This window comes from Sphingomonas rubra (assembly GCF_900115745.1).
GTDB lineage: Bacteria > Pseudomonadota > Alphaproteobacteria > Sphingomonadales > Sphingomonadaceae > Sphingomonas > Sphingomonas rubra.
On record NZ_FOXP01000010.1, the window covers coordinates 1 to 55,117 of the forward strand.

At 70.0% G+C, this 55,117-nt stretch carries 59 protein-coding genes (1 of these 59 cut by a window edge); 31 read left to right on the plus strand and 28 right to left on the minus strand.

What is annotated here, in order from left to right; all coding sequences use genetic code 11:
* Positions 1-773 precede the first annotated feature (773 nt).
* Positions 774-1,025 (plus strand): hypothetical protein, encoded by a 252-nt coding sequence (locus BM145_RS16095; protein WP_177200204.1) that lies wholly within the window; start codon positions 774-776, stop codon positions 1,023-1,025.
* 82 nt (positions 1,026-1,107) lie between these two features.
* On the opposite strand, the gene BM145_RS12425 is transcribed toward BM145_RS16095, so the two are convergent.
* From BM145_RS12425 to BM145_RS12445, 5 genes are all read right to left on the minus strand, one after another.
* Entirely contained in the window at positions 1,108-1,455 is a 348-nt protein-coding gene (locus tag BM145_RS12425; RefSeq protein ID WP_093333983.1) for a tetratricopeptide repeat protein, read from the minus strand.
* A gap of 163 nt (positions 1,456-1,618) precedes the next feature.
* Entirely contained in the window at positions 1,619-2,044 is a 426-nt protein-coding gene (locus BM145_RS12430; protein WP_093333984.1) for an ExbD/TolR family protein, read from the minus strand.
* A gap of 40 nt (positions 2,045-2,084) precedes the next feature.
* The gene (locus BM145_RS12435; RefSeq protein WP_093333985.1) at positions 2,085-2,552 is read right to left on the minus strand and encodes an ExbD/TolR family protein; all 468 of its coding nucleotides are present in this window, start codon (positions 2,550-2,552) and stop codon (positions 2,085-2,087) included.
* Between the two features lie 108 nt (positions 2,553-2,660).
* A complete protein-coding gene (locus BM145_RS12440) occupies positions 2,661-3,470 on the minus strand; it encodes a MotA/TolQ/ExbB proton channel family protein (protein WP_093333986.1) in 810 nt (269 codons plus the stop codon).
* 70 nt (positions 3,471-3,540) lie between these two features.
* Positions 3,541-4,218, minus strand: a complete 678-nt coding sequence (locus BM145_RS12445; protein WP_093333987.1) for an energy transducer TonB — start codon at positions 4,216-4,218, stop codon at positions 3,541-3,543.
* 212 nt (positions 4,219-4,430) lie between these two features.
* Between BM145_RS12445 and BM145_RS12450 the strand changes: the two genes are divergently transcribed.
* On the plus strand, positions 4,431-5,294 hold the full coding sequence (locus BM145_RS12450) for a hypothetical protein (RefSeq protein WP_245739326.1): 864 nt from the start codon (positions 4,431-4,433) through the stop codon (positions 5,292-5,294).
* On the opposite strand, the gene BM145_RS12455 is transcribed toward BM145_RS12450, so the two are convergent.
* Positions 5,269-5,640, minus strand: a complete 372-nt coding sequence (locus tag BM145_RS12455; protein ID WP_093333989.1) for a dihydroneopterin aldolase — start codon at positions 5,638-5,640, stop codon at positions 5,269-5,271. The genes BM145_RS12450 and BM145_RS12455 overlap by 26 nt on opposite strands.
* 110 nt (positions 5,641-5,750) lie before the next feature.
* On the opposite strand from BM145_RS12455, the gene BM145_RS12460 reads away from it, so the two are divergent.
* Genes BM145_RS12460 through BM145_RS12475 form a run of 4 tightly spaced genes read left to right on the plus strand, consistent with a single transcriptional unit; the run spans position 5,751 to position 8,637 of the window.
* Positions 5,751-6,263, plus strand: coding sequence for a GNAT family N-acetyltransferase (locus BM145_RS12460; protein ID WP_093333990.1), 513 nt, complete (start codon positions 5,751-5,753; stop codon positions 6,261-6,263).
* 33 nt (positions 6,264-6,296) lie between these two features.
* Positions 6,297-6,869 carry a DUF1285 domain-containing protein gene (locus tag BM145_RS12465; protein WP_093334131.1) on the plus strand — a complete coding sequence of 191 codons (573 nt, stop codon included), beginning with the start codon at positions 6,297-6,299 and terminating at the stop codon, positions 6,867-6,869.
* Positions 6,866-7,456, plus strand: coding sequence for a CoA pyrophosphatase (locus BM145_RS12470; RefSeq protein WP_093333991.1), 591 nt, complete (start codon positions 6,866-6,868; stop codon positions 7,454-7,456). Before BM145_RS12465 ends, BM145_RS12470 begins: the two co-directional genes overlap by 4 nt.
* Entirely contained in the window at positions 7,447-8,637 is a 1,191-nt protein-coding gene (locus BM145_RS12475; RefSeq protein ID WP_093333992.1) for a CCA tRNA nucleotidyltransferase, read from the plus strand. The genes BM145_RS12470 and BM145_RS12475 overlap by 10 nt, the downstream gene beginning before the upstream one ends.
* Here BM145_RS12475 and BM145_RS12480 read toward each other — a convergent pair.
* Positions 8,610-10,280 (minus strand): putative bifunctional diguanylate cyclase/phosphodiesterase, encoded by a 1,671-nt coding sequence (locus BM145_RS12480; protein WP_093333993.1) that lies wholly within the window; start codon positions 10,278-10,280, stop codon positions 8,610-8,612. The two genes, BM145_RS12475 and BM145_RS12480, sit on opposite strands and share 28 nt — an antisense overlap.
* 54 nt (positions 10,281-10,334) lie before the next feature.
* Positions 10,335-12,575 (minus strand): DNA topoisomerase IV subunit A, encoded by a 2,241-nt coding sequence (gene parC / locus BM145_RS12485; protein WP_093333994.1) that lies wholly within the window; start codon positions 12,573-12,575, stop codon positions 10,335-10,337.
* Between the two features lie 208 nt (positions 12,576-12,783).
* Between parC and BM145_RS12490 the strand changes: the two genes are divergently transcribed.
* From BM145_RS12490 to purQ, 7 genes are all read left to right on the plus strand, one after another.
* The gene (locus BM145_RS12490) at positions 12,784-13,689 is read left to right on the plus strand and encodes an alpha/beta hydrolase (RefSeq protein WP_342741814.1); all 906 of its coding nucleotides are present in this window, start codon (positions 12,784-12,786) and stop codon (positions 13,687-13,689) included.
* Complete coding sequence (gene kynU / locus BM145_RS12495) at positions 13,686-14,900, plus strand: kynureninase (protein ID WP_093333995.1); 1,215 nt, start codon at positions 13,686-13,688, stop codon at positions 14,898-14,900. The genes BM145_RS12490 and kynU overlap by 4 nt, the downstream gene beginning before the upstream one ends.
* 56 nt (positions 14,901-14,956) lie before the next feature.
* Complete coding sequence (locus BM145_RS12500) at positions 14,957-15,247, plus strand: type II toxin-antitoxin system Phd/YefM family antitoxin (RefSeq protein WP_093333996.1); 291 nt, start codon at positions 14,957-14,959, stop codon at positions 15,245-15,247.
* On the plus strand, positions 15,244-15,588 hold the full coding sequence (locus tag BM145_RS12505) for a type II toxin-antitoxin system RelE/ParE family toxin (protein WP_093333997.1): 345 nt from the start codon (positions 15,244-15,246) through the stop codon (positions 15,586-15,588). Before BM145_RS12500 ends, BM145_RS12505 begins: the two co-directional genes overlap by 4 nt.
* Before the next feature lie 103 nt (positions 15,589-15,691).
* Positions 15,692-16,471, plus strand: coding sequence for a phosphoribosylaminoimidazolesuccinocarboxamide synthase (gene purC / locus BM145_RS12510; protein WP_093333998.1), 780 nt, complete (start codon positions 15,692-15,694; stop codon positions 16,469-16,471).
* A gap of 13 nt (positions 16,472-16,484) precedes the next feature.
* Entirely contained in the window at positions 16,485-16,715 is a 231-nt protein-coding gene (gene purS / locus BM145_RS12515) for a phosphoribosylformylglycinamidine synthase subunit PurS (protein WP_093333999.1), read from the plus strand.
* The gene (purQ, locus tag BM145_RS12520; protein WP_093334000.1) at positions 16,712-17,380 is read left to right on the plus strand and encodes a phosphoribosylformylglycinamidine synthase subunit PurQ; all 669 of its coding nucleotides are present in this window, start codon (positions 16,712-16,714) and stop codon (positions 17,378-17,380) included. Before purS ends, purQ begins: the two co-directional genes overlap by 4 nt.
* 40 nt (positions 17,381-17,420) lie before the next feature.
* Here purQ and BM145_RS12525 read toward each other — a convergent pair whose 3' ends face one another.
* The 7 genes from BM145_RS12525 to hflK form a co-directional block, all read right to left on the minus strand.
* Positions 17,421-18,134 (minus strand): ribonuclease T2 family protein, encoded by a 714-nt coding sequence (locus BM145_RS12525; RefSeq protein ID WP_093334001.1) that lies wholly within the window; start codon positions 18,132-18,134, stop codon positions 17,421-17,423.
* Positions 18,131-18,532, minus strand: a complete 402-nt coding sequence (locus tag BM145_RS12530; RefSeq protein WP_093334002.1) for a hypothetical protein — start codon at positions 18,530-18,532, stop codon at positions 18,131-18,133. Before BM145_RS12530 ends, BM145_RS12525 begins: the two co-directional genes overlap by 4 nt.
* An 87-nt stretch (positions 18,533-18,619) precedes the next feature.
* Complete coding sequence (locus BM145_RS12535) at positions 18,620-19,831, minus strand: M20 metallopeptidase family protein (RefSeq protein WP_093334003.1); 1,212 nt, start codon at positions 19,829-19,831, stop codon at positions 18,620-18,622.
* A 105-nt stretch (positions 19,832-19,936) separates the two neighbouring features.
* Entirely contained in the window at positions 19,937-21,577 is a 1,641-nt protein-coding gene (locus tag BM145_RS12540; protein WP_093334004.1) for a helicase HerA-like domain-containing protein, read from the minus strand.
* 83 nt (positions 21,578-21,660) lie between these two features.
* Complete coding sequence (locus BM145_RS12545) at positions 21,661-23,187, minus strand: Do family serine endopeptidase (protein WP_093334005.1); 1,527 nt, start codon at positions 23,185-23,187, stop codon at positions 21,661-21,663.
* Between the two features lie 109 nt (positions 23,188-23,296).
* A complete protein-coding gene (hflC, locus tag BM145_RS12550; RefSeq protein WP_093334006.1) occupies positions 23,297-24,157 on the minus strand; it encodes a protease modulator HflC in 861 nt (286 codons plus the stop codon).
* Entirely contained in the window at positions 24,154-25,299 is a 1,146-nt protein-coding gene (gene hflK, locus BM145_RS12555; protein WP_093334007.1) for a protease modulator HflK, read from the minus strand. The genes hflC and hflK overlap by 4 nt, the downstream gene beginning before the upstream one ends.
* Before the next feature lie 72 nt (positions 25,300-25,371).
* Here hflK and BM145_RS12560 point away from each other — a divergent pair, with 72 nt between their 5' ends.
* The 4 genes from BM145_RS12560 to BM145_RS12575 all read left to right on the plus strand — a co-directional run bounded on the left by BM145_RS12560 (position 25,372) and on the right by BM145_RS12575 (position 27,734).
* A complete protein-coding gene (locus BM145_RS12560; protein WP_093334008.1) occupies positions 25,372-26,301 on the plus strand; it encodes an Mrp/NBP35 family ATP-binding protein in 930 nt (309 codons plus the stop codon).
* A gap of 139 nt (positions 26,302-26,440) precedes the next feature.
* A complete protein-coding gene (locus BM145_RS12565; RefSeq protein ID WP_093334009.1) occupies positions 26,441-26,869 on the plus strand; it encodes a CoA-binding protein in 429 nt (142 codons plus the stop codon).
* Between the two features lie 65 nt (positions 26,870-26,934).
* Entirely contained in the window at positions 26,935-27,273 is a 339-nt protein-coding gene (locus BM145_RS12570) for a hypothetical protein (RefSeq protein ID WP_093334010.1), read from the plus strand.
* Positions 27,270-27,734, plus strand: a complete 465-nt coding sequence (locus tag BM145_RS12575) for a hypothetical protein (RefSeq protein ID WP_143090187.1) — start codon at positions 27,270-27,272, stop codon at positions 27,732-27,734. The genes BM145_RS12570 and BM145_RS12575 overlap by 4 nt, the downstream gene beginning before the upstream one ends.
* A 27-nt stretch (positions 27,735-27,761) precedes the next feature.
* Here BM145_RS12575 and BM145_RS12580 read toward each other — a convergent pair whose 3' ends face one another.
* Positions 27,762-29,066 (minus strand): homoserine dehydrogenase, encoded by a 1,305-nt coding sequence (locus BM145_RS12580; protein WP_093334012.1) that lies wholly within the window; start codon positions 29,064-29,066, stop codon positions 27,762-27,764.
* A 180-nt stretch (positions 29,067-29,246) separates the two neighbouring features.
* Between BM145_RS12580 and BM145_RS12585 the strand changes: the two genes are divergently transcribed.
* A complete protein-coding gene (locus BM145_RS12585) occupies positions 29,247-31,208 on the plus strand; it encodes an OPT family oligopeptide transporter (RefSeq protein ID WP_093334133.1) in 1,962 nt (653 codons plus the stop codon).
* Between the two features lie 188 nt (positions 31,209-31,396).
* On the opposite strand, the gene BM145_RS12590 is transcribed toward BM145_RS12585, so the two are convergent.
* From BM145_RS12590 to queF, 3 genes are all read right to left on the minus strand, one after another.
* A complete protein-coding gene (locus tag BM145_RS12590) occupies positions 31,397-32,677 on the minus strand; it encodes a glycoside hydrolase family 130 protein (protein WP_093334013.1) in 1,281 nt (426 codons plus the stop codon).
* 50 nt (positions 32,678-32,727) lie between these two features.
* Complete coding sequence (locus BM145_RS12595; RefSeq protein ID WP_425441097.1) at positions 32,728-35,001, minus strand: glycosyltransferase family 4 protein; 2,274 nt, start codon at positions 34,999-35,001, stop codon at positions 32,728-32,730.
* Between the two features lie 135 nt (positions 35,002-35,136).
* Complete coding sequence (gene queF, locus BM145_RS12600) at positions 35,137-35,583, minus strand: preQ(1) synthase (protein WP_093334014.1); 447 nt, start codon at positions 35,581-35,583, stop codon at positions 35,137-35,139.
* A 29-nt stretch (positions 35,584-35,612) separates the two neighbouring features.
* Between queF and BM145_RS12605 the strand changes: the two genes are divergently transcribed.
* The 5 genes from BM145_RS12605 to BM145_RS12625 all read left to right on the plus strand — a co-directional run bounded on the left by BM145_RS12605 (position 35,613) and on the right by BM145_RS12625 (position 41,962).
* A complete protein-coding gene (locus BM145_RS12605) occupies positions 35,613-37,181 on the plus strand; it encodes a cryptochrome/photolyase family protein (RefSeq protein WP_093334015.1) in 1,569 nt (522 codons plus the stop codon).
* Between the two features lie 294 nt (positions 37,182-37,475).
* Entirely contained in the window at positions 37,476-38,321 is an 846-nt protein-coding gene (locus tag BM145_RS12610) for a sulfurtransferase (protein WP_093334016.1), read from the plus strand.
* Positions 38,318-39,514: a cystathionine beta-lyase gene (metC, locus tag BM145_RS12615; protein WP_093334017.1), complete on the plus strand. Its 1,197-nt coding sequence runs from the start codon at positions 38,318-38,320 to the stop codon at positions 39,512-39,514. The genes BM145_RS12610 and metC overlap by 4 nt, the downstream gene beginning before the upstream one ends.
* Positions 39,511-40,788, plus strand: a complete 1,278-nt coding sequence (locus BM145_RS12620) for a mechanosensitive ion channel family protein (protein WP_093334018.1) — start codon at positions 39,511-39,513, stop codon at positions 40,786-40,788. The genes metC and BM145_RS12620 overlap by 4 nt, the downstream gene beginning before the upstream one ends.
* Positions 40,789-41,110: 322 nt before the next feature.
* On the plus strand, positions 41,111-41,962 hold the full coding sequence (locus tag BM145_RS12625; protein WP_093334019.1) for a TorF family putative porin: 852 nt from the start codon (positions 41,111-41,113) through the stop codon (positions 41,960-41,962).
* A 291-nt stretch (positions 41,963-42,253) separates the two neighbouring features.
* Here the strand turns inward: BM145_RS12625 and BM145_RS12630 are convergent, their stop codons facing one another.
* From BM145_RS12630 to fumC, 8 genes are all read right to left on the minus strand, one after another.
* Positions 42,254-42,670, minus strand: a complete 417-nt coding sequence (locus BM145_RS12630; RefSeq protein ID WP_093334020.1) for a DUF3035 domain-containing protein — start codon at positions 42,668-42,670, stop codon at positions 42,254-42,256.
* Positions 42,663-43,184, minus strand: coding sequence for a signal peptidase II (gene lspA, locus BM145_RS12635; protein ID WP_093334021.1), 522 nt, complete (start codon positions 43,182-43,184; stop codon positions 42,663-42,665). Before lspA ends, BM145_RS12630 begins: the two co-directional genes overlap by 8 nt.
* Positions 43,181-46,027 (minus strand): isoleucine--tRNA ligase, encoded by a 2,847-nt coding sequence (gene ileS / locus BM145_RS12640; RefSeq protein WP_093334022.1) that lies wholly within the window; start codon positions 46,025-46,027, stop codon positions 43,181-43,183. Before ileS ends, lspA begins: the two co-directional genes overlap by 4 nt.
* Positions 46,028-46,267: 240 nt before the next feature.
* Positions 46,268-47,200: a bifunctional riboflavin kinase/FAD synthetase gene (locus BM145_RS12645; RefSeq protein ID WP_093334023.1), complete on the minus strand. Its 933-nt coding sequence runs from the start codon at positions 47,198-47,200 to the stop codon at positions 46,268-46,270.
* Position 47,201: 1 nt separating this feature from the next.
* Complete coding sequence (gmk, locus tag BM145_RS12650) at positions 47,202-47,852, minus strand: guanylate kinase (protein ID WP_093334024.1); 651 nt, start codon at positions 47,850-47,852, stop codon at positions 47,202-47,204.
* A 106-nt stretch (positions 47,853-47,958) separates the two neighbouring features.
* Positions 47,959-48,165 (minus strand): hypothetical protein, encoded by a 207-nt coding sequence (locus BM145_RS12655; protein WP_093334025.1) that lies wholly within the window; start codon positions 48,163-48,165, stop codon positions 47,959-47,961.
* Entirely contained in the window at positions 48,162-48,374 is a 213-nt protein-coding gene (locus BM145_RS12660) for a hypothetical protein (protein WP_093334135.1), read from the minus strand. Before BM145_RS12660 ends, BM145_RS12655 begins: the two co-directional genes overlap by 4 nt.
* A 141-nt stretch (positions 48,375-48,515) precedes the next feature.
* Positions 48,516-49,901 carry a class II fumarate hydratase gene (gene fumC, locus BM145_RS12665; RefSeq protein ID WP_093334026.1) on the minus strand — a complete coding sequence of 462 codons (1,386 nt, stop codon included), beginning with the start codon at positions 49,899-49,901 and terminating at the stop codon, positions 48,516-48,518.
* A gap of 129 nt (positions 49,902-50,030) precedes the next feature.
* Here fumC and BM145_RS12670 point away from each other — a divergent pair, with 129 nt between their 5' ends.
* On the plus strand, positions 50,031-50,330 hold the full coding sequence (locus BM145_RS12670) for a GIY-YIG nuclease family protein (RefSeq protein ID WP_093334136.1): 300 nt from the start codon (positions 50,031-50,033) through the stop codon (positions 50,328-50,330).
* 312 nt (positions 50,331-50,642) lie between these two features.
* On the opposite strand, the gene BM145_RS12675 is transcribed toward BM145_RS12670, so the two are convergent.
* Positions 50,643-51,128: an SspB family protein gene (locus BM145_RS12675; protein ID WP_093334027.1), complete on the minus strand. Its 486-nt coding sequence runs from the start codon at positions 51,126-51,128 to the stop codon at positions 50,643-50,645.
* 74 nt (positions 51,129-51,202) lie between these two features.
* On the opposite strand from BM145_RS12675, the gene hisB reads away from it, so the two are divergent.
* From hisB to BM145_RS12710, 7 genes are all read left to right on the plus strand, one after another.
* Complete coding sequence (hisB, locus tag BM145_RS12680; protein ID WP_093334028.1) at positions 51,203-51,790, plus strand: imidazoleglycerol-phosphate dehydratase HisB; 588 nt, start codon at positions 51,203-51,205, stop codon at positions 51,788-51,790.
* Positions 51,791-51,815: 25 nt separating this feature from the next.
* On the plus strand, positions 51,816-52,418 hold the full coding sequence (gene hisH, locus BM145_RS12685; protein WP_093334029.1) for an imidazole glycerol phosphate synthase subunit HisH: 603 nt from the start codon (positions 51,816-51,818) through the stop codon (positions 52,416-52,418).
* Positions 52,415-53,197 carry a 1-(5-phosphoribosyl)-5-[(5-phosphoribosylamino)methylideneamino]imidazole-4-carboxamide isomerase gene (gene hisA, locus BM145_RS12690; RefSeq protein WP_093334030.1) on the plus strand — a complete coding sequence of 261 codons (783 nt, stop codon included), beginning with the start codon at positions 52,415-52,417 and terminating at the stop codon, positions 53,195-53,197. Before hisH ends, hisA begins: the two co-directional genes overlap by 4 nt.
* A 103-nt stretch (positions 53,198-53,300) precedes the next feature.
* Complete coding sequence (hisF, locus tag BM145_RS12695; RefSeq protein WP_093334031.1) at positions 53,301-54,062, plus strand: imidazole glycerol phosphate synthase subunit HisF; 762 nt, start codon at positions 53,301-53,303, stop codon at positions 54,060-54,062.
* A 50-nt stretch (positions 54,063-54,112) separates the two neighbouring features.
* Positions 54,113-54,427, plus strand: a complete 315-nt coding sequence (locus tag BM145_RS12700) for a phosphoribosyl-ATP diphosphatase (protein ID WP_093334032.1) — start codon at positions 54,113-54,115, stop codon at positions 54,425-54,427.
* Between the two features lie 14 nt (positions 54,428-54,441).
* Positions 54,442-54,819: a histidine triad nucleotide-binding protein gene (locus BM145_RS12705; protein WP_093334033.1), complete on the plus strand. Its 378-nt coding sequence runs from the start codon at positions 54,442-54,444 to the stop codon at positions 54,817-54,819.
* A gap of 89 nt (positions 54,820-54,908) precedes the next feature.
* Positions 54,909-55,117, plus strand: the 5' portion of a protein-coding gene (locus BM145_RS12710) for an amino acid permease (protein WP_093334034.1). The gene runs 1,360 nt beyond the window's last position; 209 of the gene's 1,569 nt are visible here — the first part of the coding sequence; its start codon is at positions 54,909-54,911; its stop codon lies beyond the right edge, outside the window.

The following is a 55,117-nucleotide window of genomic DNA, read 5'->3' on the forward strand; positions in this document are numbered from 1 at the left end:
GATGTCGAATTTCCGTCGGATAGGCGCGTGCGCCCGAAACCAAGTAACCATTAATCAACTCCTCGCAGATGACGACGCCTCGGGACTTCGGATCGCACTCGATTGCCCAATATTGGTTCTTTCTCCCTAAAACCGAGTCAACGATGCTCCCAATATGGGTGGAAATCGTTTGCGGGCCGTGGCACAGGGGAGCCGTCGAGGATTCGTGGTCTCTCTCAGAGATTTAGGGTCAGAGATGCGCTACGACGCAGCCGTGATCGCCTCGGTTCTCGGCCGGATTCTTGCTCAGTGGATTAGAGATCGGTCCGGCGATCTGCGGAAGTCTGAATAAGGTCTTCACTTCAGTCGACCTCGGCGTCTCGCGCCGTTACTGCCTGTCGAGCAAGCCCTGCCGCGCTCCACCCCGGCAACAGGCGAGTCGATTGAAGATGTACGATACTGACAGGAACCGGCGGTGCAGAACGGTGACTTTCATGTCGCTCAGCTGACTGGGCTGCCCACCCTGCCTTTCGGCCATCCGCCTAAAACTACTTAATCGACACGAGACGATGTAGTGGACTTCAAGGGATCAAGCTTACTGCACGGGTCGGAGGAGCTTGAGCAACGATCAGGCCGCACCTGTACAAAAATCAGCCTGTTGCGTGGCGAGTGGGCGACGGGCGGGTGAGCTCGGATATGCTGCACGTCTGAAGGTGGGCTGCCGCTGGTGTGACTACCCGGCCGAGTGCGGCCCACCGGCGACGGTGTACAACCGGTTCAACGGACAGTCGCCCTTGAGCTTCTGGCTGAAGCTGCTCAACGTGTTGGTAGAGGCTGGCGCGGTGACGCGGAGCACGGCGATCAACCGCACCCACGTAAAAGCGAAATGTGCGACATTCGGCACAAAACGATGCGCTCACACGACCCGATCGACAGTTCGCGCATGGATAATCACGCTGCGCGCACTCACGCATGTCATCGCCCATCGCTATGCGCTGATGAGTGGCCAGTCCGAGATGGAAAGGCTGAGCGCTGAGTACGAGTGAGTAGCAGGCGTACACCGCGCTCCCTTGTCTTAAAAGGATGACGGCAAGGCATCGGCGGATGGACGTCGATGCCTCACGGAACTCAGCGGTTCGCCAGCGTCGTCGGCGCGAAGCGGCGGAGGGCCGCGTCGGCGATCGCGTGCGACGAGCGCGTGGAGCCGTTCGGCAGGTCCATCGCTACCGCTGGCTGCGCGAGCACATCACGATAGAGCGAGGCCGCCGCACCGGTACGGCCGGTCTGCTGGTACACGGCAGCGAGGTTGAGCATCAGTTCGGGCCGCTGGGGAAAGATGCGCCGTTCGGTGGTCAACATCCGCTCGGCCTGTGACAAGTCGCCCGCCACGATCGCCGCGTAACCGGTACGCTCACCCGCCTGTGCCGATCCGGCTACGGCCGTGGCCGCCAATGCCACGAGGATCAATCCACGCATCGTCATCTCTCCTGCTGTCTGGGCCCATTCCCGACATTTCACTTTTATGACGGTAGAGTGTCACTTATGCGACAACGGTGCAAGAGGCTGGTTGGCACGCGCACGAAAAAGGGCGGCCCCGATCGGGACCGCCCTCGCCGCCTCTTCACGAGGGATCGTGCGATTAGAAGTCGTTGCGATACTGCTCGTTGCCGATGAAGCCGAGCTTGGTCACACCCGAGCGCTTGATGATCGCCAGGATGCTGTCGACCTTCTCGTAACGCGCGTCCGGCGCGGGCTGGAAGTGCAATTCCGGCTCCGGATTGAGTGCTGCCGAGGCGTCCAGATACTGGCGCAGCGTCACCTCATCGACGGGCGAGCCGTTCCACGCGACCAGGCCGGCCGCGTCAATGGTGATCTTGTTCTTCTGCGAGTCGACCGGATTGGGGTTGTTCTGCGAGTTCTGGGGCAGATCGACCTTCACCGCGTGCGTCTGAACCGGCAGCGTGATGATGAACATGATGAGGAGCACGAGCATGACGTCGATCAGCGGCGTCGTGTTCATCTCCATCATGGGCTCGCCCTCGGCGCCGCCTGTACTCATTGCCATTGCATGCTACTCCTTGGGCATCGTGTCAGAGGCCGGGCCATCAACCGCCGGCGGGCGCCGGCTCGGAAATGAAGCCGACCCGGGCGAAGCCGGCCTGCTGCATCGTGAAGATGGTGCCGCCGATGCAGCGGTAAGGCGTGTTGACGTCGCCCCGGATATGAGCCTCGGGCAGCGTCAGACCGGCGGCGTTCACACCACCCTGACGATCGATCTCCGCCTTGAGCTTGTCGACTGCGAGCTGGAGCAACTCCTGGCTACGAACGCGCGACTGGTTCCAGTACACCGCACATCCCCCCCCGTCGCTCGTCACGGACAGGTTGACGTTCTCCGCCTTCATCTCGGTCGGATCGAAGCGGACGTCCGGCAGCTTCAGCGGAACGGTTTGAAGCGCGACGGGGATCGCGATCAGGAAGATGATGAGGAGCACCAGCATGACGTCCACGAGGGGCGTCGTGTTGATGTCCGACAGGGGCGCGTCATCGCCTCCTCCACCAGTACTCATCGCCATATCGTGGCAATCCTATCCTTTGTCTGGGTCGCCAACCCGTCCATGCGCCCTGGCTTTAGGGTCGCTGGCGATGTCAGGGAGCGGCGGAGAGCCGCTCCCTGACGAGCATTACACGCGGGTCTGGCCGGCGGGCGTCTGGCCGGTGTTGGCCGTGGTCGCCGCCGGACGGGCAGCCGCCGGAGCCGGCTTGGCGGCGGCCGTCGCCGACGGACGCACCGCGCCGTTCGAGGCAAGGAAGCCGAGCACGTCGGTCGAGAAGGCCGACAGGTCCTTGGCAATCGCCTTATTGCGGCTCTGCAGCCAGTTGTAGGCGAGCACCGCCGGCACGGCGACGACCAGGCCGAGCGCGGTCATGATGAGCGCCTCACCGACCGGACCGGCGACCGCGTTGATCGACGCATCGCCCGACGAGCCGATCTTGATGAGCGCGCGGTAGATGCCGATGACGGTGCCGAACAGGCCGATGAACGGCGCGGTCGAGCCGACGGTCGCGAGGAAGGCGAGGCCGCCCGCCAGCTTCGAGTTGATCGCCGCTTCCGACCGGGCCAGCGAGCCGTGCAGCCAGTCGTGCGCCTCGACCGGATCGGTCAGGCGGCTGTGCTGGTCCTGCGCCGACAGGCCGTCGTCGACGAGCTGCTTGTAGGCCGAATTCTTGTCGAGCTTGGCCGAACCCTCGCGCAGGCTGTTCGACTGCCAGAACGACTGACGCACGCGCTTGGACTGGTTGATGATCTTCTGCTGCTCGAACAGCTTCGAGAACAGGATGTAGAAGGACACGATCGACATCAGCACGAGAATCGCGAACACGGACTGCGAGATCAGGCCGCCTTCGCGCAACGCGGCCTCCAGGCCGAACTCGGGTGCTGCGCCGCCGTTACCGGCGGCAGCGCCGCCCGCGGCAAGAATGATCGTCATCATGGTGGCTTATTCCCTCGGTTTGTTCAGTTTCGATTGCCGCGCGCCGGCCGCATGCCGGCGCGCGTAGACCTCAATCTTCCAGCGACCAGCGCACCGACTGCCGCGCAGTGGAGGCGATGCTCGCCCCGTTCTCGTCCTTGGCCGGCGTGTAGCGCACGCGGCTGCGGAAGATGCGGCAAGTGGTGTCGTCCAGCGCGGAATTGCCGCTGCCCGACGTCACGGTGCAGTTGGACACGCGCCCGTCCGCGCCGATCGCCAGCGACACCGAGACGCGCCCCTCGGCCCCGTCGCGCAACGCCGACGGCGGATAGGAGTCGCGACCGAAGAACTGGCCGATATTCCCGCGTGCCTGGGCCGCCTGCGAGATGCGCGGCGGTGCCGGCGGCGCAGGAGGAGCCGGCGGCGCAGGCGGTGCCGGCGGCGCGGTCGGCTGGAACTGCGGAATGATCTGCGACGTGTTGATCGCCGGCGCGGGCACCGGCACCGGAACGATCGGCGGCGGCGTCACCACCGTGGTCGGCGGCGGCGGCAGGTTGGGCTGGTCCGGCGGCGGCGGCGGCGGCTCGTCCGGCGGCGGCGGCGGCGGCGGCGGCTCGACGTCGAACGTGTTGAGATCCGGTGCCACCTGTTTCACGTACTTGTACGCGAGGCCGGTAACGAAGGCATAGCCGAGCAAGGCATGGAGCAGCGCGACGATTACGATCGCGATGATCTTGCCGTTACCCATTTTCTGGTCAACGTAGGCCATTCAGCAACGACACTCCCTCATCTGCATCGCCCTGCCTGGCCGTAGCGGCAGGACACGATGGTCCGGGATAACCCCGGAGCCCGTTGGCAGTTGTCAGACACCTATCGCCGACCCGTTCACCACGCAAACGCTTTGTCGGTTGTAACAAACGTGCAGACGCCGCCGTCGCCCTTATTCCTATGATGTTCATTAAAGTCGGGCTAGCCAGGGGCATGATCCGCACCCTTCTGCTCGCGGCGGCTGTGCCGCTCGCCGCCGCCCCCTCGACTGCCGCCGTCCAGACGCCGCTGCCAGCCGCGGACGCCGCCCTGCCCGCTTACGCGGACATGGCCGACCTGGTGCTGGCGGCACCCGTGATCGCCGACGCGACGATCAGGTCGACCGCGCGCATCAAGGGCGCGGAGGCGGTGGGCCTCGCTCCCGGCAAGCAGCGCTTCTACGTCGAGGCGGACGTCGCGTCGCTGATCCGGGGCGCGGCCGGACTGCCGGCGCGGATCGGCTATCTGGTCGACGTCCGTCTCGACGCGCGCGGGCGGGCGCCGCGGTTGCGCAAGGAGCGCGTGCTGATCTTCGCGCGCACCGTGCCGAACGCATCCAATCAGCTGCAGCTGGTCGCCACCGACGCGCAGCTCGACTGGAGCGCGGCGCTCGACGCGCGGGTGCGCGAGATCGCGCGCGCCGCGTTGGCCGCCGACGCCCCGCCGACGATCACCGGCATCGGCAGCGCCTTCCACGTCGCCGGGTCGCTGCCCGGCGAAGGCGAGACGCAGGTGTTCGTGCAGACGGCGGACAAGGCACCGGTATCGCTGTCGATCCTGCGCCGACCGGGCGAGCAGCCGCGCTGGTCGGTGGCGCTGGGCGAGATCGTCGACGAGGGCGCAGGGCCGCCGGCGCGCGACACGCTGCTCTGGTATCGCCTCGCCTGCGGATTACCGCGGGCACTGCCGGCCACGAGCGTCTCCACGCTGTCGCCCGAGGACGCCGAGATCGCCGCGGAGGATTACCGCTTCGTGATCGACGCGCTGGGCCCCTGCGCGCGGTCCCGCGCGATCAGCGGCGATCGCGGACCAGCGTGACGCCAATCGACTCGCCGGCCTCCGCGATGGCGAGCTTGACGATCTTGACCTGCACCGCCGTGACGCGCGCGTCCTGAAGGAACAGCGTCTCGCAGATGTGATCGGCCACCCCCTCGATCAGGGTGAAGTGCACGCCAGGCGGCAGTGCCCCCGTGGCGGCATGTTTCAGGTCGAGATAGTTCTTGGAAGCGGACAGCGGCGTGTCCGGCGCGAATCGGTCGGGGCAGATGAGGTCGACCGTGATGGAGATGCGCAGGGGCTGCGGCAGGTGCGTCTCCTCCGAGTAGATGCCGGTGAGCACCTGCACCTCGATGTCGTGCACTTCCAATTGTAGACGGTCGGCCATGGCGGCCGTGTAGCAGGTGGCGGCGACGACGGAAGCCCACGCTTGCGCGCGCGGCTCACGGCGCTACAGCGCGCCCCCGCCGCCCGTCGCGCCGGAGACCTTTCCCGCCCATGCCGACCATCGCCATCGTGCCACTGCGCCCCGAGCACGAGGCCGCGGTGGAGTCGCTGCTCGACCGCGCGTTCGAGCCGGGGCGCCACACGCGCACCGCGTACAAGGTGCGCGGCACCGCCCGTGCGCTGGCGACGGCCAGTTTCGTCGCGCTGGCGGACGGTGTCGTGGTCGGATCGATCCAGTGCTGGCCGGTCGCCCTGGCCGAGGACGCGGGCAGGCGGTGGCCGCTGGTGATGGTCGGCCCGGTCGCGGTGGCGCCCGAGCGGCAGCAGGGCGGTCTCGGCCGCCGGCTGGTGGAGACCGCGCTGGCGGCGCTGGACGCGAGCGGAGAAGGGAGTGAGATCGGGGGTCAGGTGCTGATCGGCGATCCGGAATATTACGGCCGCTTCTTCGGCTTCTCGGCCGAGCGCACCGCGCGGTGGCGATTGCCCGGCCCCGGCGAGGCACGGCGGCTGCTCGCGCGCGGCGCGGGCGTGCCCGACCGGCCGGGATCGCTCGGCCCGCGATAGACAATGGCGCGCCGGCTTCCTACGTTCCCCACCATGCCGATGGAGCCGATCCCCGACCTCGCGATGCTGGACCTCGCCAGCATCGTCAAGCTGATGGAGGAGCGGCGGCTGCCGCCGGTCGACCGGTGGAACCCCAGCCATTGCGGCGATGCCGAGATGCGGATCGCGCGCGACGGCACCTGGTATCATCAGGGATCGCCGATCGGTCGGCCGACCATGGTGCGGCTGTTCTCCACCGTGCTGCGGCGGGAACCGGACAGCGGGTTCGTGCTGGTCACGCCGGTCGAGAAGCTGTCGATCGAGGTGGAGGACGCACCGTTCCTGGCCACCGCGCTGAAGGTGGAGGGCAAGGGTCGCGCCACCCGGTTGGCCTTTCAGCTCAACACCGGCGATCTCGTGACCGCGGGAGCGGAGCATCCGCTGCGGTTCGAGGAGGGGGAGGATGGGCCCCGCCCCTATCTCCACGTCCGCGGCGGGCTGGAGGCGCTGGTCGCGCGGCCGGTCTATTACGAGTTGGCCGAACTGGCACTCGCGGGCGAGCAGTCGGGATCGTCGGGACCGGGGCTGTGGAGCGACGGCGCCTTCTTCCCGCTGGCGGCGGCATGAGGCTGGCCGATCGGCTGCGCGCAGCATTGACGGAGGATCACGGCGCGGCGCTGGTCGGGGGCGATCTGGCGGAGCTGGTCGATCGCCCTGCCGACGACATGATGGCGGCGGCCGTGCTGATCGCGGTCACTGATCGGCCCGAGCCCGGCGTGATCCTGACGCAACGCACCGACACGCTACGCCATCATCCGGGCCAGATCGCCTTTCCGGGCGGACGGGTGGAGCCGGGCGAGGACGCGGTCGCCGCCGCGCTGCGCGAGGCCGAGGAGGAGATCGCGCTGCCGCCCGCCGCGGTGGAGATCGTCGGCCCGGTCGATCGTTATCGCACGGTGACCGGCTTCGACGTCGTGCCCGTGATCGGCGTCGTACCGCCCGACCTGACGCTGGTGCCCGCCGAGGCAGAGGTGGCGAGCGTGTTCGAGGTGCCGCTTGCTTTCGTGCTGAACGCCGGCAACCATCGCGCGGGCAGCGGATACTGGCGTGGCGCGGAGCGGCGGTTCGTCGAGATACCCTGGCAGGAGCGCCGCATCTGGGGCGCGACCGCGGCGATCATCGTCAACCTGTCGCGGCGGTTGCGATGGGCATGACGTTGCCGGAGGCGGCCTGGCGCCGCCGCGAGGGGCTGGCCGAGCTGATCGCGGCACTGACCGTCGAGGGCGATGACGCGCGTTTCGTCGGCGGCTGCGTACGGGACACCTTGCTGGGCGTACCGGTGTCCGACGTCGACGTGGCGACGCGCCACCGGCCGGAGACGGTGATGGCGCTGCTGCGCGACGCCGGCATCAAGGCGGTGCCGACGGGCATCGCGCACGGCACCGTCACCGCGGTGATCGGTGGCGAACCGGTGGAGGTGACGACGCTGCGCCGCGACGTGGAGACCAACGGCCGCCACGCGGTGGTCGCCTTCACCGACGACTGGCGCGAGGATGCGGGGCGGCGCGACTTCACCATGAACGCGCTCTACGCCGATCCGACGAGCGGCGCCGTGTTCGATTATTTCGGCGGCTTGGGCGATCTGGCCGCGCGGCGGGTACGTTTCATCGGGTCGCCGTTGGCGCGGATCGGCGAGGACCATCTGCGTATCCTACGCTTCTTCCGCTTCCACGCGCGGTTCGGCGACGAAGTCGACGACGAGGGGCTGACGGCTTGCCAGGCGCGGGCGAACGACCTGATGGCCTTGTCGCGCGAGCGGATCGCGGCCGAGCTGCTAAAGCTGCTGGTCGCGCGCGATGCCGTGTCGGTGATGACGCTGATGGTGAAGCGGGGCATCCTGACCGCCGTGCTGCCGGAGATCGATGCCGCGGGGGCGGAGCGGCTGCAACTGCTCGCCGCGCGCGAGGCTGCGGCCGGCGTCGCGCCCGAGGCCATCCGCCGGCTCGCGGCGCTGCTGCCGGTGGGAGAGGCCGAGGCGGTCGGCGCGCGGCTGAAACTATCCAACGCGCAGCGCCGGCGACTGGCGGCGGCGACCGACGGCGGGGGCGACGAGGGACCGCTGGCCCTGGCCTACCGCGTCGGTCGCGAGAGCGCGGTCGATCGGCTGCTGCTCGCCGGCGAGGACCCTGCCCCGGCCCTGAACTGGACGCCGCCGCGGCTGCCGCTGTCGGGTGGCGCGCTGGTCGCACGCGGGCTGGACAAAGGACCGGCGGTCGCCGCGGCGTTGAAGGCGGTGGAGACGCGGTGGATCGCCGAGGGTTTCCCGGAGCCCGCGCGCGTCGAGCAGATCGCCGACGCGGTGGCGGCTCAGGCCTTGGCGTTGAGCAGCAGCTGAAGCGCGGCGTCCGCCTCCAGCGGGCGGGCATAGGCGTAGCCCTGGCCGTAGGTGCAGCCGAGCGCGGCGAGCGTCTGGCCCAATTCCAGCGTCTCGATCCCCTCGGCCGTGGTGCGCATGCCGAGCGCCTGGGCGAGGCTGAGGATCGCGCGCACGATCGCGACCTTGTCGCCGTCGCCCAGCATGCCGGTGATGAAGCTGCGATCGATTTTCAGGATATCGATGGGAAGCTTCTGCAAATAGGCCAGATTCGAGTAGCCGGTACCGAAATCATCCATTGCCAGCGTGGTGCCCAGCGCCTTCAATGCGTGGATCGTGTCGGCGATGCCGGCCGGGTCGCCAACGATCGCGCTCTCCGTCAACTCCAGCGTGAAGCGATCGCCGGCGAGCCCGTTGTCGCGGAGCGCCGCGGCGACCACCGGCGCGATGACGTCGCGCTGGAGCTGGATCGCCGACAGATTGACGGCGACGCGGACACCGCAATCGCCGCCGAGCCGCGCATCCCACATCGCCAGCGTCCTCGCCGCCTCAGCAATCGCCCAGCGGCCGAGTGGAACGATCAGGCCCGATTCCTCGGCCACGGGAATGAAATCGGCGGGCGCGTGCTCGACCCCGTCGGGCGTGGTCCAGCGTGCCAGCGCCTCGAACGAACTGACGGTTCGGGTGCGCAGGTCGCAGATCGGCTGGAACGTCAGACGCAGCTGGCGCTGCTCGATGGCGTGGCGGAGCGCGGTCTCCATGCCGAACTGCTCGCGCAGGCGAACGAAGGCGTGGTCTTGGTAGGTTTCGGCATGGCCGGTCGACTTGGCGCGCTTGGCGGCGAACTGCGCGTGGCGGATCACCTCCTCCGGATCGGTCGCGTCGGCGTCGAAGGCGATGCCGATCGAGCATTCGACGCCGATCTCATAGTCGGTCAGGCGGAACGGCGCGGACAGCGCCGCGGTGATCCGCGACGCGACCTCGCGCGCCTCGTCGGGCGCGTCGTCGATCGCCAGCAGGATGCCGAACTCGTCGCCGCCGATGCGGGCCAGCGTGTCGCGGGCGCGCAGCGCGCCCTTGATACGGCGAGCGACGGTGATGAGCAGTTCGTCCCCGGCAAGGCTGCCCATGCACGCGTTGATCCGGCCGAAGCGCGCCAGGTCGACGACCAGCACGGCATGCGCGCCATCGCCGATCGCCGCCTCCAGCAGGTCGGTAAAACCTTCCCGATTGGGCAGGCCGGTCAGGCTGTCGGTGGTCATCTCCCGGCGGAGCGAGCGTTCGGTGTGATGCTGCGAGGTCAGGTCGATGAAGGTGATCGTGCAACGGTCGGCGGTCGCCGACGAGGTTCTGGCGAAGGCCACGCGGTAGTAGCGGCAGTCGATCGCGGCGCCGATCGTCCAGTCGAAATCGATGCGCAGCTCCGCCGAGGCCAGGAACCCGGCGATGCGCGGCCCCAGCGCGTCGAGCATCGGCGACCGATCCGTTACCGTGCCGAGGCCGGACAAGCGATAGAGCTTGTTGAAGGCGACCAGTTCCAACCGCTCGGCGCGACGGCGGACATGGACGCTGGGGATCGGAATCAGGTCGAGCACGCGCGCCACCGCCTCGTCGTCGAGCACCGCCAGCGTGTCGGTCGGGGGATCGGGCAGGTGGAGTGGCATCTCCCGTGGCATGGGGGCGGGTTGGTTAAGAACGGCTAAAGGTCGGCCGACCGCTCAACCGAATCGATTGTCGCGCGGGAAGCCCGTGGGCGGCATGCGCCCGGCCGCACCGCGCGCCGCGCGCCACGCGGACAGGTCGGTCTCCGTGCGGGTACGGCCGCTGTCGCCACCCATCGGCCAGCTCAGCCCGTCTGCGAAGACGAAGGTGCGCGCGTCGGACAGGCCGCCGTCGCGGAAGCGTTGGAGCTGCAGGCCCTGCCCGCGCGTCATCTCCACCAGCTCGGCGAGCGGGAAGACCAGCATCTTGCGGTTGTCGCCGATCGCCGCGACGTAATCGTCGGCGGGCGCGATCGGGCGGACCAGCTTCAGCTGCGCGCCGGCGCGAGGGGTGAGGACGGTCTTGCCCTTGCGCGTCTCCGCCAGCACATCGGCGACCGGCACGACGAAGCCGCGGCCGTCGGTGGCGGCGACCAGCAGCCGACCTTCGCGCACGCCCTTGAGCAGCGCCACGATGCCGACGTCGCCGGCGAGGTCGACCGTGGCGCGCACCGGCTCGCCGAAGCCGCGGCCGCCGGGCAGCTTGTCGGCGGCGAGCGTGTAGAAGCGGCCGTTGGCGGCGGCGAGCAGCAGCTTGTCGGTGGTCTGCGCGTGAAAGGCGAAGGCGGGGCCGTCGCCCTCCTTGAACTTGAGCGTGTCGGCGGCCCCGAGGTCGGCGTGGCCGCGCAGCGCCCTGATCCAGCCGCGCTGCGACAGGATGACGGTGATCGGCTCGCGCTCGATCATCGCCTCCAGCGGAATGTCGCGGGTGGGGGCAGCTTCCTCGACGGTGGTACGGCGGGCGCCGAGGGCGGTCTCCTGGCCGTAGCGGTCGCGGACCTTGGCGAGATCGCGCTTCATGCGGTTGCGCTGCTTGACGGGCGACTCGAGCAGCGCCTCCAGCCCCGCGCGCTCCTTGGCGAGGGCGTCGCGATCCTTGCGGATCTCGAACTCCTCCAGCCTTCGCAGGGAGCGCAGGCGCATGTTGAGGATCGCCTCCGCCTGCCGGTCGGTGAGGTCGAACTCGGCGATCATCACCGCCTTGGGCTCGTCTTCGGTGCGGATGATCTCGATCACGCGGTCGAGATTGAGATAGGCGACGAGATACCCGTCGAGCAGTTCGATCCGATCGGCGATCTTCGAGAGGCGATGGCGGGTACGGCGGTCGAGGACGACGAACTGGTGGTCGACCCAGGCGGCGAGCGCCTGTTGGAGGCTCATCACCCGGGGCGTCCGCTCATGGTCGAGGACGTTGAGGTTGAGCGGGACGCGCACCTCCAGGTCGGTGAGGCGGAACAGGCCGTCCATCAGCACGCCCGCGTCGACGGTGCGGCTGCGCGGTTCGAGGACGATGCGGACCACCGCGTCCGATTCGTCGCGCACGTCCGCCAGGATCGGCAGCTTCTTGTCGTTGATGAGCGCGGCGATGCCCTCGATCAGCTTGCCCTTCTGCACGCCGTAGGGGATTTCGGAGACAACCGCCTGCCAGCCGCCGCCCTTCTCGCGCTCGACCGTCCAGCGGGCGCGGACGCGGAAGCTGCCGCGCCCGGTGCGATAGCTCTCGGCGATCACGGCAGGGGGATCGACGACGAGGCCGCCGGTCGGGAAGTCGGGGCCTCTCACGTACGCCAGCACGTCGGCGGCGCGGTCGTCGACCAGCGCGATCGCGGCGTCGAGCAGTTCGGCGGCGTTGTGCGGGGGGATGCTGGTCGCCATGCCGACGGCGATGCCGGCGGCGCCGTTGGCCAGCAGGTTGGGGAACAGGCCGGGAAACAGCTCCGGCTCCTGCTCCTCGCCATTGTAGGTGGGGCGATAGGCGACGGCGTCTTCGTCCAGGCCGTCCATCAGGTCGATCGCGACCTGCGTCAGCCGCGCCTCGGTATAGCGGTAGGCGGCGGCGTTATCGCCGTCGATGTTGCCGAAATTGCCCTGGCCGTCGACCAGCGGGTAGCGGAGCGCGAAGTCCTGCGCGAGGCGGACCATGGCGTCGTAGACCGACTGGTCGCCGTGCGGGTGGTATTTGCCGATCACGTCGCCGACGACGCGGGCGCATTTCTTATACCCCTGCGCCGGATCGAGCTTGAGCAGGCGCATCGCCCATAGCAGGCGGCGGTGGACCGGCTTCAGCCCGTCGCGCACGTCGGGCAGCGAGCGCGCGGTGATCGTCGACAGCGCGTAGACGAGGTACCGTTCGGACAGTGCGCTGTCGAAGGGTGCGTCGAGGATGCCGATCGGGGTTTCAGGGCCGGTGAGCGCCATATGTTCCGGGTTCATGGCAGGTGGCGGCGCGGTCGGCAAGGTGGTGACAGGGTCACGATCGCTTGACTCGATTGCCCCCTGAACGGAAACTCGCGGGGCCGACCGTTTCCGTTCGCGAGCGGATGGATCGTGACGATGGGAAAGAGCGGCCCTTCGATAGCAGCAGGGCCGCTTGTAGGACAGGCCGGTAGCGGCCAAGCAGGTGGGCATGATCCGCCTTGCTTTCCTGGGCCTGCTCGCTTTCACCGGCGCGGCAATGACCGATGCTCCCACCCCGCTGCTGACCTGGCCGGACCTGACCGGGCGGACGCAGCCGAAGCCCGATGCGACGCTCGCCTACGGGACCGACCAGATGCAGAAAGTCGATGTGTGGCTGCCGAAGGGCGCAGGCCCGCACCCCGTGGTCTTGATGGTGCACGGCGGCTGCTGGACGACCTCGATCGCCGACCGGAGCCTGATGAACTGGATCGCGGCCGACCTGCGCGGGCGCGGGCTGGCGGTGTGGAACATCGATTATCGGGGGCAGGACCGCGCCGGCGGCGGCTATCCGGGCACCTTCGCCGACGCGGGCGCCGCAGCCGACCTGCTGCGCGACAAGGCGGCCGAGTACCGGCTGGACACGCGCCGCGTCGTGGCGGTGGGGCATTCGGCGGGCGGGCATCTGGCGCTGTGGCTGGCGGGGCGCGGCCGGTTGCCGGCGGGAAGCCCGCTCAAGGTCGCGGACCCGTTGCGGATCGACCATGTGGTCAGCCTGGGCGGGCTGCCCGACCTGGAGGCGACCGCCGCCAGCCCCGACAATGGCTGTGGCACCGAGGTGGTGGGCAGGCTGGTCGGCAGCGGCCGGGCCGATCCCTACGCGGACACCTCGGTACCCAGGCTGCTGCCGCTCGGCATCCGCCAGGATCTGGTCAACGGGCGCGAGGACCGGATCATCCCCTATCGCCTCGCCACCGATTACGTCGCGGCGGCGCGGCGGGCGGGCGACCGGGCGACGCTGCACACGGTGCCGGCGACCGGCCATGTCGAGCTGATCGCGCCGGAGACACCGGCCTGGACGGAGGCGCGGCGGCTGGTCGAGGCGGCGCTGCGGGGCGAGCAGGAGGACGCGCGATGACGTTGGACGAGGCACGGGCGCTCGACGCAGCCGATCCGCTGGCGCCGATGCGCGAGCGGTTCGCCCTGCCGGAAGGGGTGATCTACCTCGACGGCAACTCGCTGGGGCCGCTGCCCGTCGGGACCCGCGCGGCGATGACGGACGTGGTGGAGCGGCAATGGGGCGAGCGGCTGATCCGCAGCTGGAACGAGGGCTGGATCGACGCGCCCACGCGGATCGGCGCCAAGATCGCGGCGCTGATCGGCGCGGCGGCACACGAGGTGATCGTCGGCGATTCCACCTCCGCCAACCTGTTCAAGGCGTTGGTGGCGGCTCTTCGCATCGATCCGGGCCGCGGCGTGGTGCTGAGCGAGACGGGCAACTTCCCGACCGACCTGCACGTCGCCGAGGGTGCGGTCGCCTGCGTGCCCGGCGCGTCGCTGCGCGCGGTGCCGCGCGGCGAGGTGGCGGCGGCGATCGGCGCGGACGTGGCGGTGCTGATGCTGACCCACGTCCACTACAAAACCGCCGAGCGGTGGGACATGGCCGCCCTGACCGCGGCGGCGCACGCGGCGGGCGCGGTGGTGGTGTGGGACCTCAGCCACTCGGGCGGCGCGGTCGAAATCGACCTAAGCGGGGCCGGCGCCGACCTAGCGGTGGGATGCACGTACAAATATCTGAACGGCGGGCCGGGGGCGCCGGCCTATCTCTACGCGGCCGAGCGGTGGCAGGAGCGGCTGTCATCGCCCCTGTCCGGCTGGATGGGCCATGCCGAGCCGTTCGCCTTCGCCGACGCCTATGCGCCCGCACCCGGCATGAAGCGCTGGCTGGCGGGGACGCCGCCGATGCTGGCGATGGCGGCGCTGGAGGCGGGGGTCGATCTGTGGGCGGAGGTCGACCGCGCCGCGGTGTGGCGCAAGAGCGCGGCGCTGTGGGACATCATGGCGGCGGCAGGCGCGGCGGCGGGGCTCCCCTGCGTGACGCCCGCCGACCCGGCGGCGCGCGGCAGCCATATCAGCTTTCGCGTGCCCCACGCCTTTGAACTGACCCAAGCGCTGATCGCGCGCGGCGTGATCGGCGACTTCCGCGCGCCCGATGTGCTGCGCCTGGGGCTGACGCCGCTCTACCTGAGCCACGAGGACGTGTGGCGCGCGGGCGAGCTGCTGCGCGAGATCATCGCGGACGAGACGTGGCGCGATCCGCGCTACGCGGAGCGACTGGCGGTGACCTGATTGCAGGGTCAACCACCTTCCACTATATTCGGTTCGAATTCGGACAGGAGGACGGCATGCGCTTCTCGACCCAGATCAAGCCGATCAGCTACGTCAAGGCGAACGCGGCGGAGATCATCGCCGAGCTGAACGACGGCGGGCCACCGATCGTCATCACCCAGAACGGCGAGGCGACCGCCGTGCTGCAAGGCGTTGCGGAATATGAGAGGACGCAGGAGACGCTGGCGCTGCTCAAGATCCTGGCATTGGGCAAGCGTGAGATCGCCGAGGGCAAGACCCGCCCCGCGCGCGAGGTGCTGGAAGAATTGCGCGATCGGATCGCCAAGGGCGAAACGGGCAGCCGGTGACCGGCCGCTTCTCGGTCGACGTCAGCCGCGCAGCGGAGGCGGACTTGGCTGCGATCGTCGACTATCTGACCGATGCTCGCGGCGCCGACGATGCCGCCGCGTTCGTCACAGCCATGCTGGATAGAGTCGCCACGCTGGCGCAATTTCCGCTACGCGGCGCAATACCCCGCGAATTGGAGGAAGCCGGCGAGACCGATTTCCGACAGCTTCTCTTCGGACGTTTCCGCCTGTTCTACGAGGTGGATGGTAGCAAGGTGACGCTCGTATTGGTCGCCGATGGCCGGCGCGACATCGCCGCGCTACTGCGTGACCGTCTGGTACGCTCGCCATCCCTGCGCTGATTGCACGCCCCTGCCCCTTCGCCTATAGCGCCGACGATCATTCCGCCCCCGGCGCGCGAGCGTTCTCGCTTGGCGTCGGGGCGTTTCATTTCAGGGGAAGCGCATGGCTCGCCGCCGCCAGATCTACGAGGGCAAGGCCAAGATCCTGTACGAGGGTCCCGAACCCGGCACCTTGATCCAGTATTTCAAGGACGACGCCACCGCCTTCAACGCCCAGAAGAAGGGCACGATCAACGGCAAGGGCGTGCTCAACAACCGCATCTCCGAGCATGTCTTCACGTTGCTCGATCATATCGGCGTGCCGACGCACTTCATCCGCCGGCTGAACATGCGCGAGCAGCTGATCCGCCAGGTCGAGATCATCCCGATCGAGGTGGTGGTGCGCAACGTCGCGGCGGGATCGCTGTCGAAGAAGCTGGGGATCGAGGAGGGCACCAAGCTGCCCCGCACGATCATCGAATATTACTACAAGGACGACGCGCTGGGCGATCCCATGGTGTCGGACGAGCATATCGCGTGTTTCGGGTGGGCGAGCCAGGAGGAGATGCACGACATCGCGGACCTGGCGATCCGCGTGAACGATTTCCTGTGCGGGCTGTTCGCGGGCGTCGGCATCAAGCTGGTCGACTTCAAGCTGGAGTTCGGGCGCATCTGGGACAATGATTACGGCCGGATCATCCTGGCCGACGAGATCAGCCCGGACGGCTGCCGGCTGTGGGACATGGAAACCAACCGCAAGCTGGACAAGGACCGTTTCCGCCAGGACCTGGGCGAGGAAGCGGAAGCCTATCAGGAGGTCGCACGGCGGCTGGGCCTGTTGCCCGAGGGCGAGGACGGCGCGGTGCTGGACCTGGACAGCCATCGCAAGCGGCGCGGCAAGTAAGGCGAGGAACCCCATGAAAATCAACATTTTCGTGACGCTGAAGCCCGGCGTGCTCGACCCGCAGGGTCGCGCGATCCACCACGCGCTGGGCTCGCTCGGCTTCGAGGGCGTCGGCGACGTGCGCGCGGGCAAGCTGATCGAGATGGAGGTCGCCGACGACACCGACGACCAGGCGCTCGACGCGATGTGCCGGCAGCTGCTCGCCAACACGGTGATCGAGAATTACCGGATCGAGCGCGCATGAAGACGGCGGTGCTGGTCTTTCCCGGTTCCAACTGCGACCGCGACCTGGCCGTGGCGCTGGAGCGCGTGACGGGCACCGCGCCGGCGATGGTCTGGCACGGTGAGACGGCGCTGCCGGACGGCGTGGGCCTGGTCGCGGTGCCGGGCGGCTTCTCCTACGGCGATTACCTGCGTTCCGGCGCGATCGCGGCGCGGTCGCCGATCATGCGCGCGGTGGTGGAGGCGGCCGACAAGGGGCTGCCGGTGCTGGGCGTGTGCAACGGTTTCCAGGTGCTGACCGAGGCGGGGCTGCTGCCCGGCGCGCTGATGCGCAACGCGCGGCTGACCTTCGTCTGCCGCGACGCGACGCTGACGGTGGGCAACGCCTCGTCGGCGTTCACTAGGAGCTATGCGGCGGGCGAGCGGATCGTGGTGCCGGTCGCGCATCACGACGGTAACTACTACGCCGACGACGAGACGCTCGACCGGCTGGAGGGTGAGAACCGGGTGGCGTTCCGCTACGCCGACACGGTGAACGGGTCGCGGCGGGACATCGCGGGCATCCTTAACGCGCGCGGCAACGTGCTGGGCATGATGCCGCACCCGGAGCGGCGGGTGGAAGCGGCGCACGGCGGCACGGACGGGCGGCGGCTGTTCGAGGGGCTGCTGGAGACGGTGGGGGCTTGAAGCCGCCCTCCCCTCCCGCACGCGGGAGGGGAGCCGCAGGTTACCGTCGTCCGCGCCAGATGCGCAGCGATGCACCCGGCGCCAGACCGCCCTGGTGCGCGGGGCAGCGCCGGTAGCGGAACGTCTTGTCCAGGCAGATCCACACCTCGTCGAGCCAGCCCTGCCGGTCGGCGGTGACGCGCATCATGTCGGGCGACAGGCCGGGATTGGCACGCGCCATCGCCTGCGCGAAGCCGCCGGCGGTCAGCGGACGGCGCGACAGCGCGTCCATGTCGGGGTAACGCAGCCGGCCGTAGAGCGCGGTCGCGCGGCCGAAATAGCGCGCGGGGGTGTAGCCGGCCATGCAGGTGCCGTGCTTGGCCCATTCGTGCTGGAGCAGCTGCGCCGAGGGCGTCGCGCACAGATTGGCGGCGATCGTGCGGCGCGGCAGCAGGTCGGTGGCGCGGCAATATTGCGGCCAGTCCTTGCCCACCCCGTCGGGCCAGAGGCCGTGCAGGGTGAAGCCGAAGCGGTTGCCGTCCGCGCACTGGAAGCGCGAGGAGGGGCGGTCGGCATTGGCGCGGCAGTAGCCGGGCGACCAAGTGATCGCCAGCGTGTAGCTGCCGATCGGCAGGATGCGGCGCGGCTGGCTCTGCGACGGCAGGTCGGGACGCGGGCGCGGCATGGCGGACGGCACGCGGCAGCTATACGCCTGCGCGGTCGCGACGCCGGGCAGCAGCACGACCGCGGCGGCGAGGACGAGCGCGAGCCTCACGCGTCCTCCTCCCATTCGGGGTGCGGGCGGGCGAAGAAGTCGCGCGCGGCGGGGCGGAAGAACAGCACGATCGCGACCGTGGCAAGCAGCGTCTGGAGCGTGGTGAGGACACCGAACAGGCCGCCGGCGACGACGCCGCCCGACACCTGCATCAGGAAGCCGACGAGATTGACGGCGGTGATCCCGCTCAGCACCCACAAGGCGATGCGGTTGCCGCCGCGCGCGGCGAGGATCAGGAGCAGGATCGAGGCGCCGAGATAGGCCGCGTAGATGCCGATCGCCCCGCCGGTGCCGATCGCGGCCACCGTGCTGGCCCAGCCCATCGCGGCGAGCACCAGCGCCAGGACCAGCGAGCCTGCGTAAAGCTGTTCCCCCAGTTTCACCGATTTCGGCCGCATGCCGCGTTCCCCCCTTCGTTGTCGGGCCGGGATAGCCGGTCGCGGGCGGGGCGCCAACCGCCTGCCGCGACCGCCCGCCCCGTCCGGTCAGTCGAAGCCGCGCTCCAGGAAACGGTCCACCACCGCGCAGTGCAGCGCGATGCCGCGCGCCATCACCCGCTCGTCGATCGTCATGCGCGTGTTGTGGAGCGGCGGATTGACGGCAGGGTCGGTGCCGGTCGGCGCGGCGCCGATAAAGGCCATCGCGCCCGGCACGTCGCGCAGCACGTAGGAGAAGTCCTCGCCACCCATCATCGGCGCCTTCATCACCTCGTACGGCGCGTCGATCGCCGCGGCGCCGTCGCGCATCACCTGCACGGCGCGCGGGTCGTTCATCGTCACAGGATAGCCTGCGTCGATCCGCGCCTCCGCGGTGGCGCCGTGCGCGGCGGCGATGCCGGTCACGATCCGCTCGAACGCGTCGAACATCAACGCGCGGGTCGGTTCGGACAAGGTGCGCAGCGTGCCGAGCAGCTCGGCGGTGTCGGGAACGATGTTGTGCGCGCCGGTGCCCGCGCTGATCGTGGTGATCGTCAGCACGGCCGGGTCGGACACGGGCACGCGGCGCGCGATGAACGTCTGGAGCGCGGTGACGATCTCGCAGGCGATCGGCACCGGATCGATATTGTCGTGCGGCATCGCCGCGTGGCCGCCGCGCCCGGTGATCCGGGCGTGCACCGTGTTGGCGGAGGCGAGCAGCGGCCCGACCCGGCTGACCACCACGCCCGATGGCATGTTGGGCGACACGTGCAGCGCGAAGGCGGCGTCCGGCGCCGGATCGGCGAGCAGCCCGTCCTCCATCATGAAGCGGGCGCCGTGATGCCCTTCCTCGCCCGGCTGGAACATGAACACCACCGTTCCCGGCAGCCGGTCGCGGCGCGCGCTGAGCGCCCTGGCGGCGCCGACCAGCATGGCGGTGTGCGTATCGTGGCCGCAGGCGTGCATCCGCCCCTCGTGGCGCGAGGCGAAGGGCAGGCCCGTCTCCTCCGACATGGGCAGCGCGTCCATGTCGCCGCGCAGCAGCACGGTGCGGCCGTTGTCGCCGGTCTGGCCGCGCAGGATCGCGACGAAACCGGTGGTGGAGCGGCTGTCGCGAATCTCCAGCGGCAGCCCGGCGAGCGCCGCCTTGGCCTTCTCGGTCGTCAGCGGGCAGTGGAGCCCGACCTCCGGCTCGGCATGGATGGCACGGCGCAGCGCCACCACCTCGTCGAACTGCTCCTCCGCCGCGGCGGCCCAGCCGCCCTGCTCGTCGAGACCTATCGCTTCACTCCTCTATCGTCACACCGGGCTCGTCCCGACGTCCAGAGCCCGGCAGCGCTTCCGCTCGTGGCCCTGGATGCCGGGACGAGCCCGGCATGACGGGTGTCACCCCCGGAACAATCCGCCCAGCACGCCGCGCATCACCTGACCGATCAGCCCCCCGGACGACGAGCGCCCGCGCCTGGTCGTGCCGAATACCTGCTTGCCGATCTCGTTCGCGACCTGACGGCCGATCGACGAGCTCGCCGCGCGGCCGGCCGAGGTCGCCATCTTGCCCCACGGGCTGTTCGCGGCCGCGCGATCCGCGTCGCGCCGTTGCCGGTCGGCGATCCGGGCGGCTGCGATCCGGTCACGCTCCGCCTGCCGCGCGAGCTCGGCGTCGAGCTTCGCCTGCCGCGCCGTCGCCTTCTCCGCCGCGGTGGACGCCTTCGCCTCGGCCGCCGCGGCACCCGCCGCCTGCGTCTTGGCGGCGAGCAGTTCCTCGGCCGACTCGCGGTCGACCGCCTGGTCGTATTTGTCGCCGACCGCATCGGTCTCGATCAGCACGCGGCGCTCGTCGGGGGTGACCGGCCCGACGCGGCTGGCGGGCGGCGCAATCAGCGTGCGCTCGACCGGCGACGGCGATCCGTCCGCCAGCAGCATCGACACCAGCGCCTCGCCCACCTTCAGCTCGGTAATCGCGGTCGCGACGTCGACGTCCGCGTTGGCGCGAAACGTCTCCGCCGCGGCGCGCACCGCCGCCTGGTCGCGCGGGGTGAAGGCGCGCAGCGCGTGCTGCACGCGATTGCCGAGCTGCCCGGCGACCTTGTCCGGGATGTCGATCGGGTTCTGCGTGATGAAGTAGACACCGACGCCCTTCGACCGGATCAGCCGCACCACCTGCTCGATCTTGTCGAGCAGCACGTCCGGTGCCTCGTCGAACAGCAGATGCGCCTCGTCGAAGAAGAAGCACATCACCGGCTTGTCGGGATCGCCCACCTCCGGCAGCTGCTCGAACAATTCGGAGAGCAGCCACAGGAGAAAGGTGGAGTAGAGCTTCGGCGCCGCCATCAGCCGGTCGGCGGCGAGCACGTTGACCACGCCGCGCCCGTCGTCGGCGATGCGGATCAGGTCGGTCAGCTCCAGCGCCGGCTCGCCGAAGAAATGCTCCGCGCCCTGCCCGCGTAATTGCAGCAGCCCGCGCTGGATGGCGCCGACCGACTGTTTCGACACGTTGCCGTAGGTGGTGGTCAGCTCCTGCGCCCGCTCCGCGCAGTGCGCCAGCATCGATTGGAGATCGTCGAGGTCGAGGAGCAGCAGGCCTTCCCGGTCGGCGACGTGAAAGGCGATGGTCAGCACGCCTTCCTGCACCGCGTTCAGCCCCATCAGTCGGGCGAGGAGCAGCGGCCCCATCTCGCTGACGGTGGTGCGGACGGGATGACCCTGCTCGCCGAACAGGTCCCAGAACTGGACGGGCGTCTCGCGATACGCCCAGCCGGTATCGCCGATCTCCGCCGCGCGCGCCGCGAAGGCCGCGTGCGTCTTGGCGGTGGGGGAGCCGGGCATGGCGAGCCCGGCGAGGTCGCCCTTCACGTCGGCGACGAAGCACGGCACGCCCGCGGCCGAGAAGCCCTCGACAATGTTCTGCAACGTCACGGTCTTGCCGGTGCCCGTCGCCCCCGCGATCAGGCCGTGCCGATTGGCCCGGCGCAGGTCGATCGCCTGTCGCGCGCCCCCGCCCGTGCCGATGAAGATGCCGTCCGCCATGCGCGATAGTCTAGGCGCGCGGCCGGCAAAGAGAAAGGGACCGCGCGCCGGAGCGCACGGTCCCTCCCACCCGGTCGTGCCGGTCAGTTGGCCAGGCGGACCGCCAGGAACGCGGTCGCGCGCTGGCGCGTCACGCGCAGCAACACCTGCGGCCGTCCCGCCGCCCGCGCCCGCGTCACCGCCGCGGCGAACTCCGCACCGGTGCGCACGGGCTCGCCATTGACCTGGCTGATGACGTCGCCGCGCTTCAGCTTCTGGCCGGCATCGGTGGTCGGGCTCGCCTGCGCGACCACGACGCCGGCGATCGACGGATCGATCTGGAGCGTCCGCGCGATGCCGGGGGTCAGCGGCTGCACCGACAGACCCAGCGTCGCCGCGCCGGACTGCCCCGCCGCCGGCGAGTCGCCGTCCGCGTTGGGATCGAAACTGTCGCCGCCCGCGAGCGCGCTGAGCTGCTCGTTGGTCGGACGGTTGACCACGCCGACGTTGATCGTCTGCGGACGGCCATTGCGCAGCACGTCCAGCCGGGCGTTCTGCCCCGGCGCCACCGCCGCGACCAGATAGGCGAGCGTCGCGTCGGGCGTCACGTCGGTGCCGTTGACCTTGGTCACCACGTCGCCGGCGCGCAGGCCGGCCTTGGCCGCCGGACCGCTCGGCTCGACGCTCGCCACCAGCTCGCCGCGGTTCGGCGGGATGCCCAGCGCCGACGCCACGTCGGTGTCGACCGGGCCGCCCAGGCCGATGCCGATATAGCCGCGCTTGATCGCCTGGCCCTTCATCAGGGCATCGATGATCGGCTTGGCATCCTCCGCCGGGATGGCGAAGCCGATGCCGATATTGCCGCCTGCCTGGCTGCCGAGGATCTGCGAGTTGATGCCGATGACGTTGCCGTTCAGGTCGAACATCGGGCCGCCGGAATTGCCCTGGTTGATCGCCGCGTCGGTCTGGATGAAGCGGCTGCGCGGCCCCAGCTCGGACGAGCGATGGACGGCGGAGACGATGCCCGCGGTCACCGTGCCGCCCAGCCCGAACGGGTTGCCGATCGCGACGATCCAGTCGCCCACCCGCGCGCGGGCCGAGTCGCCGAAGCGGACGAAGGGCAGGCCCGTCGCGTCGATCTTGAGCAGCGCCAGGTCGGAATCCTCGTCGCGGCCGATCAGCTTGGCGGTGTATTCCTTGCGGTCGGGCAGCGTCACCGTGATCGAATCGACGGTGGCGCCCTTGGCACCCGGCGCGACCACGTGATTGTTGGTGACGACGTAGCCGTCCGACGAGATGATGAAGCCCGATCCCAGCGACGCGCCCTGCCGCCGCGTCGGCGCGCCGCCGCCACCGCCCTGGCCGCCGAACAGCCCCTCGAACGGGGTGCCCGAGAACGGATTGGCCTGCGTCTGCTGCGTGATCGTCTGCCGGGTGGAGATGTTGACTACCGCCGGCTGCAGCTTGGCGACCATGTCGGCGAAGCTCATCGGCGCGCCGGCGCGCGGTACCTGGGCCTGGATCGCGCCGGGCTCGTTCTGGGCGGTCTGCGCGAAGGAAGGCTGGAGGGCCAAGGTGGCGGTGGCACCACCGAGCAGGAGCGCGCCGGTGAGGGCGTAGGCATTGCGCACGATCGTGATGTTCCTCTCGTTCGTCGTTCGAATTGACCGCCCTATCGCGGCGGGCGGCTGAACGACTGTTGAATGTCAGGCGCGCGGGGCGGTTCCCCTACCCTCTGACCTATCGCGCGCGCCCCTCGAACTCGCGCAGGTAGGAATTGTTCGGCGACAGCAGGAACGTCGTGCTGCCCTCCGTCGATCCATCAGCGCCGAACGTCCGCCGGTACGACTGCATCGCCCGGTAGAAGTCGTAGAAGCTCGCATCCTTGCCGAAGCTCTGCGCGTAGATGCGCGAGGCCTCCGCGTCGGCGTCCGCGCGCACCACCTGGGCACGGCGCTGCCCCTCGGCGGTGATGGTGATCGCCTCCTGCTGGCGCGCGGTCTGCATGCGGCGCAGCGCCGACTCGAGCGGCGTGCCCTCGGGCAGCTCGGCCTCCTTGATCCGCACGTCGACGATCTCGACGCCGTACTGGCGCGCGCGGCGGTCGAGCCCCTGCTGGATCGAGTCCATCACCTCGCCCCGCTCCGGGCTGAGCAGCGCGGTGAAGGGCACCTTGCCCAATTCGTTGCGCAGTGTCGAGCCGAACAGCGGCCGCAGCTGGTTGGCGACGCCCTCCTCGCTGCCCGCGGTGGCCAGCATCAGCCGGGGGTCGACCACCCGGAAGCGTGCGAACGCGTCGACGTTGAGCCGCAGCTGGTCGGTGGAGAGCACCTGCGTGTTCTCCAGGTCGAGGTCCAGCACCCGCTTGTCGACCCAGGTGATGCGATCGATGAACGGCACGCGGAACAGCGGCCCCGCCCCTGTCGAAGCGCCGATCGTCTCGCCGGGGCGGTATTGGTTGACCACGCGGATCGGCTGGCCGAAGCGGTAGACCACCGCCTGCTTCGTCTCCGGCACCACCGCGAAGGTCGCGGCGGCGAGGATGACGAGCAGCAGCGCCGCGATGCCCAGCGTCACCGGGTTCTTCCACACGCCGTTCATTGTGCCGCTCCCGTCTGCGCGGCAGGCGGGGCCGGTTCGGCGGCCGCCCTTTGCGCGGGCGCCGCCTGCGGGTCGACCACGCGGCGGGCGCCGGGCACGCCGAGGTAGGGCACCACGCCCTGTGGCTCGACGATGGTCTTGTCCGATTTGGCCAGCACGGCCTCCATGGTCTCGTAATACATGCGTCGGCGCGTCACCTCGGGCGCCAGGCGGTACTGCTCGTACACCCGATCGAACGCCGCCGCCTCGCCCTGAGCGCGCGCCACCACCTGCTGGGCATAGCCGCGCGCGCCGTTGAGCGCCGCGACCGCGCCCTGCTGCGCCTCCGTCACCTTGTTGAAATCGTCGACGATCTGCTGCGGCGCGGTGGCGCGGTTGATCGACACGCCCTGGATCGCCACGCCGGAGCGGTAGCTGTTGAGGATGTTCTGCGTCAGCTCGGCGACGCGCCCCTCGATCACCGTGCGCCCGGCGCCCAGTGCCTGGTCGAGCGTGGTGGTCGCGATCACCGCGCGCATCGCGCTCTCGGCGGCGGCGCGCACCGTCTCCTCCGGCTGGGCGAGCTGGAACACGTAGTTGCGCGGGTCGGCGACGTTCCAGCGCACCGAGTAGGTCAGGTCGACGATGTTCTGGTCGCCCGTCAGCGTCAGGTTGACGCCGTCGCCCTTGGGAAAATTCTCGGTGCGGAAGCGCTGCACGTCCACCGTCTGCACGCGCGCGATCGGCGCGGGCGGGGTCAGCTGGATGCCCGGCTGCAACGTGCCGGCGTAGCGCCCGAAATAGGTGACGATGCCGCGCTCCTGCGGGCCGATCTGGTGAAACGAGGTGAACACCACCCACACCGCCACCAGCACGCCGGCACCGATCAGCCACAGCCGCCGCGCGCTGGCGCCGCCCGGCAGGCCGGACCAGCCGCCGCCCGCGCCGCCGCCATTGCCGCCGCCGCGTGCCTTGCGCAGGAACTCGTCGAGCGCGCTGGGGCCGTTACCGGCCGGCTTGCGCCCGCCCGGCGGCTGCGCCCAGGGGTTGCGCGGCCCGCTGCCGTCGTCGCCGCCCCCGCCCCACGGCCCCTTGGGGTTGTCGGCGCGCAGGACGGCGGGAATCAGGGGGGAGCGCCGCCACGGGCGCGACAGGATGTTCATGCTCCACCTATAAGAAGGCGCGGCGGCGAAAAACAGTGGCACCCGTCCTTTGCGGCCCTATCTGCCCCAAGGATGGACAAGCAAGTGACCGCGGCCGTCGCCGCAGTGGCGGGAACGCGCGCGACGGTGCGCGCCGACGGGGACCGGATCGGCGTGGTGCTCGACGCCACCGGCCTCTCCGCCCCCGAGCGGGACGCAATGGAGGCGGCGGTGAAGATGGCCGCGCCCGGCGCCCGCGTGATCGTCACCGCCGAGCGCCAGGCGCGCGCGCTGATCGCCGTCGCCAGCGGCAAGGGCGGCGTCGGCAAGTCGACGCTCGCCGCCAATCTCGCGATCGGCCTGGCCCGTGCCGGCCGGCGCGTCGGCCTGGTCGACGCCGACATCTACGGCCCCTCGCAGCCCCGGCTGATGAAGGTCGAGGGCACCCGGCCCGACGCGATCGAGAAGCAGCTCATCCCCGTCGCCACTCCCCACGGCGTGCCGATCCTGTCGATGGGACAGCTGGTCGCCCCCGATCAGGCCATCGCCTGGCGCGGGCCGATGGCGGCCGGCGCGCTCGGCCAGCTGGTGGAGGGGGCGTGGGGCGCCGCCGACACGCTGATCCTCGACCTGCCGCCCGGCACCGGCGACGTGCAGCTGACGATGATCCAGAAATATCGGCCGGCGGGGGCGGTGATCGTGTCGACGCCGCAGGATCTCGCCCTGATCGACGCCCGCCGCGCGATCGACCTGTTCGCCAAGGCGGGCATCCCGATCATTGGGCTGGTCGAGAACATGGCCGGTTACGCCTGCCCGCATTGCGGCACGGTGTCCGACCCGTTCGGCCGCGGCGGGGCCGAAGCAGCGGCGGCCGAGCTCAACATCCCCTTTCTCGGCCGCGTTCCCCTCGACATCGCCATCCGCACCGCCTCCGACGCCGGCGAGCCCCCCGCCGCGAGGGACGACGACCGCATCTTCGCGCCCATCGCCGCGCAGGTCGCCGGCTGGTTGCAGGATCGCTGAGCCCATGAGGGCAACAACGGCGTTGTCCCTCCCAAGTCGTCGCGCCGGGCTCGTCCCGGCGTCCAGAGCCAAGCAGCGCCTCCGCCTGTCGCCCTGGATGCCGGGACGAGCCCGGCATGACGCCAGACAGGAGAAGACCATGCCCCTCACCGCCGACGCCGACATCAAGGCCCTGCTCGAAGGCGCGCGCACGATCGCGCTGGTCGGCGCCTCCGACCGGCCCGATCGTCCGTCTTACGGCGTGATGGCGATGTTGCAGCGCCACGGCTACCGCGTGATCCCGGTCAACCCGCAGATCACCGGCGAGCACGTCCACGGCGAGTTCGTCTTCCGCGACCTGTCGCAGCTCGGCGACCCGATCGACATCGTCGACATCTTCCGCCGCCCGGAGGCCGCGGGCGAGGCGGTGGACCAGGCGATCGCGATCGGCGCCAAGGCGGTGTGGATGCAGCTGGGCGTGGTCAACCACGACGCGGCCGCCCGCGCCGAGGCGGCGGGCCTCCAGGTCGTGATGGACCGCTGTCCCGCGATCGACATCCCGCGGCTGGGCGTCGCGCGCGTCGGGTAGCGGCGTTTCCCTGTTTCCAATGGCGCGCGGCTGCGTCATGGTCGCGCCCGACAAGGGGGTGCCCGATGCTGTCGCTGCTGCTGATGCTCGCCGATGTGGAGACGATGATCGCGCGGTCGCGCACGCTGACGGCGCCAGAACGCGGCTGCCGCGTGGGGCAGCCGACCGATATCACCGTGTGCGGGCGCCGCGCCGCCGATCGCTTTCGGGTGCCGTTCGTCGGCTACGAGCCGGGCGACCCGCGCGCCGAGACGGTCGCGGGCGAGCGGCAGCGCCTGCTCCACCGTACGGACGCCTGCCAGGATCGACGCGCGATCATGGTCGGCTGCGGGTCTTGGGGCCTCGGCGTGACCAGCGGCGGGGGCAAGGGCACCCGGCTGTCGGGCCGGACGCTGGCACCATGAGCCTGCTTCTCATGATCCTGGCGCAGGTGGCAGCACCCGCCACCCCGCCCCAGCGCATCTCCATCCTCGCCAGGCAATGCCCGGACCCGGTCGGCGGCGAGGTGGTGGTGTGCGGCAAGAACGACGCGCCGCGCCTGCCGCTGCCCGACGAGCGCCGCGAACCGGGCGAGATCGTCCACCACAAGGGCCAGGCGAGCCTGGACAACGGTGCCGGACGATGTGCGGTCGCGGGCTGCCAGGTCGGCGTCGACCTGTTCGGCATGGCCACCGCCGCGGCCCGGCTGGTCGGCAAGGTCGTCGACCCGAACAGCTGCTGCGACGAGCCCGGTCAGGGCACCAGCCCCGGCCTGTTGCTGCGCGACGTCGCCGGCGCCTTCCGGAAGAAGCCCGACAAGTCGAACCGCGTCGCGATCGATCTCGATGCGCCGCCGCCGCCGCTCGCCGGACGGCTATCACCCTGACGACGGGCGGCGGGGGATGACGGCGGCCTAGCCCAGGATCGGCATCCACAGCGGCTGGCCCGCCAGGCTCTGCGATCCCCGCAGCCGCTCCAGCGCCTGCGCGACGCAGCGTTCCGGGCCGTCGTGGGTGACGATCGCGACCAGCGCGTGGCCGTCGGCGCTGGTGCCGCGCTGGATCAGGCTCTCGATCGATACGCCCGCGTCGCGCATCGCCGCCGCGATCTCCGCCAGCACGCCGACCCGGTCCTCGACGGTGAAGCGCAGATAGGCGCGGCCGCGACGCTCGCCGCTGTCGGCGCGCGGCGCAGCCGCCAGCGCCGCCGCCGGCATCGCGAACGGCGTACCGACCACGCCCCTGGCGATGTCGATCAGGTCGGCGACCACCGCGCTCGCGGTCGGCCCCGCACCCGCGCCCGCGCCCTGGAACAGCAGCCGGCCGACATGGTCGCCCTCCGCCACCACCGCGTTGGTCGATCCGGTGACGTGCGCCAGCGGATGGTCGATCGGCACCAGATGCGGGTGGACGCGCTGGAACAGCCCGCCGCCTTTCTGATCGGAGGGGCCCGCCTCCGCCACGCCGACCAGTCGTACGCGGTGGCCGAGCGCCGCCGCCTCGGCGATGTCCGCGCCCAGTACGTGGCGGATGCCCTGCACGCCGACGTCGCCGAACGCCGGCCGCGTGCCGAAGGCGAGGCTCGCCAGGATGGCCAGCTTGTGCGCCGCGTCGATGCCGTCGATGTCGAAGGTCGGGTCCGCCTCGGCATAGCCCAGTGCCTGCGCTTCGCTCAGCACCTCCGCGAAGTCGCGCCCTTCCGCTTCCATCTTCGACAGGATGAAGTTGCAGGTGCCGTTGAGGATGCCGGTGACCCGCGCGATCTCGTTGGCCGCCGCACCCTCGCGCAGGCCCTTGATGACGGGGATGCCGCCCGCGACCGCCGCCTCGAACTTCAGCGGCAGGCCGCGTTCTTCGGCCAGCGCGGCGAGCTCCAGCCCATGGTGCGCCAGCATCGCCTTGTTGGCGGTGACCAGCCCGCGCCCGGCAGACAGCGCCCCGCGCGCCAAGGTCAGCGCCGGCCCGTCGGCGCCGCCGATCAGCTCCACCACCACGTCGACCTCGTCGTGGCCGGCGAGCGCGGCGGTGTCGTCCAGCCACGCGAAGCGCGACAGGTCGATGCCGCGGTCGCGCGTCCGGTCGCGCGCCGATACCGCCACCACCTCGATCGCGCGCCCGCTGCGCCGTTCGATCAGCGCGGCATTGGCGTCGAGCAGCCGCACCACGCCCGCCCCCACCGTGCCGAGCCCCGCCAGTCCCACGCGCAACCGATCCGCCATTCTCAACCCCCATCCGTCATGCCGGGCTCGTCCCGGCATCCAGAGCCACGAACGGCATCGCTGCTTGGCACTGGACCCCGGGTCAAGGCCCTCCTGAGTTTATCGAAGGGCCCGGGGTGACGAAAACCTCGCGGACGCTCCGGCTAGGCAAGGCACGCCGCATCCGCCATGCTTGAGGCCATGCAAGCCACCCACTCTCCCGCTCCCGAGCATCCCATCCGCGAACTCACCGCGCGCGGCATCCTGCTCGGCGGCCTCATCACGCTGCTGTTCACCGCCGCCAACGTGTATCTCGGCCTCAAGGTCGGGCTCACCTTCGCCACCTCGATCCCCGCGGCGGTGATCTCCATGGCGATCCTGCGCTACCTGCCGGGCGCGACCATCCTGGAGAACAACATCGTCCAGACGGTGGCCTCCGCCGCGGGCACGCTGGCGGCGATCATCTTCGTGCTGCCCGGCCTCGTCATGATCGGCTGGTGGCAGGGCTTTCCCTATCTCACCACCGCGGCGATCACCGCGACGGGCGGCATCCTGGGCGTGATGTTCTCCGTTCCCTTGCGCCGCGCGCTCGTCGTCGACACGCCCCTTCCCTTCCCGGAAGGCCGCGCCGCCGCCGAGGTGCTGAAGGTCGGCGCCGGCAGCCGGGAGGGCGCGGCGGAGAGCGCGCGCGGCCTGTGGGTGATCGTGTGGACCGCGATCGTCTCCGCCGGCTTCGCGATCCTGACGCAGACGCGGCTCGTCGCGGCGGAAGCGGCGCTGTGGTTCCGCGCCGGGGCCGGGGCCACCGGCATTTCGGGCGGCCTGTCCTTCGCGCTGATCGGCGCCGGCCATTTGGTCGGCCTGTCGGTCGGCATGGCGATGCTCGCGGGGATCGTGCTGGGCTGGTGGATCGTGCTGCCGATCCTCACCGCGGCCGCACCGCAGGCGGGCGACGTCGCTGCCTGGGCGGGCGGCGTTTTCAGGAGCGACGTGCGCTTCTTCGGCGCGGGCGTGATCGGCGTCGCCGCGATCTGGACGCTGCTGCGCATCATCGGCCCCGTCGTGAACGGCGTCCGCTCCGCGCTCGCCGTCTCGCGCGACCGGCGCGGGGGCGTGGCGATCGCGCTCGGCGATCGCGACCTGCCGATCGGGCTCGTCGGCCTCGTCTCGCTCGGCATGTTGCTGCCGATCGGGATTCTCCTCTGGTCGGTGCTCACGGGCGGGCCGCTGGCGGGATCGGAAGGGGTGCTGATCGCCGGCGCGCTGTTGTTCGTGGTCGTGGTCGGCGTCGTGATCGCGGCGGTGTGCGGCTACATGGCCGGCCTGATCGGCGCGTCGAACAGCCCGGTATCGGGCATCGGTATCCTGTCGATCCTGGCGGCCAGCCTGATGCTCGTCGGCCTGTTCGGCCGCGGCACCCCGCCGGAGACGACGCAGGCGCTGGTCGCCTACGCGCTGATCGTCACCGGCATCGTCTTCGGCGTCGCCACCATCTCCAACGACAACCTCCAGGACCTGAAGACCGGCCAACTGGTCGGCGCCACCCCCTGGAAGCAGCAGGTGGCGCTCGTCTTCGGCGTGATCTTCGGCTCGCTGGTCGTCCCCCCCGTCCTTAACCTGCTCGGCTCCACCTTGGGCTTCGTCGGTGCGCCCGGCGCCGGCCCCAACGCGCTCGCCGCGCCGCAGGCGGCGCTGATCTCGGCGATCGCCAAGGGCGTGCTGGGCGGCGATCTCAACTGGGCGATGATCGGCTGGGGCGCGCTCGCGGGTGCCGGCGTCATCGTCCTCGACGAGGCGCTCGGCCGCGCGAACAAGCTGCGCCTGCCGCCGCTCGGCGTGGGATTGGGCGTCTACCTACCGATGGCGGTGACGCTGCCGGTGGTGCTGGGCGCAGTGATCGGCGCCTCCTACGACCGCTGGGCGCGCACCCGCTCCGACCCGGAAGCGGCGGAGCGGATGGGCGTGCTGGCGGCGACCGGCATGATCGTCGGCGAGAGCCTGTGGGGCGTCGCCTTCGCCGGCATCGTCTACCTCACCAACTCGGACGCGCCGCTGGCAGTGGCGGGCGAGGCGTGGGAGACGCCGGCGCTGATCGGCGGGACGCTGCTGTTCCTGGGGCTGGTCGCGGCGATCTACCGTTACGTGCGGCGGGTCGCGGTGTAATCGGCTGCCCGTTTGGACATCGGTTTCATCGTTGTCCGGGCCTCTTGCAAAGCCTTTACTGAATCGGCCCACGAAGAGCGCCGGCGGCGAAGCCGCCGTCGGACGGGCTCAGGCTTCGCCGACCCGCCGGCCGGGCGGGGCGCTGCGCGCTGCGCGCTGCGCATCGGCGCGGGCGCCTGCGCCCCGCCTCACATCGCCTTCAGCAGCTCGCTTACCGGCATGAACGCGAACCCGATCGAGCTGTCGGCGATGCCGTACGGGATGAACAGCGTGTCGTTGTGCCGGATCGCCCCGCACGAGTAGACGACGTTGGGCACGTATCCCTCGCGGTCCTGGTCCTTGGCGGCGAGCAGCGGCTCCTTCATCCGCCCGATCACCTTGGACGGATCGCGCTTGTCGAGCAGCACCGCGCCGATCGAGTATTTGCGCATCGCGCCGACGCCGTGGGTGAGGAGCAGCCAGCCCTCGTCCAGCTCGATCGGCGGCCCGCAATTGCCGAGCTGGACCAGCTCCCACGGATATTTGGGGGTCAGGATCTTCTGCCCGTCCTCCCAGTGCGTGAGGTTGTCGGACTTCAGCAGGAACACGTTCTCGCCGTCCGACCGGCCGATCATCATGTATTGGCCGTCGACCGTGCGCGGGAACAGGCCCATGCCCTTGTTGCGGCTCGCCGCGCCCGACATCGGCACCAGGTCGAACGCGCGGAAATCACGCGTCCGCATCATCTCCGACTGGATCTGCGAGCCATTATAGGCCGTGTAGGTGCCGATCCATTCCCACGTGCCGTCGTCGTGCTGGAAATGGACGAGACGCAGGTCCTCCAACCCCTTGGACTGCGCCTCGGTGATCGGGAAGATCACCGTGCCCGACAGCGTCGAATCGCGGTGGCGATGCACCGTCACCTCGCCCGTCGGCGCCTCGTCGCTCGCCCGCGCGATCATGTCGGTGGCGGTGGCGAAGGGCGGCTCGGGCGCGAGCATCATGCGACAATCGTCGGTGATGATCCCCTCACGGAACGCCACCGACGAGATGTGCCCCTCGCCCACCGCGCGCATCGACATCAGGATGCGAAGGCTGCCCGGCGGCATGCCCGACTGATCGAAATGCGGCACCGCGCTGGGGTTCATCAGCGCGGCGGCGGCGTAGCTGTACTCGTGGCAGAAATAGGCGCCGATCAACTGGCGCTTCTCGTCGCCGATCGTGCGCCCGTCCAGCCCCAGCAGATCCTCGATCTGGTCGTAGCGGGTCATGAACACGCGCCGGGTCTGCCAGTGACGCGCCTCGAAATCCTTGAGCACGATTTCCAGCTGGTCGCGCGCCTCCTCGGCGGACATCTCCAGCACCTCGCCCACCAGCCGCTCGGTCCGGCCCGGCACGCCGCCGATGCCGCCCACCGCGATATGGAAAGGCCGTACCACCACACGGGACGGGTCCGCGTGGAGGCGCATGTCATGCGTAACCAGATGCATCGTGGAGAAGCGCCTCGACTGGTGACCCGTGTGCGCCACCTCCACCTGTGTTAAGCGGCGGCGCGCTCCGCCCCTGCCACGGGACGTTGCGCTTGGGAAACCCTGGAAATCGCGCAGTTGGCCAATTGCAGCGCCAGGATCGACTCGGCGCCCTGGTTGCGGTTGAGCCCGGTCGGCATCAGCCCGTCGAAACAGCCGCCGTCCGCGACGCTCGCCAGCGGCAAGTCCAGATCATTGTGCCCCAGGAACCAGCCATAGGCCCGCTCCGCCTCCGCCAGCCACGCCGCATCGTTGGTCTGGGCGTGGGCGGTGAGGCAGGCGTCCACCGTCGCCTGCGCCTCCAGCGGCTGCTGGTCGAACTGGAGCGGTTCGGCATAGGGGCGGTGGAAGCTCTCTGTCCCCACCGCGCGAAACCGACCCTCGGGCGAGGTCTGTTTGTCGCAGATCCAGCGCAGCGTCGACAGGCCGCAGGCGACCAGGTCGTCGCGGCCCAGCGCGGCGCCGGCCCGGATCAAGGCCTCGGGCAGGCGCGCATTGTCGTAGGCGAGCACGATCTCGAACCACTGCCATTCGGGCCGCCGCGCCGCGTCGAGCAGCGCCAGGTGCACGTCGGGGAACTTGGCCAGGATCGAGCGCGACAGCTCGTGCCCCGGCTTCGCCTCCAGCATCGCCGCGGCGCCCAGCATCGCGAACGCCTGCGCGCGCAGCGATTGCAGGTCGAAGGCGATGCTGCCGGTCGAATCGAACATCGCGCCCGCCCAATCGCGGTGCTTGCCCTCCTGCGCGTCGCGCGCGGTGACGCCCAGCGCCCACAGCGTCCGGCCGTTCGAATCCTCCGACCCCTCGTCCTCGCACCAGGTCCGGTCGAAGTTCATGAAGTTGCGGAACCGCCGCTTGTCGGGGTTCCAGGCATATTGGACGAACGAGGCGTAGATCGTGGTCCACTTGTCGCGCGCGACGGGATCGAGGTCGCGCATCGCGCTCACCAGCATCAGTGCGCGGGCATTGTCGTCGATGCAGTAGCCGTGGCGCCGGTCGGGGATCGAGTAAATCGAATGCTGCAACATGCCGGTCGCGTCGCTCATCCGCTCGACAGCGGCGAAGTCGGGCGCGATCGGCCGGATCGCCGCCGGGGCGGCCACGATCCGGCGCGGCTGCGCGGCGATCGCCGCCGCCGTCTCCGCCAGCATCGCCTCGGCGAGCCGCGGCCAGATCATCGTCCGCCCGCGCGCATAGGCGCGCTCGGCCAGCCGCCCGCGATCGCGATCGCTCGACAGCAGCCGGTCGATTTCGCGCGCGAAGGCGGCGGCGTCGCCGAAATCGACCAGCACGCCGTGCCCGTCGGCCAGGATCTCGGTCGCGTGGACGTAGGGCGTGGACACCACCGGCTTGCCGACGCCGATCGCGTAGGAGAGCGTTCCGCTCGTGATCTGCGCCGGATTGGAATAGGGCGTCGCGTAGATGTCCGCCGCCTGGAGATAGTCGATCAGCTCGTCATGCTCGACGAAGCCGTCGAGGAAGCGGACGTTGTCGGCCACGCCCTTCTCCGCCGCCAGCGCCTTCAGCCGGTCGCGATACTTCTCCCCCTCGTGCGCGACGAGGTTGGGGTGGGTCGCGCCGAGCACGACGTAGAGCGCGTCGGGATGCCGCTCGACCACCGCGGGCAGCGCCGCGATCATCGTCTCGATCCCCTTGTTGGGCGCGAGCAGGCCGAAGGTCAGCACCACGCGCCTGCCCTGCCAGCCGAACCGCTCCTTCAGCGTATCGGGATCGATCAGCGCCCGGTCGGGCACGCCGTGCGGGATCATCGCGATCTGGCGCGGATTGGCACCGTACACGCGGGTCAGGATCTCGCGCCCGCGCTCCGCCATCACCACCACGCGCGCGGCGCGGCGCAGCAGCCCCTCCATCACCCGCCGCTCGTCGGCGCTCGGGCGTTCCAGCACGGTGTGGAGCGTGACGATGACCGGCATCGTCGTCCGGTCGAGCAGCGCCAAGATGTGCTCGCCCGCCGGCCCGCCATAGATGCCGTATTCGTGCTGCAGCCACAGCGCCTGCGCGCCGCTCGCCTCGATCCGGCGCGCCGTGTCGAGATAGGCGGACAGGTCGCGTTCCGGGATCGTGCCCGTCACCGCGGCGGGATAATCGTAGCGGCCGACATGGTCGTCCATCGCGTACACGTCGACCTGCACATCGGGGAACCGATCGCGCATCGCGCCGTAGACGTCGGTGGTGAAGGTGGCGAGGCCACACTGGCGAGGCAGGAAATTGCCGATCATCGCCAGCCGCTCGATCGTGCCCGTGCCCACCACTTCGCTCATCATCATTCCCTTGCAGCACCACGAACGAGGCTACCCCAATCGCGTGTGCAACGATAAACCGTTCATCTCCCGGAAAGTTTCTGGTTTTTGGTGCAGCGCACAAATTCTCGTCCGGCGCCGCTCTCGGCCCGTCGCAACTCAGCCGCGACCGCGATACGGCGCGACCCCCTGATCGGGCACCCACAGGTCGGCGGGCGGCGGCCCCGACTGCCAGAACACGTCGATCGGAATGCCGCCGCGCGGATACCAATAGCCGCCGATCCTGAGCCAGCGCGGCGCCATCTCCGCGTGGAGCCGCTCGCCGATGCCGACGGTGCAATCCTCGTGGAACGCCGCGTGGTTGCGGAAGCTGCCCAGGAACAATTTCAGCGACTTGGACTCGACGATCGTGTCGCCGGGCGCGTAATCGATCACGAGATGCGCGAAATCGGGTTGCCCGGTGACGGGACACAGCGAGGTGAACTCCGGCGCGGCGAAGCGCACCAGATAGGTGCTGCCCGCCCGCGGGTTGGGCACGTAATCCAGCACCGCCTCTTGCGGAGAGGCGGGCAGCGGGGCCGTCTGGCCGAGGAACTTCGGGGTCATGCCCGCGCATGTAGGATGCCAGGGCGCCCGTGAAAACGCTGATCCCCATCCTCGGCGACCAGCTGTCGCCCACGCTCTCCTCGCTCCGCGACGCAGCACGCGCGGACAGCGTCGTGCTGATGATGGAGGTCGCCGACGAGACGACCTATGTCCGCCATCACCGCAAGAAGCTCGTCTACATCCTCTCCGCCATGCGCCACCACGCGGAGGCGTTGCGCGCCGATGGCTGGCAGGTCGACTATGTCCGCCTCGACGATCCCGACAATACCGGCAGCTTCACCGGCGAGGTCGCCCGCGCGGTCGCGCGCCACGATCCGGCCCGTATCGTCGTGACGGAGGCGGGCGAGTGGCGCGTCCAGGCGATGCTGGAGGCGTGGGAGACGCTGTTCGGCCTGCCCGTCGACGTCCGCCCCGACACCCGCTTCCTCGCCACCCACGCCGATTTCGAGCAATGGGCGGAGGGTCGCGCCGACCTGACGATGGAGTGGTTCTACCGCGACATGCGCCGGCGCACCGGGCTGCTGATGGAGGGCGGCAAGCCGGCAGGCGATCGCTGGAACTTCGACAAGGAGAATCGAAAGCCGGCGCAAGCCGACCTGCTGATGCCGCGTCCCCTCGCCTTCCCGCCGGACGCGATCACGGCGGAGGTGATCGCCCTGGTCGCCGCGCGCTTTCCCGACCATCCCGGCAGCCTCGACGGATTCGACTATGCCGTCACTGCCGCGGATGCTGAGCGGCAGGCCGCGATCTTCTTTGCCCACGCCCTGCCGCAGTTCGGCGACTATGAGGACGCGATGCTGACCGGCGAGCGGTTCCTCTGGCACTCGATCCTGTCGCCCTACCTCAACTCCGGCCTGCTCGATCCCCTCGACCTGTGCCGCCGCGCCGAGGCCGAGTACCGCGCCGGCCGCGCGCCGCTCAACTCGGTCGAGGGCTATGTCCGCCAGATCATCGGCTGGCGCGAATATATGCGCGGCATCTACTGGCGCGAGGGCCCCGATTATGTCGACCGCAACGCGCTCGACCACCATCGCCCGCTCCCCGCCTTCTACTGGACGGGCGACACCGACCTCCACTGCCTGAGAGAGGCGCTCGGCCAGACGCTCGCCACCGCCCACGCGCACCATATCCAGCGTCTGATGGTCACCGGTAACTTCGCGCTGCTGATCGGCGCCGACCCGGCGGAGGTGCACCGCTGGTACCTGGAGATCTACGTCGACGCCTATGAATGGGTCGAACTGCCCAACACGCTCGGCATGAGCCAGTGGGGCGACGGCGGCCTGATCGCGACCAAGCCCTACGTCTCGTCCGGCGCCTATATCGACCGCATGTCAGATTACTGCCGACACTGCCGCTACGACGTGAAGCAGCGCGTCGGCCCCGATGCCTGCCCGTTCAACGCCCTCTACTGGGACTTCCTCGCCCGCCACCGCGACAGGCTCGGGCAGAACCGCCGCCTGGCGATGCCCTACCGCACCTGGGACAAGCAGTCACCGACGGCGCAAACCGATACCAGGGCGCAGGCCGCGGCGTTCATGGCGGGGCTGGATGCCGCTGGCGGGTACGGCGATCCGCCTCCGTCGGCTGAGCTTCCGTGATCGTCGTCCCTCTTCGTCATCCCGGTGCGGTGCGCGACCGCTGCGAAATGCCTTCCAAGGCACTTCCTTCTTCGTCACCCCGGACTTGTTCCGGGGTCCACCGTGCCGCGAAATAAACGAGATATTGCTTTGCGGCGCGGTGGATACCGGAACAAGTCCGGCATGACGGGCGGTGGCAGACGCCCGCCAACCCGGCGGTAGGCGACACTGCCGGACCAGACACACCACGCCCCTGTCGCGTCCGGCTCCACGCCCACCTTGGACAGGCGCGCCCCAGCCGCGCTAGACGAAGCCATGGACTCCCTCGTCACCCCCGACTGGCTCGCCACCAATTTCGGCGCGCCCGGCCTCCACATCGTCGACGCGACGCTGCTCGACCCTTCGCTCGGCCGCGACGCGCGGGCCGAGTATGACGCCGGCCACATCCCCGGCGCCGTCTTCCTCGACCTCGCGAGCCTGCGCGACACCGCCTCGCCCTTTCCCAACACCCTGCCCGGCCCGGACACGCTCGCCGCCCGCCTGCGCGCGCTCGGCATCGGCGACGGCGCGCGGGTCGTGCTCTACGACGACAGCCCCTGGCACAGCGCCGCCCGCGCCTGGTGGCTGCTGAAGAGCTACGGGATCGGCGACGTCGCGATCCTCGACGGCGGCCTTTCCGGCTGGCGGGCGGCCGGTCACCCGCTTGACACCGCTCCGCCTTCGCCCCGCGCCGCCGAGCCCCCGCCCGCGCCCGCGCCCGACTTCAACCCCGCCCGCCTGCGCACGATCGACCAGATGCGCGCCAACCTCTCCACCCAGGCGGAGCAGGTCGTCGACGCCCGCTCCCTCGCCCGCTTCTCCGGCGACGAGGCCGATCCGCACGGCGCCGCGCCCGGCCACATCCCCGGCTCGACCAACCTCCACTACGCCCGCCTGTTCGACGGGGAGGGTCGGTGGAAACGGAGCGAGGCGCTCGCCGCCGCCTTCGCGCAAGGCCATGTCGATCTCGACCGGCCGACCGTCGCCACCTGCGGCTCGGGCGTCACCGCGGCCGTGCTGGCGTTCGGCGCGCATCTGCTCGGCCGCGAGATGGCGATCTACGACGGCAGCTGGTCCGAATGGGGCCGCGATCCCTCCACCCCCAAGGAGCTCGGCGCATGAGCGACACCGGCAAACCCGTCCGCCCCCGCACCCAGGTCGTCCGCGCCGGGCGCCGTCCCGAATGGACCGGCGGCATCGTCAACCCGCCGGTCTGGCGCGCCTCCACCATTCTCTACGACGACGTCGACAGCCTGCGCGAGCGCGGTGGCGGCGACACGCATCACCGCCTCTATTACGGGCGCCGCGGCACGCCGACGCAGTGGAGCCTCGCCGACGCGCTCACCTCGCTCGAACCCGGTGCGGAGGGAACCTTCCTCTACCCGTCGGGGGTCGCCGCGATCGCCGCCGCGCTGCTCACGGTGCTGTCACCGGGCGACGAGCTGCTGCTGGTCGACAGCGCCTATGATCCCACCCGCGCCATGGCGTCCGGCTTGCTCCGTCGGTTCGGCATCGCCACCCGCTTCTACGACCCGCTGATCGGCGCGGGCATCGCCGAGCTGATCGGCCCCGCCACCCGCGCGATCTTCATGGAAAGCCCCGGCAGCCTCACCTTCGAGGTGCAGGACGTGCCCGCGATCGTCGCCGCCGCCCGTGCCCGCGACGTCACCACCATCCTCGACAACACCTGGGCGACGCCGCTGCTGTTTCCCGCGATCGAGCGCGGCGTCGACCTGACGATCCTCGCCTGCACCAAATACGTGGTCGGCCATTCGGACGTGATGCTCGGCTCGGTCACCGCCGGGCCGGGCCAGTTCGCCCGGCTACGCGACATGAGCTTCCAACTCGGTCAGGTGGTCAGCCCCGACGATTGCTGGCTCGGCAGCCGGGGCCTGCGCACCATGGCCGTCCGCCTGCGCCAGCACGGCGAGAGCGCGCTCGCCATCGCCCGGTGGCTGGCGGACCGGCCGGAGGTCGCCACCGTGCTCCACCCCGCGCTTCCCTCCTGCCCCGGCCACGACGTGTTCGCGCGCGATTTCCTCGGCTCCTCCGGCCTCTTCTCCTTCGCGCTGGCGGGTGGCGGCGAACGGGAGCGGGCCGCCTTCATCGACGCGCTCGATCTGTTCGGCATCGGCTATAGCTGGGGCGGGTACGAGAGCCTCGTCGTCCCCGTCGACGCCAACCGCCACCGCGGCGTCGGCGCGCCGCCGCCTCCCACCCCGACCGTGCGCCTCCAGATCGGCCTCGAAGACCCGGAAGACCTGCTCGCCGACCTCGATACGGCCTTCGCGGCCTGGCGCGCGGCAATGGCATGAACCCCGTCCTCGCCTGGTGGCAGGCGACCGGCTTCGCCACGCCCGGCCCCGCCGACCTGGTCCAGCTCGCCGCGGCGGGCGGGGTCGTGCTGGTCGCGCTGGCCATCGGCGTCCTCGCCGGGCGGCGCACGGGGCCGCGGCTCGCGACCTGGTGGCGCACCCATGTCGCGGGCCACGGCGAGGGGGTATGGACGCGGCTCTCCGCGATCGTCCGCCACGCGGTCGCCGCGCTGGTGCTGGCGATCGCGCTCGGCCTTTGGCCATGGCCGCCGCTCGCCGCGCTGCCGCTCGGCTTCACGCTCGGCGTCGCCGCCGGCCTCACCGCGCATCAGGTGCTGCGCGGGCTCGGGCTGCCGCGCTGGAGCGCCTGGGCGATCGCCGCGATCCTGTTCGTGGCGCTGTTCAGCCAGTCGGTCGGCGGCCTCGCCGCGATCACCGCCGCGCTGGAACGGATCGGCGTCGGCGTCGGTCGCCGCCGGCTATCGCTGCTGACCCTGGTCACCATGCTGGTGACGGTGATCGCGCTCTACGCGCTGATCCGCTTCGTCAACCGCGTCGCCGCCCACTCGATCGCCCGCGCCAAGGGGCTGGACGCCACGCAGAAGCTGCTCGCGCAGAAGCTGGTCGGCATCGTCGTGGTGGTGGTCGTCTTCTTCTTCGGCATCGACCTGCTCGGGCTCGACCTGACCAGCTTCGCCGTCTTCTCCGGCGCCTTCGGCCTGGCGATCGGCTTCGGCCTGCAGAAGACCGTCGGCAACCTGATCGCCGGCATCATCCTGCTCATGGACCGCTCGATCAAGCCGGGCGACGTGATCGTCGTCGGCGAGGAGGCGGGCCGCGTCAACAAGATCGGCGTCCGCGCCGTCTCCGTCGTCACCCGCGACGGCAAGGAACACCTGATCCCCAACGAGAACCTGATGACGCAGGAGGTGGAGAACTGGTCCTATTCCGACCGCAACGTCCGCGTCCGCATCAAGGTGGGCGTGCCCTACGACTGCGACCTGCGCGTGGCGCAGGCGCTGATGCTCCAGGCGGCGAGCGATTCCCCGCGCGTCCTCGACAGTCCCAAGCCCAATGTCTGGCTCACCTCCTACGGCGACTATGCGGTGGAGCATGAGATCCTCGCCTGGATCAGCGATCCGGAAGGCGGCGTCGGCAACGTCCGCTCCGACGTGCTCAACCGCCTGTGGTGGCTGTTGAAGGACGCCGGCATCGCCATCCCCGTGCCGCAGCGCGACATCCGCATCCTGCCCGCTGGACCGACCGGGTCCTAGGACGGATCGACATTCGGCATTTCTCCACCCCGGCGAAGGCCGGGGTCCAGTCGGGAAGGTCGTGGAAGAGGTGGGACGCCCAACCGTTCGCGTTTCGCAGCTGGACCCCGGCCTTGGCCGGGGTGGATGATGAAGCGCAGCGTTGAATGTCCGTCCGCCCCAAAGTTCTTCACGAAACTTCTTGTGCACCGCAACAACGCGCGTCATGTTCGGTGCACCGGCGGGCAGATCGCGCACGGGGTTCCACCCCAACACCCAACAGACGCGGCATCCGGCGGCCAGCAGGCGGGGACATCGGCTTCATCCTTCGGGAGAATACCAGATGCGCCTTTCGCACCTCCTCCTCGGCGGCCTCGCGCTCGCCGTCACCACCCCTGCCCTCGCGCAGGACGACACCGCTCCGCCTAAGGCGGTCACCGTCAGCGGCTCGGTCGGCCTCACCTCCGACTACCGGTTCCGCGGCGTCTCGCAATCGGACGAGAACCTGGCCGTGCAGGGCGGCATCACCGTCAGTCACGAGAGCGGCGTCTATGCCGGCGTCTGGGGTTCCAACCTGGCGGGCTGGGGCACGTTCGGCGGCGCCAACATGGAACTGGACCTGATTGCGGGCGTGAAGGTCCCGGTCGGCGGCGGCACGCTCGACGTCGGCGCCACGTGGTACATGTACCCCGGCGGCTTCGACAACACCGACTTTATCGAGCCTTATGCCAGGCTGTCGGGCACCGTCGGCCCGGTCGGCCTGACCGCCGGCGTCGCCTACGCGCCCAAGCAGCAGGCGCTGGGCGCCTGGTACTCGTCCGGCGCGGTCGCCGCCACCGGCGTCTACGACGATCCCGGCGACAAGAACGACAATCTCTATCTGTGGGGCGACGTCAGCACCGCCGTGCCCGATACCGGCCTCACCGTGAAAGCGCATCTCGGCTATTCCAACGGCAACAAGGGCCTCGGCCCCTTCGCCACCAGCGTCGCGCCCACCGGCGAATATGTCGATTGGCTGGCGGGGGTCGACTATACCGTGCCGGGCACCCCGCTGACGGTGGGCGTCGCCTATGTCGACACCGACATCGACCGCGCCGAGGCGGCCTATCTGCAACCCAGCTTCAGCAGGGGGCAGGACGGGGTTGGCTCGATCGCCGACGCGACGGTACTGTTCACCCTGACTGCCGCTTTCTAGAGCATGATGACATGAGCTTAACCCGTTCGTGCTGAGCGAAGTCGAAGCACAGGCCCGAGGCGATGCGCTCGTAACCTGCCCTTCGACTTCGCTCAGGGCGAACGGCAGTGGATCAATCCATCGTCATCCGGCTCTAGCGTCGAACGACATATGACCGGATCGTTCGTCCTGAGGAGCCATTGAGCACCGTCGAGACGGGTCTTCGGCTTCGCTCCGCCCCTCCTCAGGACGAACGGGATCGGTCTGACCTCATCCGGCCATAAGACCCTCTGCCCTCACCCCCAGCGCAGGTCAGCGCGGCGTCGCCGTCGCGCCCTGTCCCGCCCCGGCCGGCGCCGCGACGATGTCGCGCGTCGCGGCGCCCTTGTCGACGACGTTGGTGTCCGGATCGCCCACCGACGAGCGGATGCCGGGATCGGCCACGCCGCCCGCGCTCTCCAGCGTCGCCTGCTCGGCCGCGGAGCGCGGCGCGGCGCCGCCGAACAGCGCCTCCAGCGTCTGCGCGCGCGCGTTGCCGCTGGCGTCCTGCGGGCGGGCGGCGCCCGGCTGTGGCGGCACCAGCGCGTAATCGGGCGGGATCACCAGTGGCGCCTGGCGCGCCACCGCGAACTCGTCCGGCCGGGCACGGTCGAGCCCGCTCCCCGCGCAGCCGGCAAGTCCCCCACACAGCAGGGCGGCCGTGCCGGCGAGGATGACGAGATTACGCATGGGGACTCTCCACAGAAGCTTGTTTCGGCTCGCGCGTCAGAAAGGCGCGCAGCAGCAGCACCAGCACGCCCACCGTAATCGCCGCGTCGGCGACATTGAAGACCAAAAACGGCCGCCAGTCCGCATCCCACGGTGTCGCGACATGCAGGTCGGCGAAGTCGACGACGTAGCCGAACCGCGCCCGGTCGAGGATATTGCCCAGCGCGCCGCCCAGCACCAGCCCCAGCGCCGTCTGATCGGCCGGGTTCCGCTCGCGCGTCATCCACACCGCGACGCCGACGGCGATCGCCCCGGTCATCGCCACCAGCGCCCAGCGCGTGGTGCTGCCGTCCGCCGGCAGCAGGCCCAGCGACACGCCGATGTTAGGCACGAAGCGCAGCGCGAAGAACGACGTGATCTCGCGCGCCGCGCCCAGGTGATCGATGCCCATCGGCCCCGTGACGATCCATTTGGACAATTGGTCGAGCACGAACAGGGCGACTGCCGCCGCGATCCCGTGTCGGGGCAGCGTCACGACACCACCTCCGCGCCCAGCACCTCGGCACAGCGCCCGCACAGCGCGCCGTCCTCCGCCACCTCGGGCAGATGCCGCCAGCAGCGCCCGCACTTGGCATAGTCGGTGCGCCCGGCCTCGACCGCCGCGCCCTCCCTCACGGCGGCGACGATGAAGATCTCGGCCAGCGCGTCGGCGGGCAGCGGCAGGCTCGGCACCACCACTTCCGCCTCCAGGCTGGAGCGCACCCGCTTCTCGCGGCGCAGCGGCTCGATCGCCTCCGTCACCGTCTCGCGCAGCGCGCGCACCGCCTGCCAGCGCGTGCCCAGCGGCGCGTCGCCCGCCACCGTCGGCAGCTCGGGCCATTCCAGCAGGTGCACCGACCCGTCCTCGCTCGGATAACGCGCCTGCCACACCTCCTCGGCGGTGAACGGGATCACCGGCGCGGCGTAGCGGACGAGCGCGTGGAACAGCGTGTCGAGCACCGTGCGGTAGCTCCGCCGCCGGAGCGAGTCCGCACCGTCGCAGTAGAGCGCGTCCTTTCTCACGTCGAAGAAGAAGGCCGACAAATCCTCGTTGGCGAAATCGGTCAGCAGCCGGATGTAGCGGTTGAACTCATACCCCATCGCCGCTTCGCGCAGCTCCGTGTCGAGCATCCCCAGCCGGTGCAGCACATATTGCTCCAGCTCGGGCATGTCCGCCACCACCACCCGCTCGTCCTCGTCGAATCCGTCGAGCGCGCCGAGCAGGTAGCGGAACGTATTGCGCAGCTTGCGATACGCGTCCGACGCGGTGGCGAGCACCTCCTTGCCGATCTTCACGTCGTCGAAATAGTCGGTGGAGGCGACCCACATGCGCAGGATGTCCGCCCCGCTCTCGCCGATCACCTTGAGCGGATCGACCACGTTGCCCAGCGACTTGGACATCTTGCGCCCCTTGTCGTCGAGCGCGAAGCCGTGCGTCAGCACCGCCCGGTAGGGCGCATGCCCCCGCGTGCCGCTCGACTCGAGCAGCGACGACTGGAACCAGCCGCGATGCTGGTCCGATCCCTCGACGTACAGGTCGGCGCGCGTGCCCGCTCCGTAGCGCGCCTCCAGCGTGAAGACGTAGGTGCAGCCCGAATCGAACCACACGTCGAGGATGTCGTTGACCGGCTCGTACTCGCCCGCGTCATACCCATCGCCGAGCAGCGCCTGGTGATCGGCCGTGAACCACGCGTCCGCCCCGCCTTGCGCGAAGGCCGCGACGATCCGCGCGTTGACCGCCGGATCGCTCAGATACTCGCCACTCTGCCGATGGAAGTAGAGCGCGATCGGCACCCCCCAGGCGCGCTGGCGGGAGATCACCCAGTCGGGCCGCCCCTCGACCATCGCCGTGATCCGGTTCTCGGCGCGCGCCGGCACCCACTGCGTCGCCGCGATCGCGTCCAGCGCGACGTTACGGAGGGTCGCACCGTTGGAGCCTTGCCCTTCGACTTCGCTCAGGGCGAACGGAGGTAAGGATGACGTGCTCTCCCCCCCGTTCGTGCTGAGCGAAGTCGAAGCACCGGCTCCGCGCTCTCCCCTATCCATCGGAATGAACCATTGCGGCGTCGCCCGCTGGATCACCTTGGCCTTCGACCGCCACGAATGCGGATAGCTGTGCTTGAAGTCGCTCGCCGCCAGCAGCGCCCCCGCGGCGCGCAGATCCTCGCAGATCGGCCCGTCGGCGGCCACGAACTTCTTGTTGATGACCGAGCCCTGCCCGCCGAGCCAACCCCAGTCCGCCCGGTACATGCCCCCCGCATCGACCGCGAACACCGGATCGATCCCGTACTGCTTGCACAGCAGGAAATCGTCCTCGCCGTGATCCGGCGCCATGTGGACGAGCCCGGTGCCGGCGTCGATGGTGACGAAATCGCCCTGAAGGAACGGCCGCGGCCTGGCGAAGAACCCGCCGAGGTGATGCATCGGGTGGCGCGCCGTCGCACCTTCCAACACCGACCCCTTGGCCAGCGCCTCGAACGATTCCATGCCGATGCCGGTGCGCGCGGTGAAGGCGGGCAGCAGTGGCTCGGCGACCAGATAGCGTTTGCCGCCGTGGCCGAAGAGCAGATAATCGATCGCCGAGCCATAGGCCAACGCCTGGTTCACCGGGATCGTCCACGGCGTCGTCGTCCAGATCACCGCGAGTGCGCCGACCAGTGCCGGCGCTTCGGGCGCCTCCACGATCTCGAACGCCACGTCGATCTGCGTCGACGTCACGTCCTCATACTCCACCTCCGCCTCGGCCAGCGCGGTCTTCTCCACCGGCGACCACATCACCGGCTTGGCCCCGCGATACAGCTGGCCCGACTCGGCAAACTTCAGCAGCTCGCCGACGATCGCCGCCTCCGCCTCGTACTTCATCGTCAGGTATGGATCGGCCCAGTCGCCCATCACCCCCAGCCGCTCGAACTCGGCACGCTGCACCTCCACCCAGCGCTCGGCATAGGCGCGGCACTCGGCGCGAAACTGCGCGACGGGCACGTCGTCCTTCGACAGCTTCTTGGCGCGATACGCCTCCTCGACCTTCCACTCGATCGGCAGGCCGTGACAGTCCCAGCCGGGCACGTAGGGCGCGTCGCGGCCCAGCAAGGTCTGGCTGCGGACGATCATGTCCTTCAGCACCTTGTTCATGGCATGGCCCATGTGGATGTCGCCGTTGGCGTAGGGCGGTCCGTCGTGCAGGATGAACCGCTCGCGCCCCGCCCGCTCGCGGCGCAGCCGATCGTACAGCCCGATCCGCGCCCAGCGCTCCAGGATCGCGGGCTCCTTGGCGGCGAGGCCCGCCTTCATCGGAAAATCGGTCTTCGGCAGGAAGACGGTGTCTTTATAGTCGGTCATAGATGCGCGCGGCTGTAGCGGGCGCGCGCGGCTTTCACAAACGGCCGTGGAAAGGTTCACGCGGAGCCGCGGAGCCGCGGAGAAGAAGAGGTTGTTCGCGCAAAGACGCGAAGGCGCGAAGATGTCCCGTGCGCGGCAGCGCGCCTTTTGCCATCACACGTGATGATGAAGCGCCGCGATCGCGGCGAGGCGCCCCCCTCCGCGTCTCCGCGCCTCCGCGTGAACCAACTTCTTCGCGTCTTAGCGCGGCGAACCCAACACCACCCGCGCCGCGCGGCAATCCGCCTCCATCTGCACGACCAGCGCATCGAGCCCGTCGAACCGGGCTTCCGCCCGCAACCGCTCGATCAGCGCCACCTCGATCACCTGCCCGTACAGGTCGCCCGAGAAATCGAAGAAATACGGCTCCAGCAACTCCTTGGCCGGCTCGAACTGCGGTCGAACGCCCAGGTTCGCCGCCCCGTCGAGCACCCGCCCGTCCGCCAGCGTCCCGCGCACCGCGTAGATGCCGTAGGCGGGCCGCAGATACTTGCCCATGTCGAGGTTCGCGGTCGGATAGCCGATCGTCCGCCCCACCTTGTCCCCGTGCTGCACCCGGCCTTCGATCGCGAATGGCCGCGTCAGCAACCGCGCCGCGCCGCGCATGTAGCCGGCCCGGAGCAACGCGCGGATCGCCGTCGACGACACCGTCACCCCGTCGAGCGACACCGGACCCACCGTGTCGACCGAGAAGCCCCCCGCCGCGCCGCCCGCGTGCAGCGTCGCAGCGTCGCCCCCCTTGCCCCGGCCGAAGGTGAAGTCCGCCCCCGTCACCACGCCGCCGACGCGCAGCGCCGCGACCAGCCGCTCGGCGACGAACGCCTCCGCCGACAGCGCCGCCAACTTCCCGTCGAAGCGGAACACCACCATCGCGTCCACCCCGGCGGCCGCGAACAGCCGCTCGCGCTGGTCGAGCGTGGTCAGCCGGAACGGCGCGGTGTCGGGCCGGAAATGCCGCACCGGATGCGGGTCGAACGTCGCCACCAGCGCCGGCCGCCCTTCGGCCCGCGCGCGCGCCACCGCGGCGCCGACCACCGCCTGGTGGCCGAGATGGAAACCATCGAAATTGCCCAGCGCGACGATGCCGCCGGCGAACGCGTCCGGCACCGCCTCCGCGCCGTCCAGCCGGCGCATGCTACCGCGTCAGGCGGCGGATGAAGCCGATCAGCCCGGTCTGCCGCGACCGCTTCAGCCGCTCGGCCGCCAGGATCGTCTTCACGCCGCGGAAACACGCGTCGACATCGTCATTGACCAGCACATAGTCGTACCCGTCCCAGTGGCTGACCTCGTTCGCCGCGCGCGCCATCCGCGCGTCGATCACCTGGGCAGAGTCGGTCGCCCGCTTCTCCAGCCGCTGGCGCAGCTCGGCCATGGAGGGCGGAAAGATGAACACCCGCACCACGTCGCCGCCGGCGATCTGGAACAGCTGCTGCGCGCCCTGCCAGTCGATGTCGAACAGCACGTCCTTGCCCGACGCGAGCAGCGCCTCGACCTGCGCGCGCGGCGTGCCGTATCGGTTGTCGAAGACATGCGCCCATTCCAGGAACTCGTCCTCCGCGACCATGCGGCGGAATTCCTCCAGATCGACGAAATGATAATCCCGGCCGTCCACCTCGCCCGGCCGCATCGGCCGGGTGGTGGCGGAGACCGACATCTCCAGCCCTTCCTCATCGGCGAGCAGCATGCGCGCGATCGTCGACTTGCCCGCGCCGGAGGGCGAGGACAGCACGAACAGCACCCCACGGCGCTTCAGGCCGTGCGGGTCACCGGGGATGGGGGTTGCCATCGCGCGCCTTTGGCCGGTCGGCACCGGGCGCGTCAACCCGCGCCCGGCCCACCCGCCGTTTGAGGCTGTTTAGAAATTGGCGATAGAGCCAATTTCATGCGGCCTCTCAGATCGTCGGCGGCATCCGCCGTGCGCGACGCCGGTCGTACGCCTTCTTGGCGACGTAGCCGCCACCCAGCAGCATGCCGAGCGGCCCCATCCGGCGCAGCCCACCGCCGACCAGCGCGCCCATCGCCGCGCCCTTGAACCCGCCGCTGCCGTCGCGACGATCCATCTCACGTCCCACCAGGGCTCCGATAATCTTGCCGATCATTTCACTTCTCCGAAAACTACGTCCTTGAGTTCGCCCGCGCCGCGCAGCACCGCCCAGCCGACCGCGTAGGTGATCGCCGCCGGGATCACGAGCTTCAGCACGTTGGCCACCACCGCGCCCTTCAAGGCGCCGTCCCAACTCGCATCGTCGTCGCCGCTCATGCTGTCGATGACCCCGCCGACCAGCGCCCCTATCGTCGTCACGCTCACGCCGAATTCTCCTTCGACAGGCATAGCGCGGGAAGGCAGGACAGGTTCCCACGCCTCACCCGTCATGCCGGGCTCGTCCCGGCATCCAGGGCCACGAACGCCGCCGCTATTGGACGCCGGAACAAGCCCGGCGTGGCGAGATCACGCCCCCAGCATGTCCTCCGCGCGCACCACCCGGTCGAACGTCGCCTCGTCGACCAGTTCCAGCGCCAGCCCCGCCTCCTTCAGCGTCAGACCATGCTCGTGCGCGTGCTTGGCAATCTTGGCGGCGGCGTCGTAGCCGATCTCCGGCGCCAGCGCGGTCACCAGCATCAGCGATCGCTCCACCCCAGCGCGAATATTGTCCTCGCGCGCGACAAGTCCCTCCACCGTCCGCTCGGCGAAGCTCGTCATCCCCACCGCCAGCAGATCGATCGATCGCAGCACGTTCGCCCCGATCAGCGGCTTGAACACGTTCAGTTCCAGATGCCCCTGCATCCCGCCGACGGTCACCGCGACGTTGTTCCCCATCACCTGAGCGGCCACCATCGTCAGCATCTCGCACTGCGTCGGATTGACCTTGCCCGGCATGATCGAACTGCCCGGCTCGTTGGCGGGAAGCTCCAGCTCGCCCAGCCCCGACCGCGGCCCCGATCCCAGCAGCCGGATATCGTTGGCGATCTTGGTCAGCGCGACGCTGAGCACGTTGAGCGTGCCGTGCAGGTCGACCAGCCCGTCGTTCGACGCCAGCGCCTCGAACTTGTTTGCCGCCGACACGAACGGCAGCCCGGTCAGCGCGGCGATCTCCTTCGCCACCGCCTCGCCGAACCCCGCAGGCGCGTTCAGCCCGGTGCCCACCGCCGTCCCACCCTGCGCCAGCGGCATGATGTTGCGATGAAGCGTGCCCTCGATCCGGTCGCGCGCGTTAGCCAGCTGCGCGACATAGCCGGAGAATTCCTGCCCCAGCGTCAGCGGCGTCGCATCCTGCAGATGCGTCCGCCCGATCTTGACCACCTCTCCCCATTCGCGCGCCTTGGCGTCGAGCGCCCCGTGCAACCGGTCGAGCGCCGGCAGCAGCGTTTCCGTCACCGCCAGCGCGGCGGCGACGTGCAGCGCGGTTGGGAAGCTGTCGTTGGACGATTGCCCACGATTGACGTCATCGTTGGGGTGCACCGGCGCCTTGCCGCCGCGCGTGCCGGTCAGCGCCTCGTTCGCCCGCCCCGCGATCACCTCGTTGACGTTCATGTTGGACTGGGTGCCAGACCCCGTCTGCCAAATGACGAGCGGGAACTGGTCGTCCAGCTTCCCGTCGATCACCTCCGCGGCCGCCGCATCGATCGCCCCCGCCTTCTCCGCCCCCAGCGCCCCGGCATTCACCCGCGCACACGCCCGCTTCACGACGGCGAGCGCCCGCACGATCCCGATCGGCATCCGCTCGCGCGCGCCGAACGGGAAGTTCTCCAGGCTACGCTCGGTCTGCGCGCCCCAATAGGCGTCGGCGGGAACTTCGATCGGGCCGATCGAGTCGGTTTCGGTGCGGGTGGTCATGCGGGCGAGAACGAGCGGGAAGAGGGCGGGTTGCCCGTGACCGTCGAGCTTTACCCATTGCTGTTGGTCAGTCCCTCTCCTCCTGGTCGCCCCGGGCTTGACCCGGGGCCCCGCTTCTTCTTTCCTCCGCTGGTGAACGATCACCGTGGCGGCTGGCTTTATATCATGGCGGATCGCTACCGCGGCGCGATGTACATCGGGGTGACGGCTTCTCTGATGGCGAGGGTTCATCAGCATCGGGCCGGAACGGGCTCGGATCACTGCCACCGCTATGGCCTGACTCGTCTCGTATGGGCGGAGCGCGGCGATGACATCGGCGCCTGCATCGCGCATGAGAAGCGTTTGAAGCGCTGGCGACGCGAGTGGAAGTTCGCGTTGATCGAACGGGGCAATCCCAACTGGCTCGATCTGACGGAGCAGCTGGCGTGATCGCTTGCATCGAAGAAGCGGGACCCCGGCTCAAGGCCGGGGCGACGAGATGAAAGTGCGAGAGGTCCGCGGTGATTGCTGTCCTACAAGCTTCGGATCAGGTATAAGCCACACTAAAATCTGAGCCGCTCTTTCTCATTGCCGCACAAACGGAAACGATCGGAACCGCAAGTTTCGCTCTAGGGGTCAATCGAGTCAAGCAAGCTGCAACTCATTCGCAGCGCCGCGGGCAAAGCCCACGTCGTCGGACGGGCGTTGCCCGCCGGCCGAGCTTGCGCGAGTCAGCCGGACGTCGCCGGCTGCCGCGCCGCGCTATTTCTTCCGCTTGAAATCCACCGCGACGACGTTCGACCCGTCCTCGACCGGCACGCCCACCGGCCCGTCATTCTCCGCCGGGTCGTGCGCCTCGGGCTCGGCGTCCGCGCCCTCCAGCGCCTGGAAGCGCAGCTCGAAATTCACCGCCGGGTCGTGGAAGCCGGTGATCGCCGCGTAGGGGATGACCAGCTTCGAGGGCACCTGGTTGAAGCTCAGCCCCACCGAGAAGCGCTCGTCGTCGACCGTCAGGTCCCAGTAGCGGTTCTGGATGACGATCGTCATCTCGTCCGGAAACCGCTCGATCAGCCGCTTGGGAATGTCGACGCCGGGCGCGTGGGTCTTGAAGGTGATGTAGAAATGATGCTCGCCGGGCAGCGCGCCGGCCTCCGCCACCGAGCCGAGCACGCGGCCGACCACGGCACGCAGCGCCTCCTGGACGATCTCGTCATAGGGGATCAGGCTGTCGGGAAGGCCATCGGTCATGGTCCTTGGGTAGGCGCCCCCCTTCCCCGGCGTCAAGGTTGCTTGGCCGCGGCGGCGCGCTATGGACGGCGGCCATGCGCAGCGCCACGATCAACCGCCACACCAGCGAGACCAGGATCGCCGTCACCGTCGACCTCGACGGCACCGGCGCCTACGACGTCCACACCGGCGTCGGCTTCTTCGACCATATGCTCGAACAGCTGTCGCGCCACTCGCTGATCGACCTCCACATCCGCACCGACGGCGACCTCCACATCGACGAGCATCACACCGTCGAGGATACCGCCCTGGCGATCGGCGCGGCCGTGGCCAAGGCCCTGGGCGAGAAGCGCGGCATCCGCCGCTACGGCGACGCGCTGTCGCCGATGGACGAGACGCTGACCCGCGTCGCGCTCGACATCTCCGGCCGCCCCTGGCTGGTGTGGAAATGCCCCTTCACGATCCAGAAGCTCGGCACCATGGATACCGAGCTGTTCCAGCATTTCTTCCACAGCTTCGCCCAGGCGGCCGGCATCACGCTGCACGTCGAGACGCTCTACGGCGACAACAACCACCATATCGCCGAGAGCGCCTTCAAGGGCCTCGCCCGCGCGCTCCGTCAAGCGGTCGAGATCGACCCGCGCAAAGGCGACGCCATCCCCTCCACCAAGGGTACGCTGTGATCCTTTCTCGATCGATCACCCCGGCATGACCCTCGCCCTGATCGATTACGGCGCCGGTAACCTCCACTCGGTCGCCAACGCGCTCGCCGCCGCGGGCTGCGACGACCTGGCGATCACCGCCGACCCGCGAGCGGTCGCGCGCGCCGACCGGATCGTCCTCCCCGGCGTCGGCGCGTTCGGCGCCTGCGCGGCGGCGCTGTGCGCCATCCCCGGCATGATCGAGGCGATGGAGGCGCGCGTGCTGAAGCAGGGAGCGCCCTTTCTCGGCGTGTGCGTCGGCATGCAGCTGATGGCGGAAGCCGGCGACGAACGCGGCACGCACGCCGGCCTCGGCTGGATACCCGGCCGCGTCTCGCACCTGACGCCGACGCCCGCCGCCAAGGTGCCGCACATGGGCTGGAACGACGTCGTCCCCACCATTTCGCACCCGCTGATCGTGCCGGGCGAGGCGTATTTCCTCCACAGCTACGCCTTTGCCGGAGCACACGTGCTCGCCACCACCGACCATGCCGGTCCCGTCACCGCCGCGATCGGCCGCGACAACATGCTCGGCGTCCAGTTCCACCCGGAGAAGAGCCAGTCCTACGGCCTCGCCCTCCTCCGCCGCTTTCTCGCCTGGAAACCATGACCGCTTCGACATTGCCCGGCACAGGCCTGATCGTCTTTCCCGCCATCGACCTCAAGGGCGGCCAGGTCGTCCGCCTGGCCGAGGGCGACATGGATCGCGCCACCGTCTACGGCGACGATCCCGCCCACCAAGCATTGCTGTTCGCCGAGGCGGGTGCCGAGCACCTCCACGTCGTCGACCTCGACGGCGCCTTTGCGGGCGAGAGCCGCAACGGCGACGCCGTCCGCGCGATCGTCGAACGCTTCCCCGGCCACGTCCAGCTCGGCGGCGGCATCCGTGACCGCGCGGCGGTGGAGCGCTGGTTCGATCTCGGCGTGTCCCGCGTCGTGATCGGCACCGCCGCGCTGGACGACCCCGATTTCGTCCGCGCCGTCGCCCGCGACTTTCCCGGCGGCATCGTCGTCGCGGTCGACGCGAAGGACGGCATGGTCGCCACCAAGGGCTGGGCCGACGTGTCCACCACCAGCGCCACCGACCTCGCCCGCCGCTTCGAGGACGCCGGCGTCGCCGCCCTCCTTTTCACCGACGTGGGCCGCGACGGGCTGCTCAAGGGCTGCAACGTCGAGGCGACCGTCGACCTCGCCCGCGCCGTCTCCATCCCGGTGATCGCCTCGGGCGGTGTCAAGGGCATCGGCGACATCCACCTCCTCGCCCTCCACGCGCGGGACGGCATCGAAGGCGTCATCACCGGCCGCGCCCTCTACGACGGCCGCCTCGACCTGACGGCGGCGCTGAACGTCGCCGCTGCCGCATCCCCCTCCCTGCAAGGGAGGGGTTAGGGGTGGGTCGAGGCTTGATGACACGGGCAGGTCACGCACGGCGGTCGCCGTACCGCCAAGCCTCCACCCACCCCCGCCCCCTCCCTTGCAGGGAGGGGAGCAAGTGACCGTCCGCGCCCGCGTCATCCCCTGCCTCGACGTGGCGAACGGCCGCGTGGTGAAGGGCGTCAACTTCGTCGATCTCGCCGACGCCGGCGACCCCGTCGAGCAGGCCCGCGCCTACGACGCCGCCGGCGCCGACGAGCTCTGCTTCCTCGACATCACCGCCAGCCACGAGGGCCGCGGCACCATCCTCGACGTGGTGCGGCGGACCGCGGCGGTGTGCTTCATGCCGCTCACCGTCGGCGGCGGCGTCCGCACCGCCGACGACGCCCGCGCGCTGCTGCTCGCGGGTGCCGACAAGGTCGCGGTCAACTCCGCCGCCGTGTCGCGGCCGGAGGTGGTGACCGACATCGCCGAGCGGTTCGGCAGCCAGTGCTGCGTCGCCAGCATCGACGCCCGCCGCTCCGGCGGCGGCTGGGAGGTGTTCACCCATGGCGGCCGCCGCGCGACCGGCATCGACGCGGTTGCCCACGCCCTCCGCCTTGCCGACCTCGGCGCGGGCGAGCTGCTCGTCACCTCGATGGACCGTGACGGTACGCGCTCGGGCTACGACCTCGACCTGGTCCGCACGATCGCGGACCGGACCGACGTTCCCGTCGTCGCATCCGGCGGCGTCGGCGGCCTCGCCGACCTCGTCGCCGGCGTCATCGAAGGCCACGCCTCCGCCGTCCTAGCTGCCTCCATCTTCCATTACGGCGAAGCGAGCGTCGCCGACGCGCACGCCGCGCTCGCCGCCGCGGGCGTTCCCGTCCGGTCGCACTGACGCCGCCGCGGGATTGACCCGGCGCCGTGGCCCGGCCACTCCCCGACGCCATGGACGCCTTCGCCCGCCTGGAAACCACCATCGCCGACCGCCGCAACGCCGACCCGGCGTCGAGCTATGTCGCCAGCCTCTTCGCCCGCGGCCGCGGCCGTATCGCGCAGAAGATCGGCGAGGAGGCGACCGAGACGGTGATTGCCGCGATGGGCGACGATCCGGCCAAGATCGTCCCCGAGGCGGCCGACCTCCTGTTTCACCTCTGCGTCCTCCTTGCCGATGCCGGCCTGTGTCTCGATGACGTCCGCGCCGAACTCGACCGGCGCGACGGCTTGTCCGGGCTTGCCGAGAAGGCCGCCCGCCCCCGCTGATCCGGAGTCCTGCCATGCCGATCGACGCCACCCTGCCCTATGACGACGACAACGTCTTCGCGCGCCTGCTGCGGGGCGAGATCCCCTCGACCCGCGTCTACGAGGACGAGTGGGCGGTCGCCTTTCACGACATCGCGCCGCACGCCCCGATCCACGTCCTGGTCGTCCCGCGTGGACCCTACGTGTCGTGGGACGACTTCTCGGCCCACGCCTCGACCGAGGAGATCGCCGGCTTCGTCCGCGCCGTCGGCAGCGTCGCCCGGACGATGGGCCTGGTCGAACCCGGCTATCGCCTGCTCGCCAACACCGGCCCGAACGGCGGGCAGGAGGTGCCACACCTCCACGTCCACCTGTTCGGCGGCGGGCCGCTCGGGCCGATGCTCGCTCGATAAACGTTGCGAATGCTACGTTTCGGGCTAGGCTGCGCGGCTTCAACGAAGGGGCGGGAGAGGCCCCGCATCCCTTGGGGGGACCTGAATACATGCCTTTCGCGCGCGTAAAGCCGCTGGACGCCATTCTCGCGACCGCGGAGCGTAAGTCGCTCCACCGGACGCTGGGCTGGTTCCAGCTCACCCTGTTCGGCATCGGTTGCGTCATCGGCACCGGCATCTTCGTGCTGACCGCCGCCGGTGCGCAGAAGGCCGGTCCCGGCCTGATGCTCGCCTTCGCGATCGCCGGCGCGATCTGCAT

What these genes read in the sequence shown, in the direction of transcription:
- BM145_RS12425 (WP_093333983.1), bottom strand. Translation starts at nt 1,455, where the DNA reads ATGCGTGGATTGATCCTCGTGGCATTGGCGGCCACGGCCGTAGCCGGA.
- BM145_RS12430 (WP_093333984.1), bottom strand. Translation starts at nt 2,044, where the DNA reads ATGGCAATGAGTACAGGCGGCGCCGAGGGCGAGCCCATGATGGAGATG.
- BM145_RS12435 (WP_093333985.1), bottom strand. Translation starts at nt 2,552, where the DNA reads ATGGCGATGAGTACTGGTGGAGGAGGCGATGACGCGCCCCTGTCGGAC.
- BM145_RS12440 (WP_093333986.1), bottom strand. Translation starts at nt 3,470, where the DNA reads ATGATGACGATCATTCTTGCCGCGGGCGGCGCTGCCGCCGGTAACGGC.
- BM145_RS12445 (WP_093333987.1), bottom strand. Translation starts at nt 4,218, where the DNA reads ATGGCCTACGTTGACCAGAAAATGGGTAACGGCAAGATCATCGCGATC.
- BM145_RS12450 (WP_245739326.1), top strand. Translation starts at nt 4,431, where the DNA reads ATGATCCGCACCCTTCTGCTCGCGGCGGCTGTGCCGCTCGCCGCCGCC.
- BM145_RS12455 (WP_093333989.1), bottom strand. Translation starts at nt 5,640, where the DNA reads ATGGCCGACCGTCTACAATTGGAAGTGCACGACATCGAGGTGCAGGTG.
- BM145_RS12460 (WP_093333990.1), top strand. Translation starts at nt 5,751, where the DNA reads ATGCCGACCATCGCCATCGTGCCACTGCGCCCCGAGCACGAGGCCGCG.
- BM145_RS12465 (WP_093334131.1), top strand. Translation starts at nt 6,297, where the DNA reads ATGCCGATGGAGCCGATCCCCGACCTCGCGATGCTGGACCTCGCCAGC.
- BM145_RS12470 (WP_093333991.1), top strand. Translation starts at nt 6,866, where the DNA reads ATGAGGCTGGCCGATCGGCTGCGCGCAGCATTGACGGAGGATCACGGC.
- BM145_RS12475 (WP_093333992.1), top strand. Translation starts at nt 7,447, where the DNA reads ATGGGCATGACGTTGCCGGAGGCGGCCTGGCGCCGCCGCGAGGGGCTG.
- BM145_RS12480 (WP_093333993.1), bottom strand. Translation starts at nt 10,280, where the DNA reads ATGCCACTCCACCTGCCCGATCCCCCGACCGACACGCTGGCGGTGCTC.
- parC (WP_093333994.1), bottom strand. Translation starts at nt 12,575, where the DNA reads ATGGCGCTCACCGGCCCTGAAACCCCGATCGGCATCCTCGACGCACCC.
- BM145_RS12490 (WP_342741814.1), top strand. Translation starts at nt 12,784, where the DNA reads ATGATCCGCCTTGCTTTCCTGGGCCTGCTCGCTTTCACCGGCGCGGCA.
- kynU (WP_093333995.1), top strand. Translation starts at nt 13,686, where the DNA reads ATGACGTTGGACGAGGCACGGGCGCTCGACGCAGCCGATCCGCTGGCG.
- BM145_RS12500 (WP_093333996.1), top strand. Translation starts at nt 14,957, where the DNA reads ATGCGCTTCTCGACCCAGATCAAGCCGATCAGCTACGTCAAGGCGAAC.
- purC (WP_093333998.1), top strand. Translation starts at nt 15,692, where the DNA reads ATGGCTCGCCGCCGCCAGATCTACGAGGGCAAGGCCAAGATCCTGTAC.
- purS (WP_093333999.1), top strand. Translation starts at nt 16,485, where the DNA reads ATGAAAATCAACATTTTCGTGACGCTGAAGCCCGGCGTGCTCGACCCG.
- purQ (WP_093334000.1), top strand. Translation starts at nt 16,712, where the DNA reads ATGAAGACGGCGGTGCTGGTCTTTCCCGGTTCCAACTGCGACCGCGAC.
- BM145_RS12530 (WP_093334002.1), bottom strand. Translation starts at nt 18,532, where the DNA reads ATGCGGCCGAAATCGGTGAAACTGGGGGAACAGCTTTACGCAGGCTCG.
- BM145_RS12540 (WP_093334004.1), bottom strand. Translation starts at nt 21,577, where the DNA reads ATGGCGGACGGCATCTTCATCGGCACGGGCGGGGGCGCGCGACAGGCG.
- hflC (WP_093334006.1), bottom strand. Translation starts at nt 24,157, where the DNA reads ATGAACGGCGTGTGGAAGAACCCGGTGACGCTGGGCATCGCGGCGCTG.
- hflK (WP_093334007.1), bottom strand. Translation starts at nt 25,299, where the DNA reads ATGAACATCCTGTCGCGCCCGTGGCGGCGCTCCCCCCTGATTCCCGCC.
- BM145_RS12560 (WP_093334008.1), top strand. Translation starts at nt 25,372, where the DNA reads ATGGACAAGCAAGTGACCGCGGCCGTCGCCGCAGTGGCGGGAACGCGC.
- BM145_RS12565 (WP_093334009.1), top strand. Translation starts at nt 26,441, where the DNA reads ATGCCCCTCACCGCCGACGCCGACATCAAGGCCCTGCTCGAAGGCGCG.
- BM145_RS12570 (WP_093334010.1), top strand. Translation starts at nt 26,935, where the DNA reads ATGCTGTCGCTGCTGCTGATGCTCGCCGATGTGGAGACGATGATCGCG.
- BM145_RS12575 (WP_143090187.1), top strand. Translation starts at nt 27,270, where the DNA reads ATGAGCCTGCTTCTCATGATCCTGGCGCAGGTGGCAGCACCCGCCACC.
- BM145_RS12580 (WP_093334012.1), bottom strand. Translation starts at nt 29,066, where the DNA reads ATGGCGGATCGGTTGCGCGTGGGACTGGCGGGGCTCGGCACGGTGGGG.
- BM145_RS12585 (WP_093334133.1), top strand. Translation starts at nt 29,247, where the DNA reads ATGCAAGCCACCCACTCTCCCGCTCCCGAGCATCCCATCCGCGAACTC.
- BM145_RS12590 (WP_093334013.1), bottom strand. Translation starts at nt 32,677, where the DNA reads ATGCATCTGGTTACGCATGACATGCGCCTCCACGCGGACCCGTCCCGT.
- BM145_RS12595 (WP_425441097.1), bottom strand. Translation starts at nt 35,001, where the DNA reads ATGATGAGCGAAGTGGTGGGCACGGGCACGATCGAGCGGCTGGCGATG.
- queF (WP_093334014.1), bottom strand. Translation starts at nt 35,583, where the DNA reads ATGACCCCGAAGTTCCTCGGCCAGACGGCCCCGCTGCCCGCCTCTCCG.
- BM145_RS12610 (WP_093334016.1), top strand. Translation starts at nt 37,476, where the DNA reads ATGGACTCCCTCGTCACCCCCGACTGGCTCGCCACCAATTTCGGCGCG.
- metC (WP_093334017.1), top strand. Translation starts at nt 38,318, where the DNA reads ATGAGCGACACCGGCAAACCCGTCCGCCCCCGCACCCAGGTCGTCCGC.
- BM145_RS12620 (WP_093334018.1), top strand. Translation starts at nt 39,511, where the DNA reads ATGAACCCCGTCCTCGCCTGGTGGCAGGCGACCGGCTTCGCCACGCCC.
- BM145_RS12625 (WP_093334019.1), top strand. Translation starts at nt 41,111, where the DNA reads ATGCGCCTTTCGCACCTCCTCCTCGGCGGCCTCGCGCTCGCCGTCACC.
- BM145_RS12630 (WP_093334020.1), bottom strand. Translation starts at nt 42,670, where the DNA reads ATGCGTAATCTCGTCATCCTCGCCGGCACGGCCGCCCTGCTGTGTGGG.
- ileS (WP_093334022.1), bottom strand. Translation starts at nt 46,027, where the DNA reads ATGACCGACTATAAAGACACCGTCTTCCTGCCGAAGACCGATTTTCCG.
- BM145_RS12645 (WP_093334023.1), bottom strand. Translation starts at nt 47,200, where the DNA reads ATGCGCCGGCTGGACGGCGCGGAGGCGGTGCCGGACGCGTTCGCCGGC.
- gmk (WP_093334024.1), bottom strand. Translation starts at nt 47,852, where the DNA reads ATGGCAACCCCCATCCCCGGTGACCCGCACGGCCTGAAGCGCCGTGGG.
- BM145_RS12655 (WP_093334025.1), bottom strand. Translation starts at nt 48,165, where the DNA reads ATGATCGGCAAGATTATCGGAGCCCTGGTGGGACGTGAGATGGATCGT.
- fumC (WP_093334026.1), bottom strand. Translation starts at nt 49,901, where the DNA reads ATGACCACCCGCACCGAAACCGACTCGATCGGCCCGATCGAAGTTCCC.
- BM145_RS12675 (WP_093334027.1), bottom strand. Translation starts at nt 51,128, where the DNA reads ATGACCGATGGCCTTCCCGACAGCCTGATCCCCTATGACGAGATCGTC.
- hisB (WP_093334028.1), top strand. Translation starts at nt 51,203, where the DNA reads ATGCGCAGCGCCACGATCAACCGCCACACCAGCGAGACCAGGATCGCC.
- hisH (WP_093334029.1), top strand. Translation starts at nt 51,816, where the DNA reads ATGACCCTCGCCCTGATCGATTACGGCGCCGGTAACCTCCACTCGGTC.
- hisA (WP_093334030.1), top strand. Translation starts at nt 52,415, where the DNA reads ATGACCGCTTCGACATTGCCCGGCACAGGCCTGATCGTCTTTCCCGCC.
- BM145_RS12700 (WP_093334032.1), top strand. Translation starts at nt 54,113, where the DNA reads ATGGACGCCTTCGCCCGCCTGGAAACCACCATCGCCGACCGCCGCAAC.
- BM145_RS12705 (WP_093334033.1), top strand. Translation starts at nt 54,442, where the DNA reads ATGCCGATCGACGCCACCCTGCCCTATGACGACGACAACGTCTTCGCG.